At 69.3% G+C, this 50,140-nt stretch carries 48 protein-coding genes, 3 tRNA genes and 2 pseudogenes; 21 read left to right on the forward strand and 32 right to left on the reverse strand.

Going from position 1 to position 50,140, the window contains the following annotated elements:
• From ACPYOG_RS05820 to ACPYOG_RS05835, 4 genes are all read left to right on the forward strand, one after another.
• Positions 1-493, forward strand: a 493-nt coding sequence (locus tag ACPYOG_RS05820; protein ID WP_481293306.1) for an alkaline phosphatase family protein, incomplete at its 5' end; no start/stop codon positions are given.
• 108 nt (positions 494-601) lie between these two features.
• Positions 602-811, forward strand: a complete 210-nt coding sequence (locus ACPYOG_RS05825; RefSeq protein WP_481293307.1) for a heavy-metal-associated domain-containing protein — start codon at positions 602-604, stop codon at positions 809-811.
• A 56-nt stretch (positions 812-867) separates the two neighbouring features.
• A complete protein-coding gene (locus tag ACPYOG_RS05830; protein WP_481293308.1) occupies positions 868-3,183 on the forward strand; it encodes a heavy metal translocating P-type ATPase in 2,316 nt (771 codons plus the stop codon).
• Between the two features lie 99 nt (positions 3,184-3,282).
• Entirely contained in the window at positions 3,283-4,890 is a 1,608-nt protein-coding gene (locus tag ACPYOG_RS05835) for an MFS transporter (RefSeq protein WP_481293309.1), read from the forward strand.
• Positions 4,891-4,931: 41 nt separating this feature from the next.
• Here the strand turns inward: ACPYOG_RS05835 and ACPYOG_RS05840 are convergent, their stop codons facing one another.
• Positions 4,932-5,603: a FadR/GntR family transcriptional regulator gene (locus tag ACPYOG_RS05840; protein ID WP_481293310.1), complete on the reverse strand. Its 672-nt coding sequence runs from the start codon at positions 5,601-5,603 to the stop codon at positions 4,932-4,934.
• A 277-nt stretch (positions 5,604-5,880) separates the two neighbouring features.
• On the opposite strand from ACPYOG_RS05840, the pseudogene ACPYOG_RS05845 reads away from it, so the two are divergent.
• The 3 genes and pseudogenes from ACPYOG_RS05845 to ACPYOG_RS05855 all read left to right on the forward strand — a co-directional run.
• Positions 5,881-7,215, forward strand: a pseudogene (locus tag ACPYOG_RS05845) (2-isopropylmalate synthase); the annotation flags it as partial.
• A gap of 168 nt (positions 7,216-7,383) precedes the next feature.
• Positions 7,384-7,752 (forward strand): YciI family protein, encoded by a 369-nt coding sequence (locus ACPYOG_RS05850; RefSeq protein WP_090037025.1) that lies wholly within the window; start codon positions 7,384-7,386, stop codon positions 7,750-7,752.
• Positions 7,749-8,975 carry an RNA polymerase sigma factor gene (locus ACPYOG_RS05855; protein WP_481293311.1) on the forward strand — a complete coding sequence of 409 codons (1,227 nt, stop codon included), beginning with the start codon at positions 7,749-7,751 and terminating at the stop codon, positions 8,973-8,975. The genes ACPYOG_RS05850 and ACPYOG_RS05855 overlap by 4 nt, the downstream gene beginning before the upstream one ends.
• A 7-nt stretch (positions 8,976-8,982) precedes the next feature.
• Here ACPYOG_RS05855 and ACPYOG_RS05860 read toward each other — a convergent pair whose 3' ends face one another.
• The 11 genes from ACPYOG_RS05860 to ACPYOG_RS05910 form a co-directional block, all read right to left on the reverse strand.
• Positions 8,983-9,456 carry an SRPBCC family protein gene (locus tag ACPYOG_RS05860; protein ID WP_481293312.1) on the reverse strand — a complete coding sequence of 158 codons (474 nt, stop codon included), beginning with the start codon at positions 9,454-9,456 and terminating at the stop codon, positions 8,983-8,985.
• A 114-nt stretch (positions 9,457-9,570) separates the two neighbouring features.
• Positions 9,571-10,125 carry a dihydrofolate reductase family protein gene (locus tag ACPYOG_RS05865; RefSeq protein ID WP_481293313.1) on the reverse strand — a complete coding sequence of 185 codons (555 nt, stop codon included), beginning with the start codon at positions 10,123-10,125 and terminating at the stop codon, positions 9,571-9,573.
• A 63-nt stretch (positions 10,126-10,188) separates the two neighbouring features.
• Positions 10,189-11,127, reverse strand: a complete 939-nt coding sequence (locus ACPYOG_RS05870; protein WP_481293314.1) for an RNA polymerase subunit sigma-70 — start codon at positions 11,125-11,127, stop codon at positions 10,189-10,191.
• Between the two features lie 238 nt (positions 11,128-11,365).
• On the reverse strand, positions 11,366-11,728 hold the full coding sequence (locus ACPYOG_RS05875) for a YciI family protein (protein WP_481293315.1): 363 nt from the start codon (positions 11,726-11,728) through the stop codon (positions 11,366-11,368).
• A gap of 98 nt (positions 11,729-11,826) precedes the next feature.
• Positions 11,827-12,228 (reverse strand): RidA family protein, encoded by a 402-nt coding sequence (locus ACPYOG_RS05880; protein ID WP_481293316.1) that lies wholly within the window; start codon positions 12,226-12,228, stop codon positions 11,827-11,829.
• 98 nt (positions 12,229-12,326) lie between these two features.
• Positions 12,327-13,169, reverse strand: a complete 843-nt coding sequence (locus ACPYOG_RS05885) for a class II glutamine amidotransferase (protein ID WP_481293317.1) — start codon at positions 13,167-13,169, stop codon at positions 12,327-12,329.
• Positions 13,170-13,199: 30 nt separating this feature from the next.
• Positions 13,200-13,631 (reverse strand): VOC family protein, encoded by a 432-nt coding sequence (locus ACPYOG_RS05890; RefSeq protein ID WP_481293318.1) that lies wholly within the window; start codon positions 13,629-13,631, stop codon positions 13,200-13,202.
• A 112-nt stretch (positions 13,632-13,743) separates the two neighbouring features.
• Positions 13,744-14,811: a zinc-ribbon domain-containing protein gene (locus tag ACPYOG_RS05895; RefSeq protein ID WP_481293319.1), complete on the reverse strand. Its 1,068-nt coding sequence runs from the start codon at positions 14,809-14,811 to the stop codon at positions 13,744-13,746.
• A 68-nt stretch (positions 14,812-14,879) separates the two neighbouring features.
• The gene (locus tag ACPYOG_RS05900; protein ID WP_481293320.1) at positions 14,880-15,632 is read right to left on the reverse strand and encodes a phosphatidylethanolamine N-methyltransferase family domain-containing protein; all 753 of its coding nucleotides are present in this window, start codon (positions 15,630-15,632) and stop codon (positions 14,880-14,882) included.
• A 105-nt stretch (positions 15,633-15,737) separates the two neighbouring features.
• Positions 15,738-18,032 carry a glycoside hydrolase family 3 C-terminal domain-containing protein gene (locus ACPYOG_RS05905; RefSeq protein WP_481293321.1) on the reverse strand — a complete coding sequence of 765 codons (2,295 nt, stop codon included), beginning with the start codon at positions 18,030-18,032 and terminating at the stop codon, positions 15,738-15,740.
• Positions 18,033-18,077: 45 nt separating this feature from the next.
• On the reverse strand, positions 18,078-19,415 hold the full coding sequence (locus tag ACPYOG_RS05910; RefSeq protein ID WP_481293322.1) for an MFS transporter: 1,338 nt from the start codon (positions 19,413-19,415) through the stop codon (positions 18,078-18,080).
• Positions 19,416-19,513: 98 nt separating this feature from the next.
• Here ACPYOG_RS05910 and ACPYOG_RS05915 point away from each other — a divergent pair, with 98 nt between their 5' ends.
• Positions 19,514-20,107 carry a TetR/AcrR family transcriptional regulator gene (locus tag ACPYOG_RS05915; protein WP_481293323.1) on the forward strand — a complete coding sequence of 198 codons (594 nt, stop codon included), beginning with the start codon at positions 19,514-19,516 and terminating at the stop codon, positions 20,105-20,107.
• Between the two features lie 91 nt (positions 20,108-20,198).
• Here ACPYOG_RS05915 and ACPYOG_RS05920 read toward each other — a convergent pair.
• Positions 20,199-20,271, reverse strand: a tRNA-Val gene (locus ACPYOG_RS05920).
• A 130-nt stretch (positions 20,272-20,401) separates the two neighbouring features.
• A complete protein-coding gene (locus ACPYOG_RS05925; RefSeq protein WP_481293324.1) occupies positions 20,402-20,872 on the reverse strand; it encodes a peroxiredoxin in 471 nt (156 codons plus the stop codon).
• 199 nt (positions 20,873-21,071) lie between these two features.
• Here ACPYOG_RS05925 and aceE point away from each other — a divergent pair, with 199 nt between their 5' ends.
• From aceE to ACPYOG_RS05955, 6 genes are all read left to right on the forward strand, one after another.
• Positions 21,072-23,798, forward strand: coding sequence for a pyruvate dehydrogenase (acetyl-transferring), homodimeric type (gene aceE / locus ACPYOG_RS05930; protein ID WP_481293325.1), 2,727 nt, complete (start codon positions 21,072-21,074; stop codon positions 23,796-23,798).
• An 8-nt stretch (positions 23,799-23,806) separates the two neighbouring features.
• Positions 23,807-25,021 (forward strand): PucR family transcriptional regulator, encoded by a 1,215-nt coding sequence (locus ACPYOG_RS05935; RefSeq protein WP_090037057.1) that lies wholly within the window; start codon positions 23,807-23,809, stop codon positions 25,019-25,021.
• Between the two features lie 85 nt (positions 25,022-25,106).
• Positions 25,107-26,027, forward strand: a complete 921-nt coding sequence (locus ACPYOG_RS05940; RefSeq protein WP_481293326.1) for an ACP S-malonyltransferase — start codon at positions 25,107-25,109, stop codon at positions 26,025-26,027.
• Positions 26,028-26,048: 21 nt separating this feature from the next.
• On the forward strand, positions 26,049-27,053 hold the full coding sequence (locus ACPYOG_RS05945) for a beta-ketoacyl-ACP synthase III (RefSeq protein WP_481293327.1): 1,005 nt from the start codon (positions 26,049-26,051) through the stop codon (positions 27,051-27,053).
• Positions 27,054-27,112: 59 nt separating this feature from the next.
• Complete coding sequence (locus ACPYOG_RS05950; protein ID WP_018190963.1) at positions 27,113-27,364, forward strand: acyl carrier protein; 252 nt, start codon at positions 27,113-27,115, stop codon at positions 27,362-27,364.
• A gap of 108 nt (positions 27,365-27,472) precedes the next feature.
• The gene (locus tag ACPYOG_RS05955; protein WP_481293328.1) at positions 27,473-28,711 is read left to right on the forward strand and encodes a beta-ketoacyl-[acyl-carrier-protein] synthase family protein; all 1,239 of its coding nucleotides are present in this window, start codon (positions 27,473-27,475) and stop codon (positions 28,709-28,711) included.
• 133 nt (positions 28,712-28,844) lie between these two features.
• Here ACPYOG_RS05955 and ACPYOG_RS05960 read toward each other — a convergent pair whose 3' ends face one another.
• Positions 28,845-29,348, reverse strand: coding sequence for a DUF3145 domain-containing protein (locus tag ACPYOG_RS05960; protein WP_481293329.1), 504 nt, complete (start codon positions 29,346-29,348; stop codon positions 28,845-28,847).
• A 184-nt stretch (positions 29,349-29,532) separates the two neighbouring features.
• On the opposite strand from ACPYOG_RS05960, the gene ACPYOG_RS05965 reads away from it, so the two are divergent.
• The gene (locus ACPYOG_RS05965; RefSeq protein ID WP_481293330.1) at positions 29,533-30,108 is read left to right on the forward strand and encodes a PadR family transcriptional regulator; all 576 of its coding nucleotides are present in this window, start codon (positions 29,533-29,535) and stop codon (positions 30,106-30,108) included.
• Positions 30,109-30,218: 110 nt separating this feature from the next.
• Here the strand turns inward: ACPYOG_RS05965 and ACPYOG_RS05970 are convergent, their stop codons facing one another.
• On the reverse strand, positions 30,219-31,079 hold the full coding sequence (locus ACPYOG_RS05970; RefSeq protein WP_481293331.1) for a DUF1684 domain-containing protein: 861 nt from the start codon (positions 31,077-31,079) through the stop codon (positions 30,219-30,221).
• 67 nt (positions 31,080-31,146) lie between these two features.
• Entirely contained in the window at positions 31,147-32,862 is a 1,716-nt protein-coding gene (locus tag ACPYOG_RS05975) for a bifunctional 3'-5' exonuclease/DNA polymerase (RefSeq protein ID WP_481293332.1), read from the reverse strand.
• 111 nt (positions 32,863-32,973) lie between these two features.
• On the opposite strand from ACPYOG_RS05975, the gene ACPYOG_RS05980 reads away from it, so the two are divergent.
• Positions 32,974-33,309, forward strand: coding sequence for a hypothetical protein (locus ACPYOG_RS05980; RefSeq protein ID WP_481293333.1), 336 nt, complete (start codon positions 32,974-32,976; stop codon positions 33,307-33,309).
• Positions 33,310-33,319: 10 nt separating this feature from the next.
• On the opposite strand, the gene ACPYOG_RS05985 is transcribed toward ACPYOG_RS05980, so the two are convergent.
• Positions 33,320-33,778: an NUDIX domain-containing protein gene (locus ACPYOG_RS05985; protein WP_481293334.1), complete on the reverse strand. Its 459-nt coding sequence runs from the start codon at positions 33,776-33,778 to the stop codon at positions 33,320-33,322.
• 76 nt (positions 33,779-33,854) lie between these two features.
• On the opposite strand from ACPYOG_RS05985, the gene ACPYOG_RS05990 reads away from it, so the two are divergent.
• Both ACPYOG_RS05990 and ACPYOG_RS05995 read left to right on the forward strand, forming a co-directional pair.
• Positions 33,855-34,334: an NUDIX hydrolase gene (locus ACPYOG_RS05990; RefSeq protein WP_481293335.1), complete on the forward strand. Its 480-nt coding sequence runs from the start codon at positions 33,855-33,857 to the stop codon at positions 34,332-34,334.
• A gap of 63 nt (positions 34,335-34,397) precedes the next feature.
• On the forward strand, positions 34,398-34,760 hold the full coding sequence (locus tag ACPYOG_RS05995) for a hypothetical protein (protein WP_481293336.1): 363 nt from the start codon (positions 34,398-34,400) through the stop codon (positions 34,758-34,760).
• Positions 34,761-34,843: 83 nt separating this feature from the next.
• Here ACPYOG_RS05995 and ACPYOG_RS06000 read toward each other — a convergent pair whose 3' ends face one another.
• The 7 genes from ACPYOG_RS06000 to ACPYOG_RS06030 all read right to left on the reverse strand — a co-directional run bounded on the left by ACPYOG_RS06000 (position 34,844) and on the right by ACPYOG_RS06030 (position 41,887).
• A complete protein-coding gene (locus ACPYOG_RS06000) occupies positions 34,844-35,389 on the reverse strand; it encodes a hypothetical protein (protein WP_481293337.1) in 546 nt (181 codons plus the stop codon).
• Positions 35,390-35,562: 173 nt separating this feature from the next.
• Entirely contained in the window at positions 35,563-35,766 is a 204-nt protein-coding gene (locus tag ACPYOG_RS06005; protein ID WP_481293338.1) for a hypothetical protein, read from the reverse strand.
• 80 nt (positions 35,767-35,846) lie between these two features.
• The gene (locus tag ACPYOG_RS06010) at positions 35,847-38,072 is read right to left on the reverse strand and encodes a glycosyltransferase (protein WP_481293339.1); all 2,226 of its coding nucleotides are present in this window, start codon (positions 38,070-38,072) and stop codon (positions 35,847-35,849) included.
• A gap of 109 nt (positions 38,073-38,181) precedes the next feature.
• Positions 38,182-39,426, reverse strand: a complete 1,245-nt coding sequence (locus ACPYOG_RS06015) for an MATE family efflux transporter (protein ID WP_481293340.1) — start codon at positions 39,424-39,426, stop codon at positions 38,182-38,184.
• Positions 39,427-39,481: 55 nt separating this feature from the next.
• Positions 39,482-39,555: transfer RNA gene (locus tag ACPYOG_RS06020), tRNA-Ile, on the reverse strand.
• Positions 39,556-39,574: 19 nt separating this feature from the next.
• The gene (locus ACPYOG_RS06025) at positions 39,575-40,828 is read right to left on the reverse strand and encodes a glycosyltransferase (RefSeq protein WP_481293341.1); all 1,254 of its coding nucleotides are present in this window, start codon (positions 40,826-40,828) and stop codon (positions 39,575-39,577) included.
• 93 nt (positions 40,829-40,921) lie between these two features.
• Positions 40,922-41,887, reverse strand: coding sequence for a DMT family protein (locus ACPYOG_RS06030; protein WP_481293342.1), 966 nt, complete (start codon positions 41,885-41,887; stop codon positions 40,922-40,924).
• Between the two features lie 40 nt (positions 41,888-41,927).
• Here ACPYOG_RS06030 and def point away from each other — a divergent pair, with 40 nt between their 5' ends.
• A complete protein-coding gene (gene def, locus ACPYOG_RS06035) occupies positions 41,928-42,494 on the forward strand; it encodes a peptide deformylase (protein WP_481293343.1) in 567 nt (188 codons plus the stop codon).
• Positions 42,495-42,548: 54 nt separating this feature from the next.
• Here the strand turns inward: def and ACPYOG_RS06040 are convergent, their stop codons facing one another.
• Positions 42,549-43,424, reverse strand: a complete 876-nt coding sequence (locus ACPYOG_RS06040) for a sensor histidine kinase (RefSeq protein ID WP_481293344.1) — start codon at positions 43,422-43,424, stop codon at positions 42,549-42,551.
• A gap of 182 nt (positions 43,425-43,606) precedes the next feature.
• Entirely contained in the window at positions 43,607-43,918 is a 312-nt protein-coding gene (locus ACPYOG_RS06045) for an SHOCT domain-containing protein (RefSeq protein ID WP_481293345.1), read from the reverse strand.
• 155 nt (positions 43,919-44,073) lie between these two features.
• On the opposite strand from ACPYOG_RS06045, the gene ACPYOG_RS06050 reads away from it, so the two are divergent.
• The gene (locus ACPYOG_RS06050; RefSeq protein ID WP_481293346.1) at positions 44,074-45,330 is read left to right on the forward strand and encodes a sensor histidine kinase; all 1,257 of its coding nucleotides are present in this window, start codon (positions 44,074-44,076) and stop codon (positions 45,328-45,330) included.
• Complete coding sequence (locus ACPYOG_RS06055; protein ID WP_481293347.1) at positions 45,327-45,989, forward strand: response regulator; 663 nt, start codon at positions 45,327-45,329, stop codon at positions 45,987-45,989. Before ACPYOG_RS06050 ends, ACPYOG_RS06055 begins: the two co-directional genes overlap by 4 nt.
• An 87-nt stretch (positions 45,990-46,076) precedes the next feature.
• Here ACPYOG_RS06055 and ACPYOG_RS06060 read toward each other — a convergent pair.
• From ACPYOG_RS06060 to ACPYOG_RS06080, 5 genes and pseudogenes are all read right to left on the reverse strand, one after another.
• A tRNA-Asn gene (locus ACPYOG_RS06060) sits at positions 46,077-46,149 on the reverse strand.
• A 79-nt stretch (positions 46,150-46,228) separates the two neighbouring features.
• Positions 46,229-47,242, reverse strand: a complete 1,014-nt coding sequence (locus ACPYOG_RS06065; RefSeq protein WP_481293348.1) for a D-isomer specific 2-hydroxyacid dehydrogenase family protein — start codon at positions 47,240-47,242, stop codon at positions 46,229-46,231.
• Positions 47,242-48,162, reverse strand: a complete 921-nt coding sequence (locus ACPYOG_RS06070; protein WP_481293349.1) for an ATP-binding cassette domain-containing protein — start codon at positions 48,160-48,162, stop codon at positions 47,242-47,244. Before ACPYOG_RS06070 ends, ACPYOG_RS06065 begins: the two co-directional genes overlap by 1 nt.
• Before the next feature lie 10 nt (positions 48,163-48,172).
• Positions 48,173-49,861 (reverse strand): ABC transporter ATP-binding protein, encoded by a 1,689-nt coding sequence (locus ACPYOG_RS06075; RefSeq protein WP_481293350.1) that lies wholly within the window; start codon positions 49,859-49,861, stop codon positions 48,173-48,175.
• A pseudogene (locus tag ACPYOG_RS06080) lies at positions 49,858-50,140 on the reverse strand (ABC transporter permease); the annotation flags it as partial. The pseudogene ACPYOG_RS06080 and the gene ACPYOG_RS06075, both read right to left, overlap by 4 nt.

The following is a 50,140-nucleotide window of genomic DNA, read 5'->3' on the forward strand; positions in this document are numbered from 1 at the left end:
TGCGCCCTGCACGACCGCGAACACGAGCCGCTACGCGGTGAAGCACAACCCGTTCCTCTACTTCCCCAGTGTGACGAACGATGCCGCCTACTGCGCCTGGCACGACGTTCCGTACGACCGGTTCGCCTCCGACCTCGCGACGACGACCTCCCTGCCGGACTTCTCCTTCATCAGCCCAGACCTGTGCAACGATATGCACGACTGCTCGATCGCCACGGGAGACGCCTGGCTGCGAACGAACGTCCCCCCGATCCTCGCCTCGCCCGCCTTCACCACGCAGCGGTCGCTCCTGGTCATCACCTTCGACGAGGGCGACTCCTCGGATAACGTCGTCGCCTGCGTCCTCGCCGGCCCGGCCGCGCGTCCGCATGCGGTCTCGGCTCAGCCCTTCACGCACTATTCGCTGCTGCGGACGATCGGACGGGAGTGGGGACTCCCGCCCCTGACAGCCAACGACGCCGGTGCGCCGCCGATGACGGGGCTGCTTCAGTGAATAACCCCTATTGCTTTGCCGAGAATTTCGTTCTGGGAATACCACCCTGGGGTATCCTGGTTCGAGAACTCGGGTGCTTCAGCGGTGCCCATCGAAACGGAGGATGACGTGCAGACGATCGAATACCAGGTCACCGGGATGACGTGCGAGCACTGCGAGCGGGCGGTGACCGAGGAGGTGTCTCAGGTGAACGGCGTGGATGAGCTGGCCGTGTCCGCGACGGACGGCGTACTGAGCGTCACGACGGCTGCGGGAGTGGACGACGCGCTCGTCCTCGCCGCTGTCGAGGAGGCCGGTTACATCGCCGCGCGCCGCTGAACCCGGCGCCGCCGCATCCACCTCTCGCCCATAGGTCCTCGCTGATCGGAGCACACATGACCGCCTCTCCCCTCCCCTTTGGCGCCACCACTGACGTGGAGCTCGAGGTCGGCGGCATGACCTGTGCGTCCTGCGCGATGCGCATCGAGAAGAAGCTCAACCGGCTCGATGGCGTCTCGGCGACCGTCAACTACGCCACCGAGAAGGCGCGCGTGGCGATTCCGGCCGGGATGAGCGTCCAGGAGGTGATCGCGGAGGTCGAGCGGACCGGATACACGGCCGCTGTTCCCGCAAGCGCACCTCCCCGTGGCGAGGATGCCGACCCCGAACTCACCGGACTGCGTCAGCGACTGATCGGGAGCGTCGTCCTCGCCGTCCCCGTGATCGTCCTGGCGATGGTCCCCGCGTTCCAGTTCACCTACTGGCAATGGCTCTCGCTCGTGCTGGCTGCTCCGGTCGTGCTCTGGGGTGGATGGCCGTTCCACCGAGCGGCGGCGGTCAATGCCCGCCACGGCGCTGCGACCATGGACACGTTGGTCTCGATCGGCACGCTGGCGGCCTTCGCGTGGTCCCTGTATGCGCTGTTCCTCGGAACTGCGGGGATGCCGGGCATGACGCACGGCTTCAGCTTCACCGTCACCTCGTCGGACGGCTCCGGCAACATCTACCTCGAGGTGGCCTCCGGCGTGACGATGTTCGTCCTCGCCGGACGCTACTTCGAGAAGCGCTCGAAGCGCCGGGCGGGTGACGCCCTGCGCGCCCTCCTCGAGCTGGGAGCCAAGGACGTGGCCGTCATCCGCGGCGGCGTCGAGACCCGCATCCCGGTCGGCGCCCTGCGCGTCGGCGACGAGTTCGTCGTGCGGCCCGGCGAGAAGATCGCGACCGATGGTGTGGTCATCGAGGGGCGCAGCGCCGTCGACCGATCGCTGCTCACGGGCGAATCGGTGCCGGTGGAGGTGACCGAGGGCGATGCTGTCACCGGCGCGACCCTCAATGCGGGAGGCCGTCTTCGGGTGCGCGCGAGTCGCGTCGGCGCCGACACGCAACTGGCCCAGATGGCGAGACTCGTCGAGGATGCACAGTCCGGCAAGGCCGAGGTGCAGCGCCTCGCCGACCGGATCTCCGGCGTCTTCGTCCCCGTCGTACTGGGCATCGCGGTGGTCACTCTCGGCGCCTGGCTGCTCGCCGGTTTTCCCGCGACCTCCGCTTTCACGGCAGCGGTCGCGGTGCTGATCATCGCCTGCCCTTGCGCCCTGGGTCTCGCCACCCCGACTGCGCTGCTGGTCGGCACGGGTCGCGGTGCCCAGCTGGGCATCCTGATTAAGGGCCCGCAGGTGCTGGAGGCGACCAGGACCGTGGACACGATCGTGCTGGACAAGACGGGCACAGTGACAACGGGAAGGATGACGGTGCACGACGTGATCGCGGCCGACGGCGTCGACGAGCCGACGCTGCTCCGCCTCGCCGGGGCCGTCGAGGACGCGTCCGAGCACCCGATCGCCCGCGCGGTAGCGATCGCGGCCGTGGAGCGCTCGCGGGATCACATCGCCGGGGAGGTGCCAGCCACCGAGCCTCGGCACGGCGAGCTGCTTGGCGACCTGCCCGGCAAACTGCCCGCGGTGGACTCGTTCACGAACATCGAAGGGCGGGGAGTTCAGGGCATCGTCGAGGGGCACCTCGTGCTGGTCGGGCGCCCCTCCCTCCTCCGCGAGTGGTCCATCCCGCTGGATCCGGCGCTGGAGGCTGCGCGACAGGACGCGGAGGCGGAAGGGCTCACGGTCGTCTGCGTCGCCTGGGACGGCGTCGCCCGCGGCATCCTGGTCGTCGGGGACACCATCAAGCCGACCAGCGCGGAAGCCGTCGCCGCTTTCAGCCGCCTCGGTCTGACGCCGATCCTTCTCACCGGCGACAACTCCGCTGCGGCCCGCGCGGTCGCCCAAGCGGTCGGCATCCACGAGGTGTTCGCCGAGGTGCTGCCGGCAGACAAAGCGGGAATGATCGCACGGCTCCAGGCCGAAGGGAAAGTCGTGGCCATGGTGGGCGACGGCGTCAACGACGCGGCCGCTCTCGCAACCGCGGACCTGGGGCTCGCGATGGGGACGGGCACAGACGTCGCCACGGAGGCCGCCGACATCACCCTGGTGCGCGGTGATCTGCGTGCCGCCGTGGACGCGGTCCGGCTGGCGCGACGAACCCTCGGCACGATCAAGGCCAACCTGTTCTGGGCGTTCGCGTACAACGTCGCGGCGATCCCCCTGGCGGCCTTGGGCCTGCTGAATCCGATGATCGCGGGCGCCGCTATGGCGTTCTCCAGCGTTTTCGTCGTCGGCAACAGCCTTCGCCTCCGTGGGTTCCGCTCCGCATCCGGCTGAAAACCTCTGGATGCCGTGTAGAGAATCCGGCATCGCCTCCGACCTCCTCATGTCACCGTCGCCGACACCGGCACGGGTATCGACCTGAAGGAGCCGACCATGAGCACCGCCGCAGCCGCCGCACCCACCGCAACGACCGCGACAACCTCTGCCGCCGGGACCTCCCCCCGGCCGGGCACACTCGGCGACGGCCGGGCCGGCGCCCGCGAATGGCTCGGTCTTGCCGTCCTCGCGCTCGGCGCACTGATCACCTCCATCGACGTGTCGGTGGTGCTGCTCGCCCTGCCGCGCATCGCCGACGACCTCCACGCCAACAGCGCCCAGCAGCTCTGGATCGTCGACCTCTACGGCTTTCTGCTCGCCGGGCTGCTGATCACGTTCGGGTCCTTCGCCGACCGGTTCGGCAGGCGCCGTATGGTGATGATCGGAGCCGCGGTCTTCGCGGCAGCATCGGTGCTCGCGGCATTCGCCCCGACCGCAGGCATGCTCATCATCGCGCGCGGCCTCTGCGGGGTCGGCGCGGCCGCGCTCACCCCGGCGCTGTATGGGCTGCTGAGCGCCCTGTTCCGCAGCGACCGCCAGCGATCTGTGGCGATCGGCGTCTTCATGGCGTGCTTCATGGGCGGCATGATCGTCGGCCCACTGGTCGGCGGTGCCCTGCTCGCCCACCTTCCCTGGGGATCGATCTTCCTGTTGGGCGTCCCCGTCATGATCCTGCTGCTGGTCCTGTGCCCGATCCTCCTGCGGGAAACCCCGCGCACGTCGCCGGCCGGCGCGACCGACTGGTGGAGCGTCCTGCTCTCCCTGCTGGCGATCCTGCCGTTCGTCTACGGGGTCAAGGAGGTCGCGCGCAGCGGCCTCCAGCCGACCTCGAGTGTCACGATCGTCACCGGCGTGATCTTCGCCGTCTGGTTCATCCGGCGCCAGCGTCGGCTCGGGATGGATGCGGAGCGCCGTCCGCTGCTCGACCTGACGATGTTCCGCAGCCGCGGCTTCACGCTCGTGCTGCTGAGCCTCATGCTGATGACCCTGCTGACCGGGCCCCTGATGATGCTCAACACCCAGTACTTCCAGCTGATCGAGGGAGCCGGACCTGTGCAGGCGGGGCTGCTCACGGTCCCTGCGGCGCTGGTCAGCGTGCTCGGCTTCATCGTGATGCCGGTGATCGGCCGGCGCGTCCGTCCGGGCATCGTGATCGGCGCGGGCCTTCTGCTGATCGCGCTCGCGCTCATCCTGATGGCCCAGGTGACGCCGCAGACCGGACCGTGGCCGCTCGTCGCCGGATTCGCGCTCGTCAGCTTCGGTGCGGCGCCGCTTCCGACGCTCGGGACGACGATCATCGTCGGCTCGGTGCCCCTGGAGAAGGCGTCGTCGGCGGCCTCCATCTCGGAGACGAGCGGCCAACTCGGTTACGCCCTGGGCATCGGCCTCCTGGGCAGCCTGGTGACCCTCGTCTACCGGCTCGGCCTCCCCGCCGAGTCCGCGCTCACCGCCGGGCAGCAGGAGGCCGTGCGCGAGAGCCTCGTTGGCGTTCGGACGGTCACCTCCCACCTCTCCCCCGAGCTCGCCCTGCGCGTTCAGGCGGCAGCCGCTCAGGCGTTCTGCTCCGGCATCCAGGCGGTGTCTCTCATCGCGGCGGTCGCGATGGCTGTTCTCGGAGTGGTCTGCCTGATCCGCCTGCGCCACCTCGACGCTTTCGGAAGGTGACCGACGAGTTGCTGTCGGCTGAGGGTTGGTGACGAGGCGACTTACGGCGCCAGTCGGCGCGCCAGTGACGTGAGGTGGTCACGCGTGACTGCGGCCGCAGCTGCAGGATCACGGTCGGCGATGGAGTCGTAGATGCCCTGATGGGTCGCCTGATCCGCGTCGTCGCCGTGGGAGCCACGGGTGCGGAGCATGTCGATCATGGCCTGCCGGTTTCGTGGGGTGAAGCTGTCGAACAGGTCGAGCAGGATCGGGTTGTGCGACGCGACGACGATGCTGCGATGGAACGCAGCATCCGTGTCGACGTGCTCATCGACCCCTCCACGGTGCGACTCGCGTGCCTCGAGCGCTCTCTTCACGGCCCGCAGCTCCACGCCAGTCCGGCGCTCCGCCGCAAGGGCGGAGGCCTCGACCTCGACGGCGATCCGGGCTTCGATGACCGTGAGGATGTCGGCGCGGCTGACGGTGCGGGTCCAGTCCTCCGACGCGTCCAGGGCCGTGACGAACACGCCCGCGCCCTGCCGGGTCGCGAGCACACCGCGACCGGCGAGCTGCCGGATCGCCTCCCGCACTGTGGAACGCCCCACGCCCAGTTGCGGGGCCAGCGTCGTCTCGCCGGGCAGCTTGGCGCCGAGCGCCCACTCGCCGGAGCGGATTCGATCGAGCAGCAGCTCGGCGGCTTGATCGGCCAGAGGTTCGCGGCGTACCAGGGTCATGGAGCCATCATCGCAGGAACCCCAACTGCTCTACTTGTCTGAGGAGTTGTGATAGCCTCCCTTTCGTGCGCTCCCTTGTATTGCTTCTTCTTCGCCGCCACGGCGGGGTGTAGCCGGACCGGCTCCCCGGCGTGGGGCGAACGTGCGCCGGTCCCTCCTCACCACCACTGAAGAAGGACGACGCCTGATGAGCACGAACACGTACTCCCGTATCTCCACTCCCGCCGGCCCGGTCCCTGCCGACGCGGCCACCTGGAACCGCCAGCGGCACTCGCAGATGCCCTCGCATCGCTACCGTGACGCGTACTCGCGCGTCGACGTTCCCCTGACCGAGCGGAACTGGCCGACCAGACGGCTGACCTCCGCACCGCTGTGGGTACCGGTCGATCTGCGCGACGGCAACCAGGCGCTCGCCGAGCCGATGGACCCCGAGCGCAAGCGCCGATTCTTCGAACTCCTGGTCCGTATGGGCTACAAGGAGATCGAGGTCGGCTACCCGTCGGCGTCGCAGACGGACTACGACTTCGTGCGCCTGATCGCCGAGAGCGGCATCGCGCCGGATGACGTGACGATCGTCGTGTTCACCCCGGCCCGCCGAGACCTGATCGAGCAGACCGTGGAGTCCATCCGCGGCATCCGCAACGCGGTCGTCATCCACCTGTACACCGCCACCGCACCCGTCTGGCGCGAGGTCGTGCTCGGCAAGAGCCGCGACGAGTTGCGGGAGCTGATCCTCGCGGGCGCCCGCGACGTGCTGGAGCTCGCAGGCGAACTCCCGAACGTGCGATTCGAGTTCTCGCCCGAGGTGTTCAACCTCACCGAACCGGACTACGCCATCGAGATCTGCAACGCCGTGACCGAGCTGTGGGATGCCACGGCCGAGCGACCCGTCATCCTCAACCTCCCGGCGACGGTCGAGATCGCAACACCGAACGTATACGCCGACCAGATCGAGTACATGCACAAGAACCTCGCCCGCCGCGACGCCGTGATCCTTTCGGTGCATCCGCACAACGACCGCGGCACCGGCATCGCGTGCGCCGAGCTCGCGGTCCTCGCCGGGGCGCAGCGGGTCGAAGGATGCCTCTTCGGCAACGGGGAGCGGACCGGCAACGTCGACCTCGCGACTCTGGCGCTCAACCTGCACGCGCAGGGCATCGACCCGATGATCGACTTCTCCGACATCGACGAGATCCGCCGCACCGTCGAGTACTGCAACCGCATCGAGATCCATCCACGGCATCCGTACGTCGGAGACCTCGTGCACACCGCCTTCAGTGGCACGCACCAGGACGCCATCAAGAAGGGATTCGCCGAGCACCGCGCCAGAGCCGCCTCCGAAGGCCGCGCGGAGACCGCGATCGAGTGGCGAGTCCCCTACCTCCCCATCGACCCCGCCGACATCGGGCGCAGCTATGACGCCGTGATCCGGGTCAACTCGCAGTCCGGCAAGGGCGGCATCGCGTACCTGCTCGAGGCCGAGTACGGAATCGAGCTGCCCCGCCGGCTCCAGATCGATTTCGCCCGGCACGTGCAGCGGCACACCGACGCCACGGGTGGCGAGGCGACCGCGGCCGAGCTCTGGGAGCTCTTCCGAACCGTCTACCTCGGCGGGGCGGACGATCCTCACGCTGCCGCCCTGCTCGCATTCGACCCGCGAACCTGATCCGGCTCCGCCGCCTCGACGCTTTCGGAAAGTAGAGTGTCGAGAATCGGCGCCCGGCTCCGACCTGTCTGCGAACGCTGCGATCACGCGGCGCACCGATCGAAAGGAACAGCCATGAAGTACCTCATCCTGATGCAGGTCGACCCGGACGTGCTCGCGGGACTCAGCGAAGCGCAGATGTCCGCGATCGGCGACGGCCACGAGAAGTTCATGGCGGCCATCACCGAGACCGGGGAGTTCCTGAGCACCAACGCACTGGGCGATGCCAGCCAGTCCAGCGTGGTGCGCAGCCGCGGCGGCGTCCCGGAGGTCGTCGATGGGCCGTTCGCCGAGTCCAAAGAGTTCATGGGCGGCTACTACCTGGTCGACGTGGAGTCCAAGGAGCGCGCGATCGAGCTGGCGAAGCAGATCCCGGACGCCTCCATCGACGGGCTCGCCCTGGAGATCCGGCCGGTGATGTTCTCCGCCGGGGTGGACATGTGACCGAACAACCCCTCGGGGACCTGCTGCGCGAGCTCGCGCCGCAGGTCCTCGCGGCGTTGCTGCGGCGGTATGGGGCCGGCCAGTTCGACATCTGCGAGGATGCCGTGCAGGAGGCGCTCATCGCGGCCGTCCAGCAGTGGCCGCGAACCGGCCGGCCGGACGATGCGCGCGCGTGGCTCGTCACCGCGGCCCGCCGCAGACTGATCGACCAGATCCGCAGCGAGAGCAGCAGGCGCGACCGGGAGCGGTCGGAGGCGATGCTGCATGAGCCGCTCGCCGGCGCCGCAGTCGCGCACGCCGATGACAGTGTCCAGTTGCTCCAGCTCTGCTGCCATCCGGCGATGACCGTCTCCGCTCAGATCACGTTGACGCTGCGTGCGGTGGCCGGCCTCACCACCGCCCAGATCGCGCACGCCTACCTGCTTCCGGAGGCGACCGTCGCGCAGCGGATCAGCCGGGCGAAGGCGCGAATCCGCGAGACGGGAGCCGCGTTCCCCGCTCCCCTCGGCGCCGACGACCGGCTGGAGGCGGTGCTCGCCGTCATCTACGTCATGTTCTCCGAGGGGCACACCGTGACCACCGGAGACGCCATCCACGACGTCGATCTGACCGACCAGGCCATCCACCTGGCACGGATGCTCCACACCGTCCTGCCGGAGGACGGCGAAGTCGCCGGGATGCTCGCGCTGCTCCTCCTGACGGATGCGCGCCGACCCGCCCGAACGACTCCAGGCGGCCGGCTGGTGCCGCTCGACGAGCAGGACCGCTCGCTCTGGAATCGCGACCTGATCGCGGAGGGCATCGGCATCCTGGAGCAGTCGCTCCCGCAGGGCGAGGCGGGTCCATATGCGCTCCAGGCGTCGATCGCGGCCGTCCACGACGAAGCACCGGACGCGGACTCGACCGATTGGGCGCAGATCCTCGTGCTCTACCGCCTGCTGGAGCGGCAGACGGGCAACCCCGTCGTCACCCTCAACGCCGCCGTGGCAGAGGCGATGGTGTTCGGGCCGCAGGCCGGACTCGCTGCGATCGACCGCCTGACCGCGAGCGGACGGCCCGTGGATGCGCAACGGGTGGCGGCCGTGCGGGCGCACTTACTCGAGCGCGCGGGCAGCATCCCGGAGGCGGTCGCCGAGTACCGGGCGGCAGCCCGCGGCACGCGATCCGCGCCGGAGCGCGACTACCTGGATTCGCGCGCCCGTCGGCTCGAACACCGGCAGTGAGCGCGGGTCACCGGGCCAGGAGCTCGTCGAGCTTCTCGTAGCCCTCCCGGACGCCGTACTCCATGCCGGACGCGATCATCTCCTCCAGCGCTTCCGCGGAGGTGAAGACCGACCGTCCCGCCAGACGGGAACGGCCTCCGGGCAACGCCTCGAAACGCATTCGGTCGAGGCTCACCTCGTTCGGCGCGCCGAGGTACTCGAAGGTCTGGATGATGAGTTCGTTGTCGACGATGGTGTGGAAGACGCCGCGGAATCCGAAGGACTGCCCGTTCGTGTCGCGCTGCTCGAAGCCGTACCCTCCCCCGCTCCGGAAGTCCCAGCGGGTGATCTCCGTCTCCAGGGCGCGAGGTCCGATCCACGTGGCGTAGAGGTCGGCGTCGGCATGTGCGCGGAAAAGCGCCTCCACCGGAGCGTCGAACTCCCTGGTGAGATCGGCGTAGTTGGTGCCGGGAACGGCTTCGATGATGACCGGGTTGCCCATGATCGTCCTCAACAATCTGTTTACTCAACAATTACGTTGGATACGACGATAGGCGGCCCGGTCCCCCGCGTCAAGCGTCATCGTCGCCGTTCCCGGCCCGGACTTCCGCCCGCGTCAGCCGCGCGGGTCCAGCACGCTCAGCACTGCCGCCCCGGACTGCTCCGCCGACACCAGGCCGAATCGTGCCCCCGCATCGAACAGCCGGCGACCCGACCCGACGGCGACCGGGAAGGTGAGCAGCCGGTACTCGTCCACCGCGTCCGCCTCAGCCAGCGCAGGCAGCAACGATCCGCTGCCGATGACCGCGACATCCTTCGACGCGAGCGTCTCAGCGAGCCACTCCTCAAGAGTCCCGGCTACCGCCGTCGAGTTCGCCCAGGTGTCGCCCGGGAGCGGCCGGCTGGTCACGACCGCCTTCCTCGCCCGGTTCATCAGCTGCGAGAAGTCGTCGTCCCGCGTCGGCCACAGCGTGCTGAAGTGCTCCCAGCTCCGCCGGCCGAGCAGCAGCACCCCGGACTCCAGGATGCTCGCCAGTGAGAACTTGTCCCCGGCGACCGCTGCCAGCCCGAACTGCATCGCCCAGCCGCCGAACGGCGTGCCGTCACTGCCGTCCGGGTCCTCGACCACACCATCCAGCGTGATGAACTGCGTCACGATCAGTCGTCCCATGTCCGTCTCCTTTGTTCGTGAAGGGGATCCTTCATCAGGACATACGGATGGGACGCGCCGAAATCATCGCAGAACGGATGCCGTCGCCGCGAAGAGCTCGAACAGCCGCGCGTCCTGGTACACGAGAACGTGCCCGATGGCGCCGGCCGCGTCTCCATCGAGTAGGTGGACGGTGTGCGGCGTGCGCCCTTCGGGGGTGACCCGATACAGCAGGATGCCCGGCTGACCGTTCGCCGAAACCGACGTCGTGGACCACCCCGTTCCGCGCCAGACGAACAGGTGCGCCATGAAGGCGGCGTACGTCTCGCGCCCGATCGACCACTGCGGCACCGGCGGCATCTCGAAGACCACGTCGTCGGCGACGACCGAGGCGAGAGCAGCGGCGTCGGCCTCCTCGATCGCGCGGGCGTATCGTTCGACGACACCGTCGGCGACGGGATGCGCACGCTGGGTCCCTGAACGGATGGCCGCACGTGCGCGCTGGAGGGCCGAGTTCGCCGAAGGCACGGAAACCTCGAGCACCGCGGCGGTCTCCATCGCGGAGAGCCCGAGGATGTCGCGCAGCACGAACGCGCCCCGTTGCACCGGCGACAGCGACTGCAGCATGGCGGTGACGGCGAGCCGCACCTCCTCACGGCGTTCGGCGACCGTTTCGGCCTCCGAACCGCCGGCCCAGCCGGTCGGCGCCGGCAGCAGCCAGGGGACGTCGAAAGCCGGGACGAGCGGCGCGCCGACCTCCAGCCCGGGATCGCGCAGATCCCGCGGCAGAGGACGGCGCGGAGTCTCGCGCAACCGGTCGACGCACACGTTCCGCGCGATGCGGTACGCCCAGGTGGCGAAGGAGGCGCGAGCCGGGTCGAAGGTCGATCGAGCGCGCCAGACCCGCTCCATCGCATCCTGGGCGGCATCCTCCGCCTCGAACGGCGACCCGAGCAGCTGGTAGCAGAACGTCACCAGCCCGCGCCGGATGCGGGAGAGCTCCGCCTCGTCGAATTCCGCCATGCGGCGAGCCTAGCCACGCCCGGCGACATTCCGTCCGGCCTCCCCGTCAATTCTTGACGGTTTCTGTCCTCATAATTGAGGACAAGCGCCCGGCTCGCTAACGTAGAAGACGCCCGGGAATGCCGGACCTACGCGGAAACGAATTCCTAGCGAAGACGTCTCAACCCGACGCGGACGGAACGGCATCCCGGGAAGCTCTCCCCGCGCCGTCCCGCCCGCCACCGGCTCTGCTACCGGCTCACGCGGCGCTGTGGTCGACCAACGGCTGGACCTGCACCCCGCTGTGATCGTGGCGGGCCTCGGCGAGCCCCGAAGCGAGCGCGACCGCAGCCGCCTGATCGGGCACGTCGATGACGTAGAACCCGCCGACGACCTCCTTCGCCTCGGTGAACGGACCGTCCACCGTCGTCGGCTCGCCGTCGGTTCCGCGGCGGACGGTGACCGCCGTCCCGGGGCCCTGCAGCTCTCCCGAGGCGATGATCGAGCCCTCCGCCTTCGCCCAGAACTCGCCGTGCGCGGCATCGATCTCCGCACGCTCCTCCTGGGACATCTCCCGCCACCGCTTCTCGTCGCCGTAGATCAGGATCATGAATCGGCTCATCGTGCACATCCTCCTGTTGTGTGAATCATCTCGTGTGAATGCGTCGAACGAAGGCGCCCGATTTCGACACCGCCGCGGTGGGCGGTGCTGGGGAGAAGTCACCGAGGAACCGCGGCCACAGCGTCGATCTCGACGAGGGCGCCCGGCCGTGCGGGCGCGACCGCGAGCACGGTCACCGCGGTGCGCCGGTCGCCCCACACCGTCCGGGTCGCCGCGTAGGCGGCGGTCGGATCGATGCCGGGAGTCAGGTGGATGTTCAGCTTGACCACCTGCTCCGGCCCACTGCCTGCTGCGGCAAGCACGGCCAGCAGATTCCGCAGCGCCTGCTCGGTCTGCGCCTCCAGTCCCTCGAGAAGCGCGCCCTCCGCATCCACCCCGTTCTGGCCGCCCACGAAGAGCGCCGGACCCTCGGGGAGGATCATTCCCTGGGCGAACGCCGGACTGCGGTACAGCTCGGGTGGATCGATCTGGGTCGGCAGAGGCGCGTTCGGTTCGGTCATGGTGCATCCTCACGGTGTTCGACACTGTCGAGCACGTCGACGCCTTCGTGCGCAAGGTGCTGGACGGGGATTGAGTCCTGCGCGAGGCGGCCTGCCGGTCAGGCCGCCTCGCTCAGGAACGGTTCGTGCCGGTAGCCGTCGTCGTCCAGGATCGCCACCGTCGACTCCGGCACCTCGAGGAAGGCGCCCGGCATGTCGTTGAGCGGCTCCGAGACGACGACCTTCGCGTGGTCGCCGAAGAGGTCGAACTGCGCCGCATCCGGGAACATCTCCCGAAGTTCCGGGACGGCGACGGAGTGGAACAGCGTTCGGCTCTGATGCGAGGTGGAGTACCGGAACGCCCACAGCGTGCGCCCGTCCGACAGGGCGAACGTGCCCTGCACCGGGAACGGGATCCCCTTGCGTTCACCCATCCCCTCGACGAAGCGGATCGCCTTCGCCATCCCCTCGACCGGGTCATCGCGCAGGCCGAAGGTGAGCGCCAGGTAGAAGAGCACCTCCGAATCCGTGGTGCCGTGGATAAGCGGAAAGAGCGACTCGTCCACCGCCAGCGCGAGGTCGCGCTTCAGCTGGACGAACCCGTTGAGGAAGCCGTTGTGCATGAACATCCAGTTCTCGTACCGGAACGGATGGCAGTTCGTCTGCTGGATGGGCGGCCCGGCCGCCGCGCGAACGTGTCCGAAGAACAACGGGCTGGCGATCGCGTCCGTCAGCTCCCGCAGGTTCTCGTCGTGCCACGCCGGCTCGATGCTGTGGAACAGCGCCGGGGTGTTTCCCGTCGAACGATCCGCTGGATACCAGCCGAAGCCGAAGCCGTCGCCGTTCACGGTCTCCGCCCCGAGCGGCGAGTTCAGGGACTGCGCCACCAGCGAGTGCTGCGCGTCCAGAATCAGGTAGGCGGGCTTCAGGGGCTCCCCCGAATATGCGAGCCAACGGCACATGACGACCTCCCCGGATCGGCGCCCGTCGCGCTACTCCGCCGCCGCCTCCGGTTTGGCGCCGGCGATGTTCACCAGCCATTGGATGCCGAACCGGTCGATCGCCATGCCGAAGCTGTCGCCCCACGGCGCCTTGGCGAGCGGTTCGACGACTGTTCCGCCCTCAGTGAGCTTCTCGTAGTAACCCGTCAGCTCCGCCTCGTCGTCTCCGCTGAGCGAGATGCTGATGTTGCTCCCCTGGTTCAGCTCCATGTGCGCGGGAACGTCTGCGGCCATGATCGTGAAGCCGCCCGGGGTGGTGAGCTGCGAGTGCATGATCAGGTCGTTGTCCGGCGGATCCTGCGCCATCTGGAACTCGGCGAACGTGCTGCGCTGCACCTCTCCGCCGAACACGGACTGGTAGAACTCCATGGCTTCCCGCGCCTGGGTGCGGAAGTTGAGGTACGGGTTCAGGATCGACGGCATGATGTCCTCCTCAGGAGAGCTGGTGGATAGCTCGTTCGCGGCCCAGCGTAGCCACCGGCCGAGTGGATGTGCCAGAGTCCAGACGCCCGGAAATGCAGGCGAAGGGGTCCGGTCAGCGCAGATAGGCGGCGACGAAGAGCTCCCCGCGGATCTCCCCCAGCCGTGCGACGATCCGGTCCACGAGCGTGTCCGTGATGCTGCCGGCCGTCAGATCGTACGGCCCGATCGGCTGCAGCTTGCCGCAGCGCACACGCACGACCTCCCAGCCGACCGCCCTCAGCAGGCGGTCCTTCCGCAGATCGGACGCCTCCCGAGGGCCGACGTGTTCGAGCCCGTGACGCCCCGTGGTGTCGTACTCGATGGCGACTTTCAGCTCGGGAAGGAGGATGTCGGGCCACACCTCCAGGTGCGAATGGAACGGTTTGGCGACGCGCACCGCGTTCATCCCGAGGTCGAGCTCGAACCGCTGGCCTAGACGCCGCTTCAGCTCCGGCTCCGCCGCGGAAGCCGGCGCGGGAGCCCAGCGGCTGACGAACGCCTCCCCGACCGCGACGGCGTCGGCGCCTCCGCGTGCATGTCGGCAGATCGGGCACCGCCTTCCGCCGAGGATGCGCTCGATGCTCGCCTGGTAGGAGGGATGGCCCGCCTCGCACTGCCAGGAGTGCTTCGCCGCCGTACCGTTGTCGGCGGAGACCGCCACCCGCGATCCGGGAGCCGCCATGCTGACCAGCTGTTCGCGCGTGAGCGGCTCGAGGTCGAGGCGACGGCAGAGGTAGCAGCGGTCGTCGCCCGGCTCGCTCTCGATCCGCCGCGGATCGCGGGCATGACCGCAGACGTGCACGCCGGCATCCGGGACCGCGGTCCGCACCGGACGCGGCGCCGCCGCCTCGGCGCACTCGGGACACCACGCGGACCGTCGCCGAGTCCCGCCGGGCCGCGACCGCTGCTCCTCGGGCGTCGCGACGAAGCGGTGCCCGGAGTCGCACACCCACACCAGGTACACGTCGGCGGCCGGCGGCACCTGGGTCAGCGTGATCCCGTGGTTGAGGTCGGGATGGTACTGCCGGATCAGGACCGGGTACCGCTCCCAATCGCCCCGGTACCGGCCGACGGGATACGGCACCGCGACGCCCTTCGACCACTGGCGGCGCGCCCACCACTGCTCGACGTTCTCAGGCACCCGCACATCCCTTCGCTCACCGCCAGCGTAGGCACGACCACCGTCACGCGTCGCGCACCATGCACGCGTCACAACACGAACGGAAGGAGCGCCCGGCGCTCCGCCGGGTAGTCCGGGAAGGTCGACCGGTACCACCGATGGTTGGCGACCGCCCGCGGGCCCAGGTTCGCGATCGTGTACAGGGCGAATGCCGTTCCGGCCAGCGACCACGTCGCGATCGCCCATCCCGTCCACTCGATCATCTCGCCGAGGTAGTTCGGGCTCGAGACGTAGCGGAACCCTCCGCCCTGCGGGATGCGGTACCCGTCGCCCGCGCGCTTCAGCCGCCGCAGTGTCCCGTCCGACCGCGCGTTGAGCGTGAGCCCGCCCGCGAAGAGGGCCACGCCGATCCAGAACCGCGGATCGGCCAGCCAGGCGACCGGATACGTTCCGTACTCCGAGATCCAGCGCGCATTCACCCACGCGTTGAGGGCGTTGAAGGCGATCGCGAGCGCCATGACGAGCACCGGCATCCGCGATCCCGACCGCATCAGGAAGGGATACACGAACGCGCGGTAGACGTAGTGCACCAGCCAGAGCGCGAGGAACACCAGCGGAACGAGCTGCGCGCGGCGCGAGCCGAGCAGGAAGAAGACGGCGAACAGGACGGGCGCCGGCGCCTCCATCACGATCCAGGCGACCCGTGCCGGGACCGTCGGTCCCCATCCCCCACGGCCGTGCCGCCCGCCGTAGGGTGCGACCACGAACAGCAGCGCGACGAATGTCACCAGTGCCAGCGCCAGCTCGGCGTAGACGAACCAGCGGTACGCTCCCTCAGGCATGCGGCCCAGGCTAGCCGCCGACCGCCGCCCACCCGTCGACGGCTGGTCCCGACACGCCGCTGTGTCCGCAGTGGAAACGGCGTGCCGGGACCAGTGGATGCGGTCCTACGACTGCGCGTTGGCCGCCGCGAGCAGTCCGTCGATCATCTCCGGCGTCACACCCTCGCCGGCCATCATCCCGATGCGCCCGATCGGGAACGAGCCCATCATCCGTTCCATCGAGACGCCCTCCGGCATGATCGACGCTGCGCCCTCCATCATGTCCGCCATGCCGGCCAGCGCGCCCTGCAGCATCGGGCCGGCCACGGGATGCGCGAGCACCTCCGCGAGCGACGAATCGCGCGTCAGCGGGAGCCGCAGCTCGTCGCCGACGACCGGGACCGTCGCGGACGACCGCAGGTCGCGGCTCGACGCCCCCACCTCGATCCGGTAGTCGCCCCCCTCGACGACCCACTGCTCGGCGGTCACGTGCCAGTACGCCAGGTCCTCGCGGCGCACGGTGACGACGACCTCGCGCGCCTCGCCGGCCGCGAGCTCCACCGAGGCGAACCCCTTGAGCTCGCGCGGCGCGCGCTGCACGCGCGACCCCGGCAGCGAGGTGTACACCTGGACGACCTCGCGCCCGGCCCGTCCACCGCTGTTGGCGACCGTGACGCGCACCTCGATGTCGCCGTCCGCGGTGACGGATGCGCTGGCCGCGCCATACACGAACGTCGTGTACGAGAGCCCGTGGCCGAACGGGTACTCCACCTCCAGACGCCGTGCGTCGTACCAGCGGTATCCCACGAAGAGGCCCTCGCCGTACCGGACGTGCCCCTCCTCGCCCGGGAAGTTGAGGAAGGCGGGCGTGTCCTCGATCCGGCGCGGGACGGTCTCCGTGAGCTTGCCCGACGGGTTGACGGCACCGAACAGGACGTCCGCCGTCGCCGACCCTCCGGCCTGGCCGAGCAGCCATCCCTCGAGGATCGCCGGTACGCGGCCCGCGAAGGGCAGGGTGACGACCCCGCCGTTCGAGAGCACCACGACGGTCCGCGGGTTCGCCTGGACCACCGCGTCGATCAGCGCCAGCTGGTCGGCCGGGAGGTCGATGTCGTCGCGGTCGTAGCCTTCCGACTCGAGCCGCGCCGGAAGCCCGGCGAACACGACCGCGACCTCGGCGGCGGCCGCGGCCTCGACGGCCTCGCGCTGCAGTCGCGCGGTCTCGGACGGGTCGACGTCGACCGCGAGCGAGAACCCGGGCGCGAAGGTCGCGTCCTGCGCGACGTCCCGGATGGCCGTGAGCGCGTCATCCAACCGGGTCGGCCGGATCATGGACGAACCGGCGCCCTGGTACCGGGGCTTCTGAGCGAACGCGCCGATCACGGCGATCCGCTGCCCGGCCGCGAGCGGGAGCACGGGCTCGCCGCCGTCCGCCGGGGCATCGTTCTTCAGCAGCACGATGGAACGCGCCGCCGCTTCGCGGGCGAGTGCGTGGTGCGCGTCCACGTCGAGCGGACCCTCGGCACGCGGAGTCGCCGCCCAGCGGGTCGCGAGCGTCGCGATCCGGTGGGCCGAAGCATCCAGGAGCGCCGCATCCAGTGACCCGTCGGCGACAGCGGCGACGACCTCCTGATCGGTCCGGCCGCCGGTGCCGGGCATCTCGAGATCAAGTCCCGCTCTCAATGCCGCGACCCGGTCGCCGACCGCTCCCCAGTCCGAGACGACCAGCCCTTCGAATCCCCATTCGCCGCGCAGCACGTCCGTGAGCAGCCAGCGGTTCTGCGACGCCGGCACCCCGTTGATCCGGTTGTACGAGCACATGACCGTGTGCGGCTGGGCGTCCTCGACGACGCGCTGGAACCCGCGCAGGTAGATCTCCCGCAGCGGACGCGGGTCGATGTCGGACGAGGAACGCATCCGGTCGTCCTCCTGGTTGTTCGCCGCGAAATGCTTCAGCGACGCACCGACGCCCTGCGACTGGATGCCGCGCACCAGCGCCGCGCCGAGCACGCCGGAGACGATCGGATCCTCGCTGAGGTACTCGAAGTTGCGCCCGCACAGCGGAGAGCGCTTGATGTTGATGCCGGGACCGAGGAGGACCGCGACGTCCTCGATGGACGACTCCACTCCGAGGGCCGCGCCGACGCGCCCGACCAACTCCACATCCCAGGACGAGCCCAGCGCGACGGCGGGAGGGAAGCAGGTCGCGGGGATGCTGTCACCGATGCCCAGGTGGTCGCCCTCGTCCTCCCTCTGCTTCCGCAGGCCGTGCGGCCCGTCCGTGAGCATGACGGACGGGATGCCCGCCCGCTCGACTGCTTTCGTGCGCCAGAAGCTCGCGCCGCTGGTCAGCGACGCCTTCTCCTCGACGGTGAGTCCCGAGATGGCGTCGGCGACCTCCGCCGTGATCGTGTCGGTCATGTGTTTCCTTCCGTCAGTCGACGATGTGGTGGATGGATGGTCGGTTCAACGCGTTGCCTTGATGGGCCACACGGCCAATGCCCCCAGGATGCCCAGGACGATCCCGATGGGGAAGAGCCCGGCGAATCCGAAGCTGAGGACGATCGCCCCGGCGACTCCCGGAGCGAGCGTCTGCGGGAGGGTCGCTGCGATGTTCACGATGCCGAGATCCTTCGCGAACGACTTCGCCGACGGCAGCACCTGGCTCATCAGCGCAGTGTCGACGGCCTGGAACATCCCGAATCCGAACCCGGAGACGATCGTCATGACCACCCAGGCCGTGAGGTCGTGCCACACCCACGGCAGGAGGAACGCGAGGCCCACGACGGCGGCCGACGCGAACACGAACGGCTTGCGGCGGCCGAAACGGTCGGACAGCGGTCCCGAGACGATCGTGGAGACGAGGATGCCGACCAGGCTGAGCAGACCAAGGATCGGGATCACCTGCTCCGGATGCGCGACGTGGAAGTAGTCGGTCAGCAGGTACAGCTGATATCCCGTGACCGCGAAGTAGCCGGTGTAGAGCAGCACCCGGCCGGTGAACGCCCAGAAGAAGTCCGGGTAGCGGACGGGATTGACCCAGAAGGTCTTGAGGAACTCGACGAAGGTGAACGGCTCGCGCTCGATCCTCGCGCTGGAGTGATCCGGGTTCGTGAGCAGGAACAGGCTCAGGACGATCACGGCGAACACGGCGAAGAAGATGTAGCCGACAGCGACGCTGTTGAAGAACAGCGACCCGACGATGGTGCCGCCCAGGGCTCCCACCATCAGGCCGATCCCCATGAGGGCGGCGAAGGTGCCGCGGCGCTTCAGCGGGACGCGGTCGGGCATCACCGCGGTGAGGGGTCCCTGCGCGAAGTTGTACGAGATCTGGACCAGCGTCCAGGCGATGATCACCCCGACCAGGGAGTTCGCGAACGCGAGGCCGACGAGCGACAGTCCGCCCACCAGGGAGCCGATGAGGATCCAGGGAGCCCGGCGCCCGAAGCGTGAGCGCGTCCGGTCCGAGAGCTGACCGGCGATCGGCTGCGCGACCATGGCGGAGAACGCTCCGATCGTTGCGACGATCGTGAAGTTGACGACGTGGTCGCGCTGGCCGAAGAGCAGGGTGACCTGCTGCGGCAGGAGGAAGCCGGGCACCGCTCCCCAGATCAGGTAGATGCCGATGTTCGCCGGGACGATCCATCCCATCAGGCGCCGGAGGCCCTTCAGCGGCGCGGGCGGATCGTCGCTGCCGGAGGCTGTGCCGACGAAGGTGTTCGTCGTGATCGCGTCGATCGGGTCGATCGCGTCGTCGGGTTCGGTCACCGGGTCGCCGGTGGGCACGGAGGTGTCTGACGTCATTGTCGAAGGGTTCCTCTCACCATCCACCGTGGATGGTGGCAAAACCTTACGTCATTCGGTTTTCAGAAATCAAGCGGCGTTCGGTTTATCCTCGGGGAATGGCACGACGAGGGTCCTATGCGAAGGGCGTGGCGAAACGGGACGAGATCCTGGAGGCCGCGCTGGAGGTGATCGCCCGCGAGGGATACCGCGGCGCGTCCGTCAAGGAACTCGCCGAAGCGGTCGGACTCAGCCAGGCGGGGCTGCTGCACTACTTCGACAGCAAGGACGAACTGTTCACGGCGATCCTCCGCAAGCGCGACGAGGTCGACTCGCGCCGCTTCGGGGCGATGGACGACGACGCCCCGCTGGAGCGCATCCGCGACGGCTTCGTGGATGTCGTACGCCACAACGCCGAGGTCCCGGGCCTCGTGCAGCTGTTCTCCCGGCTCGCCGTCGAGGCCGGCGACCCGGAGCACCCAGCCCACGCCTACTTCGCCGAGCGGACGGACTCCCTCCGCCGCACCTTCGCCGACGCCCTCGAGCGTCAGCAGCAGGAGGGACGGATCACCGACCGCGTGCCCGCCGAGACGCTCGCCCGCATCGTGCAGGCCCTGGCCGACGGCCTCCAGCTGCAGTGGATGCAGGACCCGTCGGTCGACATGCCGGCGACCGTGGCCTCCCTCTTCGACCTGCTCGCCCGCGAAGCCTGACGCCCGGGTTGGGGTCTCGACATTCGTCACGAATGTGCCCCTACGCGCGGCCCAACGCGACATTCGTCACGAATGTCGGCGAGCTGAGGGGTGGGCCCTGCCGGGATCGAACCGACGACATCCACGGTGTAAACGTGGCGCTCTACCAGCTGAGCTAAAGGCCCGGGTTGCCGACCAGCTTAGCCGGTCGGAAACGGAGGGGATCCGGCGCGGCGCGCCGCCGCAGGGCGGGAGACGGAGGAGGAAGAGCCGGCGAGAGTGGCGAAGCTCCTCCGTTTCCGCCGGCGGACCGGGTCACACGTGGGAGGGCAGCCGGTCCAGGGCCGCGCGGTACGCCTCGATGGAGCGGGCCTCACCCGGCGCGGTGATGAAGGAGGAGCGGATGATGCCGCGCTCGTCGATGAGGAAGGTGGCCCGGTTGGCGAACCCCTTCTCGGGAAGGAACACGCCGTACTCCTTCGCGATCTCGCCATGCGGCCAGAAATCGGCCAGCAGGGAGAACGTGTAGCCCTCCTGCTCCGCCCAGGCGCGCAGCGAGTACTTGGAGTCGACGGAGATCCCCAGCAGTTCGACGCGGTGGTCCTCGAACAGGGCCAGGTTGTCCCGCAGCGCACACAGCTCGCCGGTGCAGGTGCCCGAGAAGGCGAGCGGGAAGAAGACCAGCGCGACCGCCTTCCGACCGCGGAAGTCGCTCAGCCGCACGGTCTCGCCGTACTGGTTGAGCAGTTCGAAGTCGGGAGCCTGGGTGTCGTTCTCGAGGGCCATGGTTCGTCCTTTCACGCCGGCGCGGCGTGGCTCGACGCAGGCACGAGCACACAGCTTAGACCCGCACCGCCGGCATACCAAGCGACGTCAGCAACGGTCGTGGAGTGCGGCTAGGCTGGACGATGGTGCCCGCGCTTGTCGAGACCCGACAGCGCTCCGGCCAGTCCACGATCCATCCGACACAAGAAAGAGGTCGAGGGTGACTGTAAACGACCAGGACCCGTACTCGATGAATAACATCGATTCGGACCCGGAGGAGACCGCCGAATGGCGGGAATCCCTCGACCAACTGGTTGCGGCCCATGGCCATGAGCGTGCTCGCGAGATCATGCTCAGCCTGCTCAAGCGCTCCAAAGAACTGCACGTCGGCGTCCCGATGGTCCCGACGACGGACTACATCAACACGATCTCCCCGGAGAACGAGCCCGACTTCCCGGGCGATGAGGAGATCGAGCGCCGCTACCGCGCCTGGATCCGGTGGAACGCCGCCGTCATGGTGCACCGTTCCCAGCGTCCCGGCATCGCCGTCGGCGGCCACCTCTCCAGCTACGCCTCCAGCGCGACGCTGTTCGAGGTCGGCTTCAACCACTTCTTCCGCGGCCAGGACCACCCGGGCGGCGGCGACCAGATCTTCTTCCAGGGCCACGCCTCCCCCGGCGTCTACGCCCGCGCCTTCCTCGAGGGCCGCCTGAGCGCGGACCAGCTCGACGGCTTCCGGCAGGAGAAGTCGCACGCCGGCGGCGGGCTCTCCAGCTACCCGCACCCGCGGCTCATGCCGGAGTTCTGGCAGTTCCCGACGGTGTCGATGGGCCTCGGCCCGATCAACGCCATCTACCAGGCGCAGCTCAACAAGTACGTCACCAACCGCGGCATCAAGGACGCCTCCGACCAGCACGTCTGGGCGTTCCTCGGCGACGGCGAGATGGATGAGGTCGAGTCGCGCGGTCAGCTGCAGGTGGCGGCCAACGAGAAGCTCGACAACCTCACCTTCGTCATCAACGCGAACCTCCAGCGCCTCGACGGCCCGGTGCGCGGCAACGGCAAGATCATCCAGGAGCTCGAGAGCTTCTTCCGCGGAGCCGGCTGGAACGTCATCAAGGTGATCTGGGGCCGGGAGTGGGACGACCTGCTCGCGCGCGACACCGAGGGCGCCCTGGTGAACGTCATGAACCAGACGCCGGACGGCGACTACCAGACCTACAAGACCGAGAGCGGCGCCTACGTCCGCGAGAACTTCTTCGGACGCGACCCGCGTGCCCTGGAGCTCGTCAAGGACTTCACCGACGACCAGGTCTGGAACCTCAAGCGCGGCGGCCACGACTACCGCAAGGTGTACGCCGCCTTCAAGGCCGCCGTCGAGCACACCGGCCAGCCGACCGTCATCATCGCCAAGACCATCAAGGGCTACGGTCTTGGACCGTCGTTCGAGGGCCGCAACGCGACCCACCAGATGAAGAAGATGACGCTGGACAACCTCAAGGCGTTCCGCGACGCGATGCGCATCCCGGTCTCGGATGCGACGCTCGAGGAGAACCCGTACCTCCCGCCGTACTACAACCCGGGCGCCGAGGACGAGACGATCCGCTACCTGCACGAGCGCCGCCGCGACCTCGGCGGCTACGTGCCCGAGCGCCGTACCAAGTACACGGAGCTCAACCTCCCGGAGGACTCCGCGTACGCGATCTCGAAGAAGGGATCGGGCACGCAGGAGGTCGCCACCACCATGGCTTTCGTCCGCCTGCTGAAGGACCTGCTGCGCTCGAAGGACTTCGGCCACCGCATCGTCCCGATCATCCCGGACGAGGCCCGCACCTTCGGCATGGACGCGTTCTTCCCGAACGCGAAGATCTACAACCCGAACGGCCAGCACTACACTTCGGTCGACCGCGAGCTGCTCCTGGCCTACAAGGAGAGCCCGCAGGGCCAGATCATCCACGTGGGCATCAACGAGGCGGGCGCGGTTGCCGCGTTCACCAACGTGGGCACCTCGTACTCGACGCAGGGCGAGCCGCTCATCCCGGTCTACGTCTTCTACTCGATGTTCGGCTTCCAGCGCACCGGCGACGCCCTGTGGGCCGCCGGCGACCAGATGGCGCGCGGCTTCCTCATCGGAGCGACGGCCGGACGCACGACGCTGACCGGTGAGGGCCTCCAGCACGCCGACGGCCACTCGCCGCTCCTCGCCTCGACCAACCCGGCGGTCGTCTCGTACGATCCCGCGTACGGCTACGAGATCGGGCACATCGTCCGCGCCGGCCTCGACCGGATGTACGGCGGCACGCATCCCGACCCGAACGTCATGTACTACCTCACGGTGTACAACGAGCCGATGGTCCAGCCGGCCGAGCCGGAGCAGGTGGATGTGGACGGCATTGTCCACGGCATCCACCGGGTGAGCAGTTCGGACGTGGCCGGCCCGAAAGCCCAGCTGCTCGCATCCGGCGTCGCTGTTCCGTGGGCGCTCGAGGCGCAGCACCTGCTCGCGCAGGACTGGGGCGTGTCCGCCGACGTCTGGAGCGTCACATCGTGGGGTGAGTTGCGTCGCGATGGGCTGAAGGCCCAGGAGCACAACTTCCTCTACCCGCAGCAGGAGAAGCAGGTCCCGTACCTGACGCGCAAGCTCCAGGATGTGGACGGGCCGTTCGTCGCCGTCACCGACTACGAGCACGCCGTCCCGGACCAGATCCGGCAGTTCGTCCCGGGTGAGTACGCCACGTTGGGCGCCGACGGCTTCGGCTTCTCGGACACCCGCCCGGCGGCGCGCCGGTTCTTCAAGATCGATGGCCCGTCACTCGTGGTCCGCACCCTCGAACTGCTCGCAGACCGCGGTCAGGTGGACCCGAACGCACCGGCCTGGGCGATCGAGAAGTACCTGCTGCACGATGTCAACGCCGGGACCACGGGCAGCGCGGGCGGCGAGTCCTAACGCCCGCCGTGCCCGCCCGACCGGTGGAGAGGACGAAGCCCGAGACGCTCGCGTGGCTGCGCAAGATCTCGGGTGAGCTGGCGACGACCACGCTCAAGAGGCTCGAAGACACCCTTCCGTGGTACCGCGACATGCCACCGGGCCGGCGCAGCGCCGTCGGCCTGGTGGCGCAGGCGGGCATCTCGTCGTTCATCTCGTGGTACGACGACCCGCGCTCGACGCCCTGGATCGCCGCCGATGTGTTCGGCGCCGCCCCCCGTGAGCTGCTGCGCAGCGTCAGCCTGCAGCAGACCCTCCAGCTCATCAAGATCACCGTCGAGGTCGTCGAAGAGCGCGTGAAGTCCGCAGGCGGGGAGGACCTCCGCGAGGCGATCCTCCTCTATTCGCGCGAGATCGCCTTCGCCGCGGCGGACGTCTACGCCCGGGCCGCCGAGGCCAGAGGCCTCTGGGACGCTCGGCTGGAGGCGCTGGTCGTCGACAGCATCCTCACCGGCGAGTACGACGACGAGCTGCCCAGCCGGATCGCTGCCCTCGGCTGGCACGGCCACGGTGAGGTGAGCGTCCTCGTCGGCACCGCCCCGAAGATGCTCGACGTCGACCAGCTGCGCCGCATCGCGCGGCACATGTCGGCCGACGTGCTGATCGGCGTGCAGGGCAGCCGTCTGGTCCTGGTGATCGGCCGCGCCTGGCCCAGCACCAGCGCGCCGGAGGATGCGATCGGGACAGCGCCGCTCGTCCCGTTCCTCGAGATCGCGCAGCAGCTGGAACCCGGCTTCGGCCCCGGCCACCTGGTGCTCGGCCACGAGGTGCCGAGCCTGGTGGATGCATCCAAGAGCGCGAAGGCCGCCCTCGCCGGGTTCGCGGTGGCGAAGGCGTGGCGCAACTGCCCGCGCCCGGTCCACGCCGACGACCTGCTCCCCGAGCGCGCGCTCGCGGGCGACGGCCTCGCGCGGGCCACCCTGATCAGCCGCATCTACCGCCCGCTGCAGGCCTATTCCGCCGAGCTGCTCACCACACTGTGGTGCTACCTCGACAACGGCCGCTCGCTGGAGGCCACCGCGCGCGAGCTGTTCGTGCATCCCAACACCGTCCGGTACCGCTTGAAACGCGTCTCCGAGGTGATCGGCTGGGATGCGACCGGCGCGCGCGAAGCGCTCATCCTGCAGGCGGCCCTCATCGTCGGTTCCATCAACGAGCCCGATTCGCAACGCCGCGGCGGCTGAGTTGTAGACAACCGCACAGCATTCTCGAAATACTTCGTACCGAATCGACACATCCGCGTTGCGGAAGATTGGCAGACTGGAAACCGTGATCGTCATCGTGTGCCCGGGCCAGGGATCCCAGACCCCCGGCTTCCTCGGCCCCTGGCTCTCCGAGTCCTCGTTCCGCGATCAGCTCAGCGACATCTCGGAGGCGGTCGGCATCGACCTGGTCGCCCACGGCACGGTGAGCGACGCCGACACCATCCGGGACACGGCAGTGGCCCAGCCGCTCATCGTCTCCGCGGGGCTGCTGACGCTGTCGGCGCTGCTCGCGGACGGGCGTCGCGACCGGATCGGCGGCATCGCCGGCCACTCGGTCGGCGAACTCACCGCCGCCGCCGGAGCGGGAGTCCTCAGCGCGACGGACGCTGTCGCCTTCGTGCGCGAGCGCGGCGCGGCCATGGCCCGCGCGGCGGCCGAGACGCAGACCGGCATGAGCGCCGTGATCGGCGCGGACGAGACCGAGCTGCTCGCGCGCCTCGACGAGCTCGGCCTCTCCCCCGCCAACTACAACGGCGCCGGTCAGATCGTGGTCGCGGGCGCGGTGGATGCGCTCGCACAGCTGGCCGAGAACCCTCCGGCTCGGACACGCGTCATCCCGCTGCAGGTCGCCGGTGCGTTCCACACGCGGTACATGGCGTCCGCCGTGCCTGTCCTGGACGAGTTCGCCGCCACCCTCCCCACGAACGACCCGACGCTCCGGCTCTGGACGAACAAGGACGGCTCCGAGGTCAGCGACGGCGCCGAGTTCCTGCGCCTGCTGGTCGGCCAGGTCTCCTCGCCGGTGCGCTGGGACCTGGACATGAGGGCCTTCGAGGAGGCCGGCGTCACCGGTCTCATCGAACTCGCGCCGGCCGGCGCGCTCGTCGGCCTCGCCAAGCGCGGGCTGAAGGGCGTCCCCACTGTCGCCATCAAGACCCCCGACGACCTGCCCGCCGCCTTCGACCTCATCGACCAGGCCGCCTGAGCTGCAAGGAGCACTCCCCCGATGACACACCCCACCCTGCAGCAGTCGCACGGCCCGCAGTACACGCGCATCCTCTCGATCGGCGCGGCGCGCGGCGACCTCATCGTCCCGAACGACGACCTCGTGGGCCCGATCAACTCCTCCGACGAGTGGATCCGCCAGCGCACCGGCATCGTCACGCGCACGCGGGCGAGCAGCGACATCCTCGCCGTGGATCTCGCCACCGACGCCTCACGTGAGGCGATCCAGAAGTCCGGCGTCGACCCGAAGCTCATCGACCTGGTCATCATCGCCACGATCTCCAACGTGCAGCAGACACCCTCCATGGCTGCCGTCGTCGCCGACCGTGTCGGCGCCAACCCGGCCGCCGCCTACGACATGAACGCTGCTTGCGCCGGCTACGCGTACGGCATCGCGCAGGCCGACGCGCTGATCCGTTCGGGCGCCGCCCACTACGCCCTCGTCGTCGGCGCCGAGAAGCTCTCGGACGTCGTCGATCCGACCGACCGCACCATCTCGTTCCTGCTCGGCGACGGCGCGGGCGCGGTCGTGGTCGGCCCGAGCGACTACCCCGGCATCGCCAAGACGGTGTGGGGATCCGACGGCTCCAAGGCGGACGCGGTCGGGATGGACAACACGCTGATCGAATACCGCGACGCGGGAAAGCCGTGGCCGACCCTCCGCCAGGAGGGCCAGACGGTCTTCCGCTGGGCGGTGTGGGAGATGGCCAAGGTCGCCAAACAGGCTCTGGATGAGGCGGGCGTCTCCCCCGACCAGCTCGCCGCGTTCATCCCGCACCAGGCCAACATGCGGATCGTCGACGAGTTCGCCAAGCAGCTGAAGCTGCCGGAGACCGTGGCGATCGCCCGCGACATCGAGACGACGGGGAACACCTCCGCCGCATCCATTCCCCTCGCGACCCACCGCCTGCTCCAGGAGCGCCCGGAGCTCAGCGGCGGACTGGCGCTGCAGATCGGCTTCGGCGCCGGTCTGGTGTTCGGCGCCCAAGTTGTCGTGCTGCCCTAGACTGTTCCACGGTCAAAACGACACCCCTCACGGCCACACCCCTCAAGGAGAGAAAAACCATGGCATTGTCCACCGAAGAAGTTCTTGCCGGCCTGGCCGAGCTCATCAACGACGAGACCGGCATCGCGACCGACACGGTTGAGCTGGACAAGTCGTTCACCGACGACCTCGACATCGACTCGATCTCGATGATGACCATCGTGGTCAACGCCGAGGACAAGTTCGACGTCAAGATCCCCGACGAAGAGGTCAAGAACCTCAAGACGGTCGGCGACGCGGTGGAGTTCATCGTCAAGGCGCAGAACGCGTAAGGCTCCCCAGCCGAGAAACTTCCGCGCGGGCGGCGTACGTCTGAAGTCGCCGCCCGCGTGTTGCGCTCCAGCGAGAGCGTGTTCGTCCCCTTCACGGAGAGATGTCGTATGAGACCCAAGAAGATCGTCGTCACCGGGATGGGCGCTTCGTCGCCCCTCGGCGGCACCGCCCCCGAGAGCTGGACTGCGCTGCTCGCCGGAGTCTCCGGCACCCGGACCCTCGAGCACGAATGGGTCGCCAAGTACGAACTTCCGGTCACCTTCGCCGCCGAGGCCAAGGTGCGCCCGGAGGAGGTCCTCGAACGTCCTGTCGCGAAGCGGCTGGACCCGTCCAGCCAGTTCGCGCTGATCTCCGCCATGGAGGCGTGGGAGGACGCAGGGCGGCCTGACGTTCCCTCCGAGCGACTCGGAGTCGATTACGCCACAGGCATCGGTGGCGTGTGGACCCTGCTGGATGCGTGGGACACCCTGCGCGAACGCGGCCCACGGCGCGTGCTCCCCATGACCGTGCCGATGCTCATGCCGAACGCGGCCTCCGCCGCCGTGTCGATGCACTTCGAGGCCCGCGCGTTCGCGCGCACGGTCGCCTCCGCCTGCGCGTCGAGCACCGAGTCGCTCGTGAACGCGTACGAGCACCTGCAGGCCGGCCTCGCCGACGTCGTCATCGCGGGCGGCACGGAGTCGGCCATCCACCCGATCACGGTCGCATCGTTCTCGTCGATGCAGGCGCTCTCGCGTCGCAACGACGCCCCCGAGACGGCCTCCCGCCCCTACAGTGTCGACCGCGACGGCTTCGTCATGGGCGAAGGCGCGGCCAGTCTCGTACTCGAGACCGAGGAGCACGCACTCGCGCGCGGCGCCCGCATCTACGCCGAGCTCGCCGGCGGCGGCGTCACCGCCGACTCGTACCACATCACCGCGAACGATCCCGAGGGACGCGGGGCCAGCCGCGCCGTCCACCTCGCCCTCGACCGGGCGGGCGCCTCCCCCGACCACGTCACCCACATCAACGCGCACGCGACGAGCACGCCGGTCGGCGACCCGTCGGAGTACGTCGCCCTGCGCGAGGTGTTCGGCGAGCGGGTGCACACCATCCCGGTGTCGGCGACCAAGGCATCCACCGGTCACCTGCTGGGTGGCACCGGAGCTCTGGAGGCGGTGTTCAGCATCCTCGCGATCCGCGACCGTGTCGCGCCGCCCACGATCAACATCACCGAGATGGATCCGGCCATCCCACTGCAGGTCGTCGGCGAGCCTCAGCCGCTCGGCGACGAACCGCAGCTCGTCATCAGCAACTCGTTCGGCTTCGGCGGCCACAATGCGGTCGCCGCGTTCCGCAGCTACTGAGGCGCAGCAGTCCTCGGCGGTAGCGAGAACCGTTCCGTAGCAGAAGGCCCCGGTCGTATGACCGGGGCCTTCTGCGTGTCACCGCGTGCGGGCGGCCCAGCCGGGCCCGTCGCGGGAGTCAGGTACGACGGCGTCAGCCGACGTTGTGGAGCCAGATGACCGAGGTGTCGTCGTGGGCGTGGCGGAACGGCTCCAGCTCGTCGTCCCAGGCCTGCCCGAGCGCGAGCCGGAGCTCGCGGTGCAGCTCCAGGGCGTTGGCGCCGGCGATCTCCATGGCGTAGCGGATCCGGTCCTCCGGCACGACCATGTTGCCCGCCGTGTCCACCTGGGCGAAGAAGATCCCGAGGTCGGGAGTGTGCATCCACCGGCCGCCATCGGTACCGTGGCCGGCGTCCTCGGTGACCTCGTAGCGCAGGTGCTCCCAGCCGCGCAGGGCGGACGCGAGGCGTGCGCCGGTGCCCGGGGGGCCATCCCAGAAGAACTCGGTACGCTGCGAGCCCTTCAGCACAGGCTGTGCCTCCCAGGTGAAATTCACGGCTCGTCCGAGAGCGCGTCCTGCGGCCCACTCGATGTGGGGGCAGAGCGCGCTCGGCGAGGAGTGCACGTAGAGCGCCCCTCGAGCTGCGTGTGCCGACATGGTTCTCCTCCGTTCGTTGGTGCGTCTTCCCCTACGACCAGGAACGGATGAGTACTGCGGCGTATGAAATTGGATGCGCTCACGCGCTTGCCACGATTATGCCCGAGAACCGCGGGGAGTTACAAGATTGTGATTCGGCGATTCGCTCGCCCTGCGAACGGCAGGACGGAATAGCATACCGAGTATGTCGGTGCAGAACGGATTCCTTGCGCTCCTCACGCAGGGCGGGGCCTACGGCTCGCAGCTGCAGAGCGAGTTCCTCTGCCGGGCGGCGCACCGGCGACAGCTCAACCCCGGGCAGGTCTACTCGACGCTCGACCGGATGACCGACCAGGGTCTCGTCGCCTCCGCCGGGGCGACGGACGACGGCCTGCCGCTGTACGAGCTGACGCCGGCCGGACGGGATGCTGCGGCCGCGTGGCTGAGTCACGGTCCGGTCGACAGCCGGCCCGACTGGGACGAGATGCAGGACCAGGTGCTCATCGCCGCCTCCCTGGATGGCCGCCAGGCGCTCACGATCGTGGACGACTACCGCGCGGCGTTCGAGGAGAAGATCCGCTACCTGAGGCACGAAGCGGACTCCCGGGCCCTCCTCGCCGCCAACCGAGCTGCGGAACTGGGCGCGAAGGCCGCCATCGAATGGCTGGACGAGGTCGCGGCGATGCTCCGCGCGCATCCGACCGCCCTGGTGAAGCCGCGCTCCCCCGAGCGCCCGCGCCGCGGCCGTAAGCCCGCGGCGGAGTCCGCCGCCCGCGACTGACGCCATTCGCGACGAATCACCGTTAGTCGTCTGGCGACTTCAGGTGAACATTCGTGACGAATCACCGCTTTCCGGCGGTCAGAGTGACCATTCGTCACGAATGTGCCGCGCTAGTGGAGGAATTCGCCCTGCGTGTTGAGGACGTTCTTCTCGCCCGCCTCGATCGGCACCGAGAAGCGGTTCTGCGCCGGAGGCAGCGGGCAGTTGAAGTTGTAGCTGAACGCGCACGGCGGCAGTACCGCGAGGTTGAAGTCGAGCGTCACCGTCCCGTCCTCGTTGGGCACGACGAAGAGGAAGCGGCCCACCGAGTACGTGCTGTCCCCGTTGGTGCTGTCCGAGAACACCAGCTGGAGCGCGCGGCCCGCCTTGAACGCGGCGAGGTTGTAGTCGACGCCGTCCTTGGTGAACGTGATCTCGCCGGGGATGACCATGTCGCGCGTCGCGCCGTCGTCCTTGAGGTGCTCGAAGCCGACCGTCTTCCCGCCCTCGATCGGGGTGAAGCCCGCCGTGATGATCCACTCGGGGTTGAACGGGAACGCGTCGATGGAGCCGAACTCCTGGATCGCCTCGGAGTTCGCATCCCACACCCGCAGCGCGTAGTCGCCGTCCTCGCTGGCGATGACGAAGCCCGTCACGGTGTCGCTGAACCGGATGGCGCCCGGGTTCGGGTCGTTCTTGCCGCGAACGATCGCCGAGCCGTCGACGAGCACGTCATCCACGAAGATGTTGTCGGTCGCCTGCGCGGTGACCTTGAGGCCGGACTGCCCCTTCGGCAGCGGCGACCACAGGCCCGGAACACCCCACACCGGCTGCTCGGACTCCGGGTCGCCGGTGATCCACTGCGTGTTCACGAGAGCGAGGTTGCCCTGAGGCGCCGTGACCGCCTGTTCGCGGCGGGCGCGATAGCGCGCGAGCACGGCATCCGGGTCGGTGCGGTTGGCGTCGTCGCGTGCGGTGGCGGTGTCGGTCATGGTCTCCATCCTCGGTCAGGTACCCCGTCACAACCAACTCCGACACTCGGGCATTCCGCCCGGGATCTCATTTGGCGTCGGCGTAGCTGTCGACGACAGCGGCGGTCACCGGGAACTCGACCGGAAACCCTCCGAAGAGGAGGCGGCCGGCCTTCTTGGCGGCGGCGTGAACGGCGGCCACCACCTCCTCCGCGTGCTGCTCAGGGGTGTGGACGATAACCTCGTCGTGCAGGAAGTACACGAGATGCGGCGCTTCCGTCAGCACCGCCCCGGGCACCAGGGCCGTGAGCCGGTTGCGCAGCTCGGCCATCCAGCAGAGCGCCCATTCCGCGGCGCTCGCCTGTACGACGAAGTTGCGCGTGAAGCGGCCCCAGTCCCGGGCCTGGCTGCGCGCGCGGCGCTCGTCCGCCTCCGTCGAGTCAGGGCCGGATGCCGCCGACTGCGTCGCGTCCCAGGCCGGTCCCGGGACCGGCGAGCTCCGCCCCAGCCGGGAAGTGACCTTCTCGCCGCGCTCGCCGGCGCGGGCGGCGTCCTCCACCAGCCGGATGGCACCCGGGAAGGCGCGGGTGAGCCGCGGCATCAGGCGGCCGCTCTCCCCGGTCGTCGCGCCGTACATCGCGCCGAGCATCGCTACCTTGGCGTGCGCGCGCTCGTCGACGGCTCCGGACGCCACGATGCCCTCGTAGAGGTCCTTCCCGCGGCCCGCTGCGGCCATGGCCTCGTCGCCGGAGAGCCCGGTGAGGATGCGCGGCTCCAATTGAGCCGCATCCGCCACGACGAGCTTCCAGCCCGGGTCGGCCACGACGGCGCTCCGGACCTGCTTCGGCAGCTGCAGCGCGCCGCCTCCGCGCGTGGCCCACCGACCGGTCACCACACCGCCGGGGATGTAGTCCGGGCGGAAGCGGCCGTCGCGGATCCAGGCGTCGAGCCACGCCCATCCATTCGCCGTGAGCAGGCGCGACAGCTTCTTGTAGCGCAGCAGGGGCTCGATGACGGGATGCTCGAGCTTCCGGAGCTCCCAGGAGCGGGTGGAGACCGCCATCACGCCCGCGCGCTGCAGGGCTTTGAGGACCTCGGGCGGGCTGTCCGGGTTCAGGTCGGGCGCATCCAGGTGCTCGCGGAGCTCGCGCGCGAGCGTCTCGAGCACCGCGGGCCGGCCATACGCGGGGCGTGGGCCGAGAAGCTCGGTGAGGAGCTCGTCGTGTCGGTCGGCGCGGTACGGCAGCCCGGCGTGCTGGAGCTCTGCGGCGATGAGCGCGCCGGCGGACTCCGCGGCGAGCAGGAGGCGCAGGCGTCCGGGATCCGCGCTCGCAGCGATGGCCTCCTCCTGCGCGAGGAGTTCCGTGCGACCGGACGGCCGTTCGGCGGCCAGCGTGCCCCCGGGCTGCTCGAGGTCGAAAAGGGCGGTGTGAGCGGTGGGCGATTGCTCCAGCTCGGGCTGGAGGGCCACATCCCAGGGGCCCGGTTCCGCCGTCGCCAGCCGGGTGCGGGCCGTCAGCGTGGAGTTGCGGAGGATGACGTGGCACAGCCGCAGGTCGACGCAGCGCTCGACCCGCACGCCGGCGGCCAGGAGCGCGGCATACCACGCGCTCGTGTCGTCCCACACCCAGCGCGGGCGTTCGTCGCCGGCCTCCTGGGCCTCGACGAAAGCGGGCAGCTCGTCGAGGGCGATGTCCGCCGAGCGCTCGGCTCGTTGGTCGGCCCCCGCCTCCGCGAAACGGCCCGGATCGAGCCAGGTCGCCCGAACGACTCCGCGGTCGGGCCGCTCGAGGAGGATGTGCACCCTCCTATTGTCCGTGCTGCCGCTGACACCCGAATTGGATGCTTGCGCAGGACATCCCGGTGATCGACAATGCGATCAACGACGATGCCGACCCGAAAGGCATGATCGACGATGACTGTATATCTGCACGACAGTCGGGGCGCGTGGATCGCGTTCCGCACCGACCCTGGAGCCCGGGATGTGTTCAATCCCGAGGGCGACTGGATCGGCTGGCTCCCCTGGGGCGACGACGACGTCGTCACCCCGGACGGCGAGTACCTGGGAACCATCCGCGGCGACCGGCTCTTCGCAGAGAGCAGCTGGCGGTACCGAGGAGATCCCGGCTACCCCGGCGCGCCCGCGTACCCTGGCGCCGCTGCGTATCCCGGCGCCGCCTCCTACACGGGCGTCCCCGGCGGCTACGACGACGTCCCCACTGCGCTCCTGCGCCCGCGCGTCCCCTCCTGACGCCGCGGGGTCAGTCGGAGAGAGCGGTCAGGCGCGCCCGGAGTTGCGGCCAGGAAGCGGCGAAGCCGGGATGAAGCGGGAGTCCGGTGACCTCCGGGACCGCGACCCAGCGCAGTTCGATGCTCTCGACGTCCGCCATGTGCGGCTCGAAGGGACGGATGGCCTGAGCCACCACGGTGGTGTACGACCAGAATCCGAGATCGAGCACGCTCTCGAACAGCACCCGCACGTCCTCGGGCGGGACGGCCGCCTCCTCCGCAGCCTCCCGCAGAGCCCCCTCCACCGCGGTCTCGTCGGCATGCCGGGCGCCGCCCGGCAATCCCCACGTCCCCCCGAAATGGCTCCAGTCGGCGCGATGCTGCAGCAGGACGCCGCGACGCAGGTCGTGGACGAGCAGCCCGGCCGCGCCGAACCGGCCCCAGAACCGCTGGCCGTCCGGCCCCTCCACCCACGCGTCTCCTGAGTCCACATCTCCACGTTAGTCGCCGATCCCGCGCTCCCGTGCGGAGGTGACGCCCGGCGTCGTGAGGTGGCAGTCTGGGGCCATGCCCGTCCGCAGCGCCGCCCTGCTCCTGTACCGCCGCCGTGCCGGGGTGGAGGTGTGGATCGCCCACATGGGCGGCCCGTTCTGGGCGCGGAAGGACGAGGGCGCCTGGTCGTTGCCGAAGGGACTCGTGGAGTCGGACGACCTCGGCGACGAGCTGGTCGCCGCACAACGGGAGTTCGCCGAAGAGATCGGCACCGCCGCCCCGGATGCGGACTACGTGCCGCTCGGCGAGTTCCGCGGATCGGGGAAGACGATCGTCGTCTTCGCCGCCGAGACCGAGTTCCAGCCGGATGCGGTGCAGAGCAACACCTTCGAGCTGGAGTGGCCCCCGCGATCGGGGCGGATGCAGCAGTTTCCCGAGATCGACGACGCCCGCTGGTTCACCGTGGATGAGGCCCGCACAAAGCTGACGAAGGCGCAGCGGCCCATTGTGGATGCGCTGGTCGCACACCTCGCGGAGAACACGGAAACCCACTAGCGCGCACAGCGGTCCAGCGCCGTATGGTTGGCCTCACCGGGGGTGGAACCCGAAGGAGGGACTGTGGCGAAGAGCAAAGCCGAGAAGGTGGCGGAGAAGGCGCTGGTCTCGGCGCGAGTCGCGGTCGGCGAAGCCGAGAAGGCCGTCAAGAAGCTCGACAAGAAGACCCGCCGAGAGGCCGAAGACCTCGCCGACCGGCTGCAGCGAGCGGCGAAGGATGCGAAGAGGGCCGTCCGGAGGGCCAAGAAGACCGCAGCGGATGCTCGCGTGTCGGCGAAGCAGCTGATGGACCACGTGGATGCGCCCGCGTCGAGCACGGGCATCCCTACGTTCCGGGAACTGCGCGACCGAGCGAAGGACCGCGGCATCCAAGGCTATTCACGGATGAACAAGGCCCAGCTGCTGCACGCGCTGGGCGAAGGCTGACGCGACGCCGGCGCGGACGGGATCGGCGTCCGCGCCGGCAGCTGAGGCGCTTGGATCGTCGGGGCCGGACTCGGCGCCGAGTGTCAGGGGCGCGAGCCGGTGCCGTCGTCGAAGCGCGGCGCGTCATGCCCGGCGGCGTGCCGTGGCGTGCCATCGGGAGCCGTGGTCGCGTCCGGTGCCGTCGTTCCGCCGGGTGTCGTTCCGGCCGCCGTGGTCCCGCCCGGCGTAGCCGTGGTCCCCGGCGTTGCCGCGGTCGCATCGCGCGGACCGTCGTCGATCCGGTTGCCGTGCCGGTCGGTCCGGACATCCGGGTCGACGTCGTCGGCCTTGCGCCGAGCCTCCTCCGACTCCGATCGCGCGGCAGCGGCGGCGGACTCGCGATCCCCCGCCTCGCGTCGCAGTCGCTCCGCATCCACTTCGGCCTGCTTGGCGTCCGCTGCGGCACGTGCGGCCTTCGCTTCGCGCTCGCGCGCCTCGAGCTCGGATTGAGCGGCCGTCTGCCGCATCTCCTCCGCGCGGTGGCGGTCCGCTTCACGCTTGCGGTTGCGGCCCACCGTGAGGGCGAGGATCACGACCACGACGATCACGACCACCACGACGATGAGAACAATCCATCCGGTTGTGTTCATGCCGCCTCACGGTACCCCTGACGCCCGGAATCGCTAGGGGATTGAACCATCCCGCGCGGCGAGGATGTCCCCGCCTCCAGCGGACATCACCTCCGTATGGCGCTCGATCCAGTCGACGACCTCGATGAACGGGAACCGATTTTAGCAACCGCCCGGATGAACTTCGTATTCGATCATTTGGAGAGCGCATCGAGCAGATCGGCGTCCTCATCCATGATCCGCTGAAAGATGGCACGCGTTCGCGCGCTCTTGTCAGCCTTCGCTGCTCGCTCTTCGATGGCCAGCTTCACGATCTCCGTCTTCGTCCGGCGCTCTTCCTGTGAAAGTGCCTCCAGCAATGCCTCATGAGCAGCATCGAGTCGCAAGTTCATCGCCATGATTCCTCCTGAAGTCGTGTCGGAGCGTAACCCTATGGTACCAACTGGTACCACCCTCTCGCCAGGGCATCTGGGCACCGCTAGGTGATCGATCCATCTGGCTGACGGACGGGGCCCGTGTGCAGGGGGACGACCCAGTGCTCGTCGCTGTAGTCGTCCTTGTAGACAGCGAGCCGGGTGAACCCGACGACGGAGCGCCAGGCATCCCCGAAGCGGAACCGGCTGGACCCGGATTCGTGACCTTCGCTCAGCACGACGGGAACCTCGACGACCCGGATTCCCTGCTGCTCAGCGGCCAGGACCAACTCGGTCGTCCACATCAACCCCGACTCGCGGGAGACCATCGCCAGGGAACGGCACCAGTCGCCGTCGGCCCAGATCGTGCCCTGGCTGTCTCCCACCGTGGATTGCAGCAGTGCTTCCCGCAGGAATCGGAAGACGCGGGACTGCACCCCGCGACGCCAGGAACGGCGCACCTGGGAGTCGGGATGCGCCTTCGAGCCGATCGCCACCGTGACCTCTGCCGGCAGTCGCTCGAACTGTTCCATGTCGGACAACCCGAACGGCAGATCGTCCGCCGTCAGCAGCACGCGTCGTCCCCGGCTGCTCAGCACTCCCGTGCGGAGCGCCTCCCCCAGTCCGGGCTCCGACTGGCGCAGCACGAGCGCAGCGGCCGCCGTCCAGGACTCCTTCGCGTCTTCCAGTACCTGCCAGGTGTCGTCGGTCGAGCCGTTCTCCACGACGATGATCTCGTCCTCGGAAGAGAGCACCGCCGACAGCGTCGCCAGGGTACCGCCGAGGACGGCGGAGCCGTTGCGCGTCGGCACGATCACGCTGAGTCGCACCGAGGACTCCGCCTGCGGCTCCGATGGCAGGACACGAGTGCTCAGCCGGTTACGCTCCGACGCCCGCACGTGCGCCGGCATGGAGGTCAGGGACCAGACCAATCCGCCGAGCGCGATCGCGACGAGGATGCTCAGCCCGGCAGTGAGTTCGGAGTAGTAGTACAGGAACGGCATCACGAGCACCGGCGGGACCAGACCGAGCAGGATCGTCGGAACGGTGACGGTGACCGCCGCGCCGAGATGCCTCCGCTGCGGTGCACGCCGCATCAGCGCCAGCACGAGTCCCACCAGGATGAAGGCGAGCATGGCGCCGAAATGCTTTACCACGTAGAGGAACTTCGCGAAGTACAACTGCGCGGCGATGAGCGGATGCGCGCTCACTTCGTCCAGATAGAGCTTCTGGATGATCAGGTCGTACTGGTCGCTCGCGATGACCACCTTGGGGTCGATCGCACGCGCCTTGTCCCAGGCGAACTCATCGGACCACTTGATCCCGAAGGGCGAACGCTGCCCCGTGATCGGCTGCGGATACGCGAGACCCAGGTAGAGCGGGTGCCAGGTGCCGTGCGACGCCGGCAACTCCGCCATGCTCTGACCGGTGGTCGCGCTGCGGGCGGCGTTGAGCCCGGACATGGTGGCGTTCTGCAGGCCGAAAGTCAGGGCGATCGCTGTCAGCGCAGCGCCGATCCCGACCAGCCAACGCCATTTCTTGCGTGCGTGAAGCCACCACAGCACGCCGACCGCTGCCGCGATACCCATCCCGGAGAGGGAGCGGGCGAGGTCGCCGATGGAAGCGAGCACAACGATGCCGCAGCTCACCGCGATCAGCGCACCGATCCGCAGGCGGAACGTGCAGAACAGCACGATCAGGGACAGCGAAAGGAAGGCGATGGAGGCGGCGATCCCGTAGAGGGCATAGACACGGGTCGTGCTCACAGAGTCCGAGAGGCCGTATTCGGTGCCCGCGAGGATCGTGCCGTTGTTCAGCAGCCACATCAGGGGTGGGAGCAGCACCACGGCATACCCGGCACGTGCACGCTTGAAGATGCGCGCAACCGCGGTGGGCAGCCAGAGGAGCGGAAGAGCGACAAGGAGGGCTTCCGCAAGACCCAGCCCCGGGTAGGGCGACCCGGAATGCGTGACCAGATTCATCAGACTGGCAATGATGTACGCGCCGGGGTCGTCGTCCCAGGCCGCGGACACCCACGGGCCGGGGCCTGCCACCTGCGTGTACTTCGAGCCCGAGTTCACCGCCTTGATCAGAAGCGTGCCGGTCTGCCGGAAGGCGTCGTACGTCGCCTGCAGCTCGTGGGCTCGTGCCGAATGCCAGGGCAGGGCCGGCATGTGGATGACGACGACGAACGAGAGGACGCTGAGCACGACCCCGACCAGGATGAGGAAAATGCTGGTGGACCGGGGCCACAAGCGGTTCGCCGCGCCGGAGCGAATGCGGTCGGACATGCGTGTTGCGTGATCCTCGTGATGGTCGTGGCCGAACGGGCGGTTTCGGGCGGTCGACAGTAGCGCCGTGCGCTCTCGCGGGAGTCTATCAGCGCCGCCCGCCGCCGGTTCATTCACGCGGCGACGACCCGACGAGTCCAGGGCGTGCCGCCGAAGCGTCCACGCGGCGAGTCCGTCGGAGCTCCACCACGATGCCGATCACGACCAGAGATGCTCCGATGACGCACGTGCACAGGACGATCGCGGCAACCGACTGGTGCACCCAGAACGAGACCACGACGACCTGCACAACCAGCGCGCACCCCGTCAGGATCCCGAGCGACCGTGCTCGCGAGGAGAATCCTGCGTAGAGAATCACCTGCAGGACTGCGAACAGGCTGCCCTCCAGTGCGAACAGCCAGGCGAGCGCGGCGAATCCAGCGTATTTGTCACCGCCGATCAACCACACGAGCGGGCCTCCCAGAACGGCGGTACCGACGGTGGCGACAGCCCCGATTGCTGCCGATGCGCCGACCGCGAGCTCGAACGCGTGCCGCAGCGTACCGGCCGACATCTTAGGGAAGAACACCGTGATGACTGCATACGGGAGGAAGAAGGCGATCTTGGCGACCAGCGATCCGAGCGCGTATTCTCCTGACGCCTCCCCGTCGAGAAAGATACGGGCGAGGAGCAGATCGGTGTTCGAGAGGGCATAGAGGGCCACGAGGGATCCCGTGGTCGCCGCGAATTCCCGACCCAACCGCGCAGTGAGCCGCCGCCGGGGGCGCGAGGGACCGGCGATGAGGATCGCCACCACTGTTCCTGCCAGAGTTCCGGCAAGGATCCCCAGGCAGGCGGAGGTCACCTCGGGCCGGATGACAAGCGCCACCACTCCGCCCGCTGCCCGGAGGCAGCCGATCGCCGCATAGGCGAAGCCGTAATGCCGGTGACGTTCATCGCCCTGGACAAGCCCCAGCGCACCGAATCCCGTCACAGAGGCGGCGACGGCCAGGAAGGTGAGGACCACGGCCGCGAGAGGGACATCGAGCAAGATCGCCAGCGGCCACGAGACGACGAGTCCGCCGACCGCGATCACGGCAGTGAGCCGCACGCCGAGGCCGACGATCGCGGCGCGCTCCTCCTCAACGCCCGTGCCGCTCGCTGCGATCCGGCGGGCGGCGACCGCCTGCACGCCGAGTGCGAGCGTGCCGCCGATGATCGAGATGCTCAGCAGAGCGCCGAGCGCACCGTACTGGGGCACGCTCATCCACCGCGCGGCGAACATCGATAGGAGGTAAGACGCGCCGTTCGCGAGCATGGTCGCCGCACCGACGAGCAGAATGCCGCCCGCGATGGTGCGCCGGGTCTCATTCACCCGAGGACTCTACCAGCGCAAGGAACTGTCTCCGATTGGGCTGGGCGCTCCTGCGTAGGGCGGACGGGACTTGAACCCGTGACCGAGGAATTATGAGTTCCCTGCTCTGACCAGCTGAGCTACCGCCCCGATCGCGCTCCGGTCCCGGTCACTCGGGAGCGGGCACGCTGGAGGCCGCGTCCGTCACCGGGTCGGCCACCGGCTCACCACGATACAGGCTTTCGAAGGTGCTGATCGTGGTCTGGATGTCGTGGGCGGCGACGATCCGGAGGGAGCCGTGCTTGAGCACATCGAGCTCCTCCTGAGGCATCGTCAGCACGCGCTCCAGCTTGTCCGCGAGGTCCTGCGCGTCGCCCGGACGGAACAGGTATCCGTTCTCGCCGTCGTGCACGAGGTGCGGCAGGGCCATCGCGTCAGCCGCAACGACCGGGAGGGCGGAGGCCATGGCCTCCATGGTGGCGATGGACTGCAGCTCGGCGATCGACGGCATCGCGAACACCGTGGCGCGGCTGTACGCCTCGCGCAGCTGCTGGTCGCTGACGTAGCCGAGGAACTCGACGCGGTCGGTGATCCCCGTCGTTTCCGCCATCGTCTGCAGGTTCTTGAGCTGGTCGCCGCCGCCGACGATCTGGAGGTGGGCATCCAGGGTGGCGGGCAGCAGCTTCATCGCCTTGAGGAGCACGTCGATGTGCTTCTCACCGGTGATCCGGCCGACGAAGAGGATGCGGTTCGCCGTGCGGGGCGTGAAGTCGGGGGTGTAGTTGTGGGCGTCGATGCCGCACGAGACGGCGTGGATGTCACGGAGACCGGTCGACCGCTCCAGGAACTCGGCCGCTTTGCGGGTCGGCGTGGTGACGGCCTCTGCGCGGTCGAAGGTGGGGCGGGCGTCCGCCCAGGCGAGCTTGACGAAGGTCTTCTGCAGGAACTTCGGCAGGAGGGTGAACTCCACGACGTTCTCGGCCATCACGTGGTTCGTGGCCACAATGCGGATCCCGCGCTTCTCGGCCTCCGCGGCAAGGCCCCGGCCGACGACGATGTGCGACTGGATGTGCACGACATCCGGCTTCACCTGATCGAGGACCCGGCGAGCGTTCGCTTTGCTGGTCCACGGGAGCGCGAACCTCAGCCAGTCGTGGGGGTACCAGCGCCAGCTGCGCAGGCGGTGCACCGTCATCTTCTGACCCTGGTGCTCCTCGACCCACGTTCCGTGCCTGCGGCTGGCCGCGGGCGCGACGATGTGCACGTCGTGCCCGTGCTCCACGAGTCCGGCGGCGAGGCGCTCCGCGAAGCGGGCAGCGCCGTTGACGTCGGGGGCGAACGTGTCGCAACCCATGACGATGGTCAGCGGCTGCTTGGCCGCGGGCACAGGGGACGTGGGATGCGGTCCGCTCGAATCAGGCACGTGGTTCGTTCCCTACGGTCGGGGGCTTCGGAAGGCGAATCCGGCGACGGTTTCGCGGTCCGGGCGTTGGTGGTGCCCGGTCGATTCAACGGCCTAGTCTAAGCCGCTTTCCCGCACGACGTCCGTAATACGGTCCGCCACCGGCGCGTCCGATGCCGTCTGCGGGTGGTATTTGGCCAGCTGGAACACCCCGAGGATGGCCACGACGCCGGTCAGCGCGAAGCCGAGCATGGCCCACCAGGGCGCGCCGGCGGCCTCGTCGAGCACCAGGATCCCGATGGTGACGGCCACCAGCGGGTCGATCACGGTGAGCCCCGCGATGACCAGATCGGGAGGCCCGGACGAGTAGGCGTTCTGGACGAAGTAGGCGCCCAGAACGGCCGCAGCGAGCAGTGCGACGATGGCGGCGACGAGCAGCCAGTCCCACTCCTGGTTGGAGATGCGCGCGATCGCGACCTTCGCGAGCGTCGCCACGAAGCCGTACAAGACCCCGGCGCCGACGATGTACATGATCGCCTTGAACCGATGCCGGAAGAACCCGAAGAGGACCCCGAAGGCCACCAGGACGACGGCGAGCACGATGAGGATGATGACGAGCGCCTGGCTCGAGACCGGCAGGTCGCGCGCGAAGACGGCGGCGAGGAGCACGAACGCGCCGACGCCGCTCACGCACAGGGTGACCGCGATCACGGACTGATGGTTGAGCTTCACGCCGCTGACCCGGGCGTTGAGGATGCTGGTGATGACGAGCCCCACCACGCCGAGCGGCTGAACGAGGATGATCGGAGACAGCTTGAGGCTGACCAGCTGGAAGACGATGGCGAGGCCCAGCAGCAGGGTCCCGATCACCCAGGAGGGCCGCGCGAGCAGGAGGCCGAGCTGACGACCGCTCAGTCCGCTCTCGGCACGACCGGCCGTGGACTCCACCTTGGCGACACCGTGGTGCTGGAGCTGGGCGCCGACGGACAGGAAGCAGGCACCGACGAGCGCGACCGGAATGCCCAGAAGCTGGCTGGGCTGATACGACAGGTCGAACGCGTGCATCAGTTCCGTACCCACTCCACGACCCTACAAGGAATGCTCCCGATAGTCTTGCCGAATGGCCGTCCTCCCGATTCGGATCACCGGTGACCCCGTCCTGCACTCCCCCGCCAGTCCCGTCGACGAGATCGACGACGACGTGCGGACGCTGATAGCGGACATGTTCGAGACGATGGACGAAGCCCCCGGCGTCGGCCTCGCCGCCCCGCAGGTCGGTGTCCCGCTGCGGTTGTTCGTCTACGGCTGGACGGATGACGACGACGCGCAGCATCGTGGCGTCGCCATCAACCCGACGCTGTGGCAGAGCCCACTGACCGTGGACGAGCTGGACGAGGACTCGGAGTCGGAGGGTTGTCTCTCCTTCCCGGGCGAGCGGTTCCCGCTGCGCCGGGCGGAGCGCGTGATCCTGCAGGCGACCGATCTCGATGGCGCCGAGTTCGAGGTGCGCGCGGACGGCTGGCTGGCGCGGATCTTCCAGCACGAGTACGACCACCTCGACGGCGTGCTGTATGTCGACCGGCTCGCGCATCCCTTCGGGAAGGCCGCGCAGAAGGCACAGCGCAAGAACAGCTGGGGTGTCCCCGGGCTGAGCTGGCTCCCGGGACGCGACCACCTGGAGGACTGACGCACGGCTCGCCGGGCCGCCAGGAGGCACCCGGCCGTCACGGCGGAGGCCGCCTCAGCGACGCAGGTCGACCCCGTGGACGCCGTTGTGGTGGCGGAGCGCCGGGAAGACTGCTGACAGGGTGAAGCCGATGCCCGCGACGGTCTGCGCGTTCAGCGTGCCGCCGAAAAGGGACGCACGCTCGCGCATCTCGATGATCCCCACACCCTCGTAGTGCTCGGTGAGCGCCCGGACATCGTCGGCGACACCATACGCGGTGGCCTGGTCGACGCCCTCGCGATCGAGACCCAACCGGCGGGCGGCCGCGCGGATGCCGTCGTCCTCGACGCTCACCTGGAGGCCGTCGGGCGTCCACGAGAAGGCGACGGCTGCATTCGTGCCGGCGCCGCCGTGCTTGAGCGCGTTCTCCAGGCTCGTCTGCAGGATGCGGAACACGGCGAGTTCTGCGCCCGGGCGCAGGTCGAAGCGCTCCCCGGTCTCGCGGAACGTGACTGCGAGCCCGGCATCCCGCATCACGCGGAACAGATCGCGCGCCGAGTGGAGGCTGGGCTGCGGAAGCGAGGCGTCCTGCGCCTCCCGCGCGACCGCCTGCAGGCGGCGGAGGTCGGCAAGCGCGTCACGGGCGGAGGTCTCGAGCACGCCCGCCGAGCGGAGAGCCGCCGCGGGATCCGCGTCCGCCGCGTAGCGGACGGCCTCGGCCTGCGTGACCAACCGCGAGACGGACTGGATGGCCACATCCCCGAGATCGCCGACGATGCGGAACCGGCCCGCCTGTTCTGCGAGGTCGAGCTCGCGGTCGATGCGGTCCCACTCCGACTCCTGCCGCGTGTCGCGGAGGCGGATGCGGCGGCTGCGCTCCCACAGCCAGAGGCCGAGGAAGACGAGCGTGGCAAGCCCCAGCGCGGCGGCGACCAGCGCGATGACGTCCATCTTCCGTCCCTTCCGCCGCACGGCTGCGCGACCCGGTCGATCCTATCGGGCTGCATGGCACGCCGAAGGGGCGGCGGCTCCACTCTGTGGAGAACTCCGCCGCCCCTCGGCTGTGCGCGATCCGGGCGTTCCTGGCCGCCTTCTGTCCGCGATGTCCGGCGTGCCAGGTCCGTCCTTGTGCCTCAGGCGCTGTCGCGGTTGGCGCGCAGCACCTCCAGCCGCGCCCGGTACTCCTGCTCGTCGATGTCGCCGTTCGCGTACCGCTGCGCGAGGGTCTGTTCGGCGGAGCGGGTGCTGCCATGAGGCCCCCAGCTGCCGTACCCGCCGCGAGCGATAGCCGCCCGGCGCCAGCGCCGCCCGAAGAAGCCGAAGATCAGCACGAAGACGAGGATCCAGAAGATCGGGATGAAGATCCACCACCAGCCGACGAACGGCGCGCCGTAACCGAAAGCGCACGGCGCTGCTGCGACGGCGGTGGCCAGTGAGCTGAGCATGATGTGTGTCCAATCCATGAGTGGCCCACGCCTGTCGCGGACCGTCACGGACAGCCTCGTCCGCAGGTGCATCGCGCGAATCCGCCGCCGGGAGCGATTGCGTGTACTCCCCCAGGAGCATGCGGGCCGCGTACGGGCGTAGCTAGCATGAGGAGATGCCCTGGAACGCGCCACCCGATCCAGGCGGCGGCGCGCCCGCGCATCCCGAGCACCCCCTCCCAGGCGCCGGCGACTGGCCCGGTCCGCCCTGGGCACGCCGCGGTCGTCCACGGGGGGCTCGCTGGTTCGTCGTGATCGTCGCGGCCCTCTTTCAGCTCCCGGGGCTCGTGTTCGCCTGGCATGACTCCGCCCACAATCCGGTGACCCTGGCCTTCGTCCTGCTCGCCTTCGTGGCCTCCTTCCTGCTCCTGCTGGCGAGAACGCATCCCGGTGCGACCGTCGTCGCGATCGCCGTGCTGACCGGGCCTGCGATCGCCGTGACCTCAGGGCCGCCGTTCGCGGCTGTGCCTCTCGCGTTCGCCGTCGTCAGCGCCGTCGTGCACGGCGCCCGCATCTGGGCATGGTGGACGATCGCCGGTTTCGCCCTCGCGGTTCCGGCCGCCGATTACCTGTTGCGCGGACAGGCGGGAGCGCTCATCCGTCCCCTGATCGTGGCGCTGGTTCTGTGCCTTCTCCTCGGGCTCGGAGAAGGTATGCGCAACCGACGGGAGCGCTACCGCGAGGTCGCCCGGGCGGTCGCCGCCCGGCGCGAGTCCGCCGCAGAGGCGGAGCGCCTGCGCATCGCGCGCGAACTGCACGACGTGCTCGCCCACTCCCTGTCGCAGATCAGCGTGCAGGCGGGGGTCGGCCTCCACCTCTTCGATTCCCGCCCGGAGAAGGCACGCGAAAGCCTGGAGGCGATCAGGTCGACCAGCAGCCAGGCGCTGGAGGAGGTGCGCGGCGTGCTCGGCTTCCTGCGTGGACCCGACGGCTACGCGGCGCGCTCCCCCGAGCCGGATCTCGCACGCATCCCCGTCCTCGTGGAGACCTATCGCAAGGCGGGGTTGCAGGTCTCCTACGAGTCCGAGCTGCACTCGACGCCGTCCGCGGCGACGCAGCTGGCGCTCTACCGGATCGTGCAGGAATCGCTCACCAATGCGGGGCGGCACGCACAGGCGACGAGGGTGACGATCCGGTTGGCCGAAAGCGAGGGCTCGTTCGTGCTCACGGTCCAGGACGACGGACGCGGCCTGCCGGAGGGCGTCTCGGCGGCAGACGCGACCTCAGGCGGAGCGACGGGCAAGGGAATGCTCGGGATGCGTGAACGCGCCGAGCTGCTCGGCGGAATTTTCGAGGTACGAACGCCCGAGGGCGGGGGCGTGACCGTGGAGGCGCGCATCCCGGCTGCATCGCGATCCGGGGGCACCTGGTGATCCGGGTCCTGCTCGCGGACGACCAAGTGCTGGTCAGGGCCGGCTTCCGCGCCCTGCTGGAGGCGGAGGACGACGTCGAGATCGTCGGGGAGGCCGGGACCGGCCAGGCGACCGTCGACCTGGTACGGCAGACGCATCCCGACGTCGTGCTGATGGACATCCGGATGCCGGACGGCGACGGACTGTGGGCGACGGGAGAGATCGTCGCCGACTCTGGGCTCGCCGGGACGCGGATCGTCATCGTGACGACCTTCGAGCTGGACGAGTACGTCGCGCAGGCGATCATCGCCGGGGCGAGCGGGTTCCTGGTGAAGGACACGGAGCCGGTCGAGCTCATCCGCGCTGTCCGTGTGGTGGCCGCTGGGGATGCGCTGCTCTCCCCCGGCGTCACACGGCGCCTGATCGAGCGCGTCTCGGGCGGGCTCCGGCCGGCGCCGGACTCCGCGCTCCTCGAACAGCTCACCGAGCGGGAGCGCGAAGTGCTGGCGCTCGTTGCGCACGGCCTCACCAACACGGAGATCGGCGAACGGCTCTACCTCAGCCCCCTCACCGCGAAGACGCACGTCTCGCGGATCATGACGAAGCTGGATGCGCGCGACCGGGTGCACCTCGTCGTCCTCGCCTATGAGACCGGCCTCGTGCAGCCGGGGTGGCAATAGGGCGTCCGACCGCAGGCGCCCCGCGCGGCCATTCGCCCGCACACGCAGAAACCCCCGGCCTTCCGCAGAAGACCGGGGGTTTCGAAGCTCCCCGACTTGGACTCGAACCAAGAACCTGCCGGTTAACAGCCGGCTGCTCTGCCAATTGAGCTATCGAGGAATGCTTGATCAGCGAAGCTACTCTAGCAAGCTTCGCGGGTGCTCGGGAAATCCGGCCAGCATCCCGCGCGCGTCGCCACTCAGTAGCCCGCGACCGGGTCCACCACTCCCACGAAGCGGCCATCGCCGAGGAACGCCTGCACGTTCAGGCGGACGCGCTCGGCCAGCAGCGGAGCCGTCATCTCGGGGGTGTCCGCCTGGTGCGGGGTGATGAGCACGCGCGGCTCGTCCCACAGCGGATGACCGTCCGGCAGCGGTTCCGGGTCGGTCACATCGAGACCCGCGCCCGCCAGAGCGCCCGAACGCAGGGCGTCGAGCAGCGCATTCGTATCCACCAGTCCGCCGCGGGCGATGTTCACCAGGTAGGCGGTCGGCTTCATCGCGGCGAACTCCTCCGGGCCGAAGAGGTGCCGCGTGCTTCCGGTCAGTGCAGCGGCCACCACCACGAGGTCGGCGGAGGGCAGCACGGACGTGAGCTGGTCGGCGGTCACCGTGCGAGCGGCTCCCTCGACCGGTTCGGACGAGCGGCGCACGATGGTCACGCGCACACCGAACGGCTCCAGCAGGCGCATCAACTCCCGGGCGATCCCCCCGGCGCCGACGATGACGACGTCCAGTCCGTACAGCGACCGCCCCTCCTGCTCGGTCGCCCAGGAACGTGCCCGCACCCGCTTCGGGATCAGCCGCAGCAGCGCAAGGCTCAGCACCAGTGCATGCTCGGCCACGGGTTGCGCGTAGGCGCCTTTCGCGCTCGTCCAGACCAGCCCGGGGCGGTCTTCCGACGCGATGACGCCGGCGAACGCATCCACGCCGGCGAACGGGAGTTGCACCCAGCCGATGCCCGGATGCGCCTCGAGCACCGGCGGGAAGGCGTTCGCATCCTTATAGGACAGCCACACCACCCCGCGAGTGCGGTCCGAGAGCGGCTCGACGGTCCCGCCGGCCGCTTCGACAGCCTGGACGAACTGCTGCTCGGGCTCAGGCAGCACGGCGATCGGGCCGGGCTCGGGTCGTTGGTCCGCCGGCACCGCCGCGACCGGATCGGCCAGGACGGCTCGATGGCGCGGAGAGCCCGCGTCTGCAGAATCCGACATCAGATCTCCTTCGTGCTCTTCGGCTGTGAGGTCGCGGCCACTGTGGTTGCGGGCGCCGTGGATGCTGCTGCTCGCCGCGTGTCGCGCTGCGGACGCCGCTCCGTGCGCTGCTGCGGCGGCTTCAGGGCGCGTGCGAGGCCGGCGACGAACGGATGCGTCGGGTCGGCGAGGACGTCCTCGATCGGACCGAACCCGACAGGCCGGCCGGCGTGCAGCACCAGCGAGGTGTCCGTCGCCCGCCGCAGGACCGCGAGGTCGTGGCTGACGATCACCGCCGAGAACTCGGGATGCTCGCGCAACTGGGCGAGCAGGTCGATCACCGCATCGCGCACCGTGGCGTCGATGCCCGCGGTCGGCTCGTCGGCGATCAGGATCCTCGGGCCGAGCACGAGGGCCCGCGCGAGCGCCACCCGTTGCCGCTGACCCGAGCTCAGCTGGTACGGGTACTTGTTCAGCACGCTCAACGGCAGGTGCACCGTGTCCAGCATGGTCGCGGCCCGCTGCCCCGCGAGGCGTCGCGAGTAGTGCTCGTCGCGCTCGAAGATGGGCAGGGTCACGTTGTCCTGCACGCTGAGCGTCGGCTCCAGAGTTGCGGCCGCCTCCTGCGGCAGGTACCCGACGTGGAAGGTCACCTCCGCGAGGTCGCGCTTGCGCGCCTTGCGCAGCGGATGACCGAGCACCGACGCCTCTCCGCCGGTGATCCGCGGACCCGGCTCGGATGCACGAGCAGGGAGCACCCGGCCCGCCAGCACCTGCGCCAGCGTGCTCTTGCCCGAGCCCGTCTCGCCGAGCACCCCGAGGACCTGCCCGTGCTCCAGACGGAAGTCGATCCCGCGCAGGGCGACACACGACGCGCTGGGGCCTCGCGCGGGGTATTCGACGGACAGGTCGCTGACGACGATGGCGGGCTCGGAACTCACACCCTCGACCCTAGGCGCTCTGCGACTGCAGGCGGTGCAGCGCCTCCCGCCGGTCGGCCTGTTCGATCGGGTCCGGCACCGGGAGGGACGCCAGCAGACGCTGCGTGTACGGCTCGCGAGGACTGCCGAGCACCTCGGCGCCCGTTCCCTCCTCCACGAGCTTGCCGCGGTGCAGGACGGCGATGCGGTCGGCCAGCAGGTCTACCACGGCCAGGTCGTGACTGATGAACAGCGAAGCGAACCCGAACTCCCTCTGCAGCTCGGCGAACAGTTCCAGCACGCGGGCCTGCACCGAGACGTCGAGGGCGGAGGTGGGCTCGTCGGCGATGAGCAGCGTCGGTTCCAGAGCGAGCGCGCGCGCCAGGCTGGCCCGCTGCCGCTGACCGCCGGACAGCTCGTGCGGGTACCGATCGCCGTAGGCACGCGGCAGCTGCACCGCCTCCAGCAGCTCGTCCACCCGGCGGCGCGCCTCGGCGGCCGACGATGCGCGGCCGTGCACCACCAGCGGCTCAGCCACGCATTCCGCGACTGTGAGCAGCGGGTTGAAGCTCGACGCTGGGTCCTGGAAGACGAAGCCGAGGTCGCTGCGCACCTTGCGGAACTGGCGCTCGCGCATCCCGTTCATCTCGAGCCCCAGCACCTGGAGGGACCCGCCGCTGACGCGGTTCAGACCGGCGATGGCCCGGCCGATCGTGGTCTTGCCCGATCCCGACTCGCCCACCAGTCCCAGCACCTCGCCGGGCCGGATGTCGAACGACACCCCGTCGACGGCGACGAATCCGGGGCGGCCGAGCCGGCCGGGGTACTGGATGCGCAGGTCGCGCGCCTGCACCACGGGCGCGGCGAGCGGACGCTCGGCCCGGGCGATCGCGCGGTCCTGGGTCGCCGCGAGACCTTGACCGATCTTCGGAACCGCAGCCAGGAGCTTGCGGGTGTACTCCGCCTGCGGGGCCGCGAACAGCGTGCGCACCTCGGCCTGCTCGACCAGCTTGCCCTGGTACATCACCGCCACACGGTCGGCCAGGTCGGCGACGACGCCCATGTTGTGCGTGATGAGCACGATGGCGGCGCCGAACTCGTCGCGGCAGCGGCGCAGCAGGTCGAGGATCTCGGCCTGTACCGTCACGTCGAGCGCCGTCGTCGGTTCGTCGGCGACGATGAGTCCGGGATTCAGCACCAGCGCCATCGCGATGACGATGCGTTGCTTCTGGCCGCCGGAGAACTGGTGCGGGTAGTACTTGACGCGCTTCTCCGGCTCCGGGATGCCGACGCGGTCGAGGATCTCGATGGCCTTCGCCCGCGCCTCCTTCCTCGACAGCCTCCCGTGCGCGCGAAGGCCCTCCGCGATCTGCCAGCCAACCGGATACACGGGGTTCAGTGCCGTCGACGGCTCCTGGAAGACCATGGCGACGTCTGTGCCGCGCACCTGACGCAGGCGCCGCTTGTCGATCGAGATGACATCCGCCTCGGTCGCGCCGTCGCGGCTGCGCAGGATGACGGCTCCGGACGCAGTCGCCGTCTCGGGGAGCAGGCCCAGGATCGTCTTGGCCGTCACCGTCTTGCCCGAGCCGGACTCGCCGACGATGGCGAGCACCTCCCCCGGCGCGACGGTCAGGCTCACGCCGTCGACCGCTTTCACGGCACCGGCGTCGGTGGAGAACGAGACCGAGAGGTCTTCGATCTGGACGACGTCGCTCATGGGCGCACCTCGATTCCCTCGTCGCTGAACGATCCGCCCGGTTCCAGGCCGTCGACACCACCGGGACCGGCGGCGAGGACGCCACCGGGGACGACCGATGTCTCGGCGACCTCGCCCGACGCCGCTGCGGCCCGCCGACGACCGCGCAGGCGCGGGTCGGCCAGGTCGTTCAGGCTCTCGCCGACCAGCGTGATCCCGAGCACCACCAGCACGATCGCGAGACCCGGGTAGATCGAGGTCCACCAGATGCCGCTGGTGACATCGTCCACGGCCTTGTTG

Source organism: Leifsonia sp. HAY1-4F (assembly GCF_056755275.1).

Coding starts and splice junctions, on each gene's coding strand:
- ACPYOG_RS05830 (WP_481293308.1), top strand. CDS start 868: ATGACCGCCTCTCCCCTCCCCTTTGGCGCCACCACTGACGTGGAGCTC.
- ACPYOG_RS05835 (WP_481293309.1), top strand. CDS start 3,283: ATGAGCACCGCCGCAGCCGCCGCACCCACCGCAACGACCGCGACAACC.
- ACPYOG_RS05840 (WP_481293310.1), bottom strand. CDS start 5,603: ATGACCCTGGTACGCCGCGAACCTCTGGCCGATCAAGCCGCCGAGCTG.
- ACPYOG_RS05850 (WP_090037025.1), top strand. CDS start 7,384: ATGAAGTACCTCATCCTGATGCAGGTCGACCCGGACGTGCTCGCGGGA.
- ACPYOG_RS05860 (WP_481293312.1), bottom strand. CDS start 9,456: ATGGGCAACCCGGTCATCATCGAAGCCGTTCCCGGCACCAACTACGCC.
- ACPYOG_RS05865 (WP_481293313.1), bottom strand. CDS start 10,125: ATGGGACGACTGATCGTGACGCAGTTCATCACGCTGGATGGTGTGGTC.
- ACPYOG_RS05870 (WP_481293314.1), bottom strand. CDS start 11,127: ATGGCGGAATTCGACGAGGCGGAGCTCTCCCGCATCCGGCGCGGGCTG.
- ACPYOG_RS05875 (WP_481293315.1), bottom strand. CDS start 11,728: ATGAGCCGATTCATGATCCTGATCTACGGCGACGAGAAGCGGTGGCGG.
- ACPYOG_RS05880 (WP_481293316.1), bottom strand. CDS start 12,228: ATGACCGAACCGAACGCGCCTCTGCCGACCCAGATCGATCCACCCGAG.
- ACPYOG_RS05885 (WP_481293317.1), bottom strand. CDS start 13,169: ATGTGCCGTTGGCTCGCATATTCGGGGGAGCCCCTGAAGCCCGCCTAC.
- ACPYOG_RS05890 (WP_481293318.1), bottom strand. CDS start 13,631: ATGCCGTCGATCCTGAACCCGTACCTCAACTTCCGCACCCAGGCGCGG.
- ACPYOG_RS05900 (WP_481293320.1), bottom strand. CDS start 15,632: ATGCCTGAGGGAGCGTACCGCTGGTTCGTCTACGCCGAGCTGGCGCTG.
- ACPYOG_RS05905 (WP_481293321.1), bottom strand. CDS start 18,032: ATGACCGACACGATCACGGCGGAGGTCGCCGACGCCATCTCGGGACTC.
- ACPYOG_RS05910 (WP_481293322.1), bottom strand. CDS start 19,415: ATGACGTCAGACACCTCCGTGCCCACCGGCGACCCGGTGACCGAACCC.
- ACPYOG_RS05915 (WP_481293323.1), top strand. CDS start 19,514: ATGGCACGACGAGGGTCCTATGCGAAGGGCGTGGCGAAACGGGACGAG.
- ACPYOG_RS05925 (WP_481293324.1), bottom strand. CDS start 20,872: ATGGCCCTCGAGAACGACACCCAGGCTCCCGACTTCGAACTGCTCAAC.
- ACPYOG_RS05945 (WP_481293327.1), top strand. CDS start 26,049: ATGACACACCCCACCCTGCAGCAGTCGCACGGCCCGCAGTACACGCGC.
- ACPYOG_RS05950 (WP_018190963.1), top strand. CDS start 27,113: ATGGCATTGTCCACCGAAGAAGTTCTTGCCGGCCTGGCCGAGCTCATC.
- ACPYOG_RS05955 (WP_481293328.1), top strand. CDS start 27,473: ATGAGACCCAAGAAGATCGTCGTCACCGGGATGGGCGCTTCGTCGCCC.
- ACPYOG_RS05960 (WP_481293329.1), bottom strand. CDS start 29,348: ATGTCGGCACACGCAGCTCGAGGGGCGCTCTACGTGCACTCCTCGCCG.
- ACPYOG_RS05965 (WP_481293330.1), top strand. CDS start 29,533: ATGTCGGTGCAGAACGGATTCCTTGCGCTCCTCACGCAGGGCGGGGCC.
- ACPYOG_RS05970 (WP_481293331.1), bottom strand. CDS start 31,079: ATGACCGACACCGCCACCGCACGCGACGACGCCAACCGCACCGACCCG.
- ACPYOG_RS05980 (WP_481293333.1), top strand. CDS start 32,974: ATGACTGTATATCTGCACGACAGTCGGGGCGCGTGGATCGCGTTCCGC.
- ACPYOG_RS05990 (WP_481293335.1), top strand. CDS start 33,855: ATGCCCGTCCGCAGCGCCGCCCTGCTCCTGTACCGCCGCCGTGCCGGG.
- ACPYOG_RS06000 (WP_481293337.1), bottom strand. CDS start 35,389: ATGAACACAACCGGATGGATTGTTCTCATCGTCGTGGTGGTCGTGATC.
- ACPYOG_RS06005 (WP_481293338.1), bottom strand. CDS start 35,766: ATGGCGATGAACTTGCGACTCGATGCTGCTCATGAGGCATTGCTGGAG.
- ACPYOG_RS06010 (WP_481293339.1), bottom strand. CDS start 38,072: ATGTCCGACCGCATTCGCTCCGGCGCGGCGAACCGCTTGTGGCCCCGG.
- def (WP_481293343.1), top strand. CDS start 41,928: ATGGCCGTCCTCCCGATTCGGATCACCGGTGACCCCGTCCTGCACTCC.
- ACPYOG_RS06040 (WP_481293344.1), bottom strand. CDS start 43,424: ATGGACGTCATCGCGCTGGTCGCCGCCGCGCTGGGGCTTGCCACGCTC.
- ACPYOG_RS06045 (WP_481293345.1), bottom strand. CDS start 43,918: ATGCTCAGCTCACTGGCCACCGCCGTCGCAGCAGCGCCGTGCGCTTTC.
- ACPYOG_RS06050 (WP_481293346.1), top strand. CDS start 44,074: ATGCCCTGGAACGCGCCACCCGATCCAGGCGGCGGCGCGCCCGCGCAT.
- ACPYOG_RS06065 (WP_481293348.1), bottom strand. CDS start 47,242: ATGTCGGATTCTGCAGACGCGGGCTCTCCGCGCCATCGAGCCGTCCTG.
- ACPYOG_RS06075 (WP_481293350.1), bottom strand. CDS start 49,861: ATGAGCGACGTCGTCCAGATCGAAGACCTCTCGGTCTCGTTCTCCACC.